Genomic DNA, 57671 nt, shown 5'->3' with positions numbered 1-57671 from the left:
CATGCCGCCCATGGACCAGCCCATGACTAGGGCCGGCGCTGCGTCGTGAAAACGACTTTCCAGTAAGCGCTTCTGGACTCTGACGTTGTCATAAAGGCTGACGTGCGGAAAATGACCGGCCGATTGATTGTTTGGCGCATTGCTTGGTGAGATCGAGCGGCCATTGCCGATCAGATTGGGAATAACAATGCAGTACCTGTCCGGATCAAGAGGTCCGTGCGCACCAATAAGGGGCATAACGCCCTCGTGTGTTCCACCATAGTACGTCGGGATCAGAATCAGGTTATCGGCCGTCGCATTCAATTCCCCCATCTGAACATAACTGAGCCAGCCGTCGCGCAACACTTCACCGCTTTGCAGGGGAATATTGCCTAGCTGAATTTGTTGCTCAAGTCCTTGATATGCCGGCATTACTGCGACTCCTTTATGGATGTTCAAGTGGCTTTGAAAGTGCCTCTGAGATAGTGGCATGCGTACTTATACATGCATGCTGGCATGTATATTGAATGAAAGAATCATACCAAGCTCGCCGCTGTCGGCGCTTTTATCATTCTGGAGTGCAGTCATGACCGTTCAGCCATCCCCCGAAAGCCTCAAACAAACCCTGCAAGACAAGGGCGTCAAATACGCTCTGGCTGGCTATGTCGATATTCACGGCATCATCAAGGGCAAGTTTGTGCCTATCTCCCATATTGGCCGCATGCTCAAGGGCTCGGAACTCTTCACCGGTGCCGCTCTGGATGGTGTGCCGCAGGATATCGCTGATAACGAAGTGGCCGCCATGCCGGACGTCGCGACCATGACAGTCTGTCCGTGGAACCCAGAGCTGGCCTGGTTTGCCAGCGATCTGCATCTGGACGGTGCGCCCTTTGAAGCCTGCTCTCGGAGCATCCTCAAGCGCCAAGTTGCGGCAGCCGCCGATATGGGCTTTACCTTTAATCTGGGTATAGAAACTGAATTTTTCTTGTTCAAAGACAGCGTCGATGGCGGCTTCGAGCCGATCAGCGGCCGGGACATTCTGGCCAAGCCCTGCTACGACCCGCGCACTCTGGGTGACAATATGCATATCGTCGGCGAGCTGGTCGAGGCGATGAACAGCATGGGTTGGGATGTTTACTCCTTTGACCATGAAGACGCCAATGGTCAGTTCGAGACCGATTTCACCTACACCGACGCGCTGGGCATGGCCGACCGCTTGGTGTTCTTCCGCTTGATGGCTAACGAAATTGCCCGCAAACACGGCGCCTTCGCCAGTTTTATGCCCAAGCCGTCGGCCAATCGCACCGGCAGCGGCGCGCACTACAATATGTCGCTGGCTGATCGCGAGACCGGCAGGAACCTGTTTGACCCGGCCAATGGCGACGACATTCATGGCTGCGGTGTGACCGAGATGGCCTATCATTTTATTGCCGGCATCATGAAGCACGCCAAGGCTATCAGCGCGGTGATTGCGCCGACGGTCAACAGTTACAAGCGTTTGGTACGCAAGGGCGCGATGTCCGGTTCGACCTGGGCGCCGGTGTTCGTCTGTTACGGCAATAACAACCGCACCAATATGTTGCGTATTCCATCGCAGGGTGGCCGGGTGGAATGTCGCGCGGCAGACATAGCCTGTAATCCGTACCTGGGTGCGGTGATGATTCTGGCAGCCGGCCTGGAAGGTATTCGCGAGGCCATGGATCCCGGTCAGCCACACCGTGAGAACATGTACAACTACAGCGACAAGGAAGTGCGTGAGATGGGCATTGAGATGCTACCGCAGAACCTCGGCGAAGCTATCGACGCCTTTGAAGCCGACCCGCTGTCCAAGCAGGTCTTCGGTCAGGCGATGTTTGAAAGCTTTGTGCAGTTCAAGCGCGATGAATGGACCAGTTACCACACCCACGTATCCGAGTGGGAAATTCAGCGTTACCTGAAATTCTTTTGATTCCATTGCGCCGGCAGAAGCTGGCGCGCCTTTTGCTGTGCTTTACCCATAATAGGCAACAGCCTCATTTTCCCCAGGAGTTGAAACATGCAAAAGCCTCTTCCCTTTACCCGCCGCCTCAGCGGTCTGTTGAAAGGCGCTGTTCTGGCCATGGCAGCCTCGGCGGTCATGGTTCCCGCCGCTTATGCGCAGGAGCGTGACAGCTTCAAGATTGCCTGGAGTATTTACGCCGGCTGGATTCCGTGGAAATACATCGATGAATCCGGGATCATGAAAAAGTGGGCCGACAAATACGGCATTGAAGTCGAGATCGTGCAGATTAATGACTATATCGAATCGATCAACCAGTATACCGCCGGTGAGTTTGACGGCGTGGTCGCGACCAGCATGGACGCGTTGTCGATTCCCTCCGCCGGTGGGGTGGATACCACCGCGCTGATCGTTGGTGATTACTCGAACGGCAATGACGGTCTGGTGATGAAAGACAGCAGCGACCTGAAGGATCTCAAGGGGCAGCAGATCAACCTGGTCGAGCTGTCCGTGTCGCATTATTTGCTGGCCCGCGCGCTGGACAGCGTCGGCATGAGCGAGCGGGACGTGACCGTGGTCAACACCGGCGACGCCGACATTGTCGCCGCCTTCAGCACGCCTGGCGTGAAGAACGTGGTGACCTGGAACCCGTTGCTTGATGACGTGGCGAAGATGCCGGGTGCCAATCGTGTGTTCGATTCGAGCCAGATCCCCGGTCACATCAAGGATCTGACCGTAGTGAACACCCAGACACTGGCAGACAACCCCAAACTGGGCAAAGCACTGGTCGGCGCCTGGTTCGAGCTAATGGCTGAAATGGGTACCGATAGTGAATCAGGTCAGGAAGCTCGTGCGGCTCTGGGCGAAGCCTCCGGTACGGATCAGGCCGGTTATGAAGCACAACTGGCAGGCATGAAAATGTTCTGGAAGCCGGCCGACGCAGTTGCGTTCATTTCCAGCGACGAAGCGGTCGAGGCAATGGACAGCGTTCGTGATTTTTCCTTCGAGAAAGGTCTGTTGGGTGACGGTGCGCCTTCCGCCGATTTTGTTGGCATCAGCTTCCCCGGTGGCAAAACGCTGGGCGATACCGATAATATCAAGCTGCGCTTCGATCCCTCCTACATGCAAATGGCGGCTGACGACGCGCTTTGATAACAGCCCTCTACCCGCTTCTGCCTGAATGGTTCTGGCAGGGGCGGGTGATGCCAGCGGAACACCCATGCGCCGTACCAAAGAAGACGCGGAAAAAACCCGCTTGAAGATCATTGAAGCCGCGCTGGTGCTGTTCAGCCGCAACGGTTTCTCGAATACCACCCTGGCGATGATCGGCACCGAGGCTGGTTACAGCCGCGGCCCCATCTACTGGCATTTCAAGAACAAGGATGATCTCTATCAGGCCGTTCTGGCCTGTTCGCAGGAGCCACTTGAGCAATTGATTAACAATGCCGCTCGCGAGACCGGCAACCCGGTGGAGGCGATAGACACCTTTGCCAGACAATGGCTGGTGCTGCTCGCGGAAGATGTCTGGTTTCGTCAGTCGTTCGAAATTCTGTTGAACAAGACCGAATTGACCGAAGCCGTTGCGCCCACGCTCAAGCGCGAGAGAGAGCTGACGCGGCATATCGTCGATACGCTGGCACAGCTTGTTGCCCAGGCGCAGCAATTGAAGCAGATACCCGCAACGCAGCCGTCGGAAAAACTCGGGCTGCTGGTTTACACCTATCTGATGGGCGTGACCCAGAGCTGGTTATTTGCGCCTGAGCTGTTTTCTCTCAAGCAGGAAGAAGCGTTTTTTGTGCAGCGATTGCATGGGATGTTGATGCTGGGCTGAGGCGCTGAAAGAACAGCATAGCCGGTGCCTGCGCTCCGGCTATGCTGTTTCTGCACTGTCGCGATTACTGCTCTGCCGGCTCGATAATCGCAAAGTTGGCTGGCGGTTCCTCGATCAGTTGCAGCAGCCTGAAAAAGGCTGTTGGGTCACCAGTCACGGCAATGTCGCCCGCCTTGACTGCATTAGGGAAGGTCAGTTGACGTAGCAGGATGCGATCCAGCGTACCGCGGGTCATGCTGACACTGGCGTCCGGGTTCTCTGCCAGGCTGCCGGCGCGATAGGTCAAGGTCGAGTTCTGCAGGTTCAAGCGGTACTGCTCGTCGATATCGGTCAGCGTCCAGTTGATCACCAACTGCTGCCCCTCAGCCTTTTCAGCATTTAGGCGCACGGCCATAAGATCGAAGAACATGCCGGCTTTCAGTGCCTGCAACAGGTCGGGAGACAATGGGTGGCCGCGTCGAGGTTCGGCAGTGCCCTGGCGCAACTCTTGGGCACCGGTCAGGTAGGCGCCGCGCCAGGTACCCGCTTCGGCCTGGTAGCCCAACTGCTCCAGTGCATCGGCACCCAGTTCACGCGCCGCCTGGTTGTTTGGTTCGGCAAACACCGCCTGGCTCATGACCCAAGCAACCCAGCGATATTCACCCTTGGTAAAATCCGCGCGAGCCTGCTCGATCACTTTTTCCATGCCGCCCATATAACTGATGGTCTTGGCCGCATTCTGCTGCGGGGGCAGGGGATCCAGGTTCGCCGGGTTCGCGTCATACCAGCCCATGTAACGCTGATAGATGGCCCGCGCATTGTGTTTTAAGGTGCCGTAGTAGCCGCGGGCGTACCATTCCTGATCGAGGCTTTTCGGCAGCTTAATATTCTCGGCGATATCGCCCGGCAACTGGCCTTTATTCATCATCCGTACCGACTGGTCATGGATGAATTTGTACAGATCACGCTGCACACCAAGAAAGTGCTGTGCCTGTTCACGCTCCCAGATTGGCCAATGGTGCTGGGCGATAAGAATGTCAGCGCGGTCGCCAAAGCGTTCAAGTGCTTTGTCGATATAGTGTGACCAGGCGCTGGCATCGCGAATCGCTGCGCCACGAATGGTGTAGATATTGTGCAGATGCTGGCTGGTGATCTCCGCAGTATTGAGCACCTTGAACTGCGGAAAATACATCATCATTTCCGACTCGGCCTCGGTACCGTGGGCCATCTGGAATTCAATCTCGATGCCATCAATACTCAGCGTAGCATCATCGGGGACCGTGTCGGTAGGCGCGATCAGGGTCAAAGGACCGCTGGCCAACGCCTTGCCCAGGCCGGTATCCACATGCCCACGTTCGCCCGGTGGCACCTGGGCACCAAACTGGTAGGTGGCACGCCGGCTCATGGCATTACCGGCGATCACGTTCTCGGATACGGCATGCTGCATAAAGCCATAAGGCGCATAGACCTTGACCTTGCCCGCACGCACGTCGGCTTCGTTAATTACACCTTTAACGCCGCCAAAGTGATCAGCATGGTTGTGGGTGTACAGTACGGCGACTACCGGCTTTTGCGGGCGGTTCTGGTAATACAGATCCAGGCCGGCCTTGGCGGTGGCCGGGGTCAGCAGCGGATCAATGATGATTAGACCGGTCTGGCCCTCAATGATGGTCATGTTGGCCAGGTCCATGCCGCGGATCTGGTACATGCCTTCAGTGACTTCGAACAGGCCATGGATCGCGTTTAGCTGGGCCTGACGCCAGAGGCTGGGGTTGACCGTATCCGGCGCCGGCTTGCCATTTAGGAAGGAGTAGGCGGCCATGTTCCAGGCCAGTTGGCCTTCGCTATCGGTGACCTTGCCTTGCGGCCATGCGGCAACAAAGCCGCGCTTGGCATCATCAAATGCCTGGGTGTTGGCAAAGGGCAGGGCGTCGAGAACGGCCTTGTTGCGCTCAGCCGTGTACGGCTCGGCCGGTTTTGGCTCGGCGAACGCCGTCAGCGCGCAGCTTGCGGTGAGGAGGCTGGTTAATAGCAGCGGGTGGTAGCGCATGATCGATAAACTCCAGTGTTGTTTTTATCGGAAGTCACTCGAAAGTGGAGGTAACTATAAAATCCGCAGCTTCTATATATCCAATGCATTTTAGGTGTCTTTTTGATGCGCTAACTGCATTGATTCGCGTCAAAGAGAGCGGTTCTTGAAATATGCAGCCAAATTGCCACACTAGGCCGCTATGCTCGACAGCCGACAGGGCGGGTAAGGCGCTGCATTTTTTCTCGAAGCCTGGGTCCCTTTAAACTATAATCGCGCGCTTTCTCGACGCCGGGCCCTGCCCGGAGGTTCGGCACCGACCAGAGGGGTATGACTCACGTGATCAAGACGCCGTATTACCTGATCGACAAGAGCAAGCTGCTGCGCAATCTGGAGAAGATTGCCTATGTACGCGAGCACTCCGGAGCCAAGGCATTGCTGGCGCTGAAGTGTTTTGCCACCTGGTCGGTGTTCGATCTGATGCAGGAATATATGGACGGCACCACATCCTCTTCGCTGTATGAGGTCAAACTCGGGCGACTGAAGTTTGGCGGTGAGACCCACGCCTATAGCGTGGCCTACGGCGATGATGAAATCGAGGAAGTGTTGGCGCATTCAGACAAGATCATCTTCAACTCGATCAGTCAGCTTGAGCGCTTCGCCGATGCCTCTGCTCTGCATGTGCGCGGCCTGCGTCTGAATCCAGGCGTGAGCAGCTCAGAATTTCTGATTGCCGATCCTTCGCGCCCGTTCAGCCGTCTTGGCGAGTGGGATGCGGCCAAGGTCACAGAGGTGATCGATCAGGTCTCCGGTTTTATGATTCACAACAATTGCGAGAACAGCGATTTCGCGCTGTTTGACCAGATGCTCGGTCAGATTGAAGAGCGCTTTGGAGAACTGTTGGAGCAGGTCGACTGGGTTAGCCTGGGTGGCGGCATTCACTTCACCGGCGACGGTTATCCGCTGGACGCCTTTTGCGAACGGCTCAAGCGTTTCGCCGAACTTTATGATGTGCAGGTGTATCTTGAGCCCGGCGAGGCGGCGATCACCATGAGCACCTCGTTGGAAGTGTCGGTGCTTGATACTCTGTACAACGGCAAGCAGCTGGCTGTAGTCGACAGCTCCATCGAGGCGCATATGCTCGATCTGCTGATCTACCGCCAACCGGCGAAGATGGAACCCTGTGAGGGTGAACATGAGTACATGGTGTGCGGCAAGTCGTGCCTGGCGGGCGATATCTTTGGTGAGTTCCGCTTCGACAAACCGTTGAAAATTGGTGATCGGCTGTCGTTTATCGATGCGGCCGGTTACACCATGGTCAAGAAGAACTGGTTCAATGGTGTGAAGATGCCGTCCATTGCTGTGCGTCAGCTGGACGGTGAGATTGAACTGGTCCGCGAGTTCGGATTCGAAGACTTTGTCAACGGCCTCTCCTGAGGCCTTTAACCCAGCCTTTTCCAAGGAGGCGTTTCGAGGAAGAGACATGAAGAAAAACGTTCTGATTATTGGTGCCGGCGGTGTTGCCCAGGTTGTCGTGCATAAGTGTGCGCAGCATAACGATATGCTGGGCAATATTCATATTGCTTCACGTACGGTAGAAAAATGCCAGCAATTGGTCGACAGCGTACGGGAAAAGGGCAGCCTCAAGGTTGCCGGTGAATTGCAAGCGCATGCGCTGGATGCTCTCGATGTCGAGGCGACCAAGGCGCTGATTGCCAAGACACAGTCGCAAATCGTCATCAATGTCGGATCGGCTTTCGTCAATATGGCCGTGCTGCAGGCCTGTATCGAAACCGGCGCAGCCTATCTGGATACCGCGATCCATGAGGATCCGAGCAAGATCTGTGAAACCCCGCCGTGGTATGCGAACTACGAATGGAAGCGTCGCGAGCTGTGCGAGGCCAATGGCATCACTGCCATTCTGGGGATCGGTTTTGATCCGGGCGTGGTCAATGCCTATGCGGCACTGGCGGTCAGCGACTACTTCGACAGCGTCAGTGATATCGACATCATCGATATAAATGCTGGCAGCCACGGGAAGTACTTCGCCACCAACTTCGACCCGGAGATCAACTTCCGTGAGTTCACCGGTACCGTCTGGTCCTGGCAGAATAGCCAATGGGTCAGCAACAAGATGTTCGAGGTCAAGCGCAACGACGACCTGCCGGTGGTTGGCGCACATACCAGCTACATGACCGGCCATGATGAAGTGCACTCGCTGTCGCAGAATCTCAAGGTGCCGAACGTGCGCTTCTGGATGGGCTTTGGTGAGCATTACATCAACGTATTTACCGTGCTCAACAACCTGGGCCTGCTCTCGGAGCAGCCGGTGACCACGGCCGAAGGTCTGGAAGTGGTGCCGCTGAAAGTGGTTAAGGCAGTATTGCCTGATCCGTCCTCGCTGGCGCCGAACTATCAGGGCAAAACCTGTATCGGCGATCTGGTCAAAGGCAAGAAGGACGGTGAGGACCGCGAAGTTTTTATCTACAACGTCGCTGACCATGCTGAGGCCTATCAGGAAGTCGGTAGCCAGGGGATTTCCTATACAGCGGGTGTGCCACCTGTCGCAGCTGCATTGTTGATCGCCAGCGGTGAATGGGATGTGCAAAAAATGGCCAACGTCGAAGAGCTACCGCCCAAACCCTTTCTCAAGCTGCTGAACGAGATGGGTTTGCCGACGCGTATTCGCGACGAGGACGGCGATCGCGCGTTGAATTTCTGAGCAACTATAGCGCTGAAAAGGCCAGCCAGGGCAACCTGGCTGGCCTTTTTTCTGAGTGCTGGAGTGGTTAGTTCTTTTGCCAGGGCGCGCGGAGGATTTCGATCAGCGTGCCATCGGCATCCTTGGCGTAGCCTACGGTTTCACCCTCGCGGTCAGTGTCGGTGGTGGCGCCCGGCGCTTCGGTTACCCGCTCGCCAGCGTCAATGACGGCCTGCGCGAAGCCTTCCGGCGACATGCTGCGCACCTCCAGCTTCACCGGATTGTCTGTGTAATTACGTGAGCTGCCATTGGTCCAGTTCATCAGCACCAGTGCTGAACCGCCCTGGCCTTGGAGGATATACTCGTCATACTGGAATGGAATGGGCAGAAAGATCAGTTCGCGAAAGCCTAGCTCGGCGACATAAAAATCGCGGGCGGCCTGAAGATCGCTGACGCCGATGCCGAAGGCGCCAAAGTAGGATTCAATCGCATCAGCACTGCCGACGAACTCAATCAGGTTGTTATCCAGATCACGGCCAAAGCCCACCGTTACACCCAGCCCTGCCTGAAACGCAGGAGGCACGGTGACCCGTCCTCCTGCCGCGACAATGTCCAGCGCGTATTGATCGGGGTCCTTCACATAAAACACCAGTTTGCCGGGGTTTTGCTGATAGTTGCGAGCAACGCCGTCGGTAAAGCCCATCAGCACCACTTCCGAGCCACGCCCGTCAGCTGAGCGCATGACCACTTCGTCACGATCATCGCGGCTGCGGCGCGCTACTTCCTGCATGCCCAGCCCGGCGTCATAGAAACGGACGGCGGCCTCCAGATCCTCGACACCGATGCCTGCGGCACCCAGATAGCCGCGGATGCCTTGGCGTATTTCCAGTAAAGTGCCGTCGGCATCGCTGGCATAGCCGAGCAGTGCGCCGTCGAGGTCAGCTTCCTCCGCAGCGCTGGGTTCGCGAATGACGCCACCATCCGATGCTCCGATGACGTCGGCAAGTTTATCGGGATAAGCCACAGCCAGCTCCAGTTTCAGCGGATTGTCCGTGTAGTTGCGAACGCTGCCGTTGGTCCAGTTCATCAGCACCACTGCGGAGCTGCCAGGCACCGGTGAGGTCAGGATGTATTCGTCATACTGCCCCGGAATCTGCAAGAACTGGCTCTGCTCAAAGCCGAGCACATTAACGTAGAAATCCCGGGCAGTGTCCAGATCGCTGACGCCAAGGCCAAAGGCGCCAAAAAAGGACTCGGTTGCATGGGTTTCGCCAACGATCTCGATCAGGTTGTTATCCAGGTCCCGTCCGAAACCGACTACCACATTGTCAAAGCTTGGCTGCGGCGCGGGGGGAAGAGTAATGCGTCCGCCCGAAGCGACAAACTCCTCCGCAAAGGCTGCGGGGTCCTTGGCGTAGAACACCAACTTGCCGGGGTTTTGCTGGAAGTTCCGACCTATCCCATCGGTAAAGTCCATCAGCACAATATTCGAGCCACGCGCGTCGGCAGATTCGAGTACCACTTCGGTGCGGTTGTCCCGGGTCAGGCGTTGGAGTTCACGCATGCCCATGCCGTTGGTATAGAGCGAAACTGAGGCTTCGAGATCGCTGACGCCAATTCCAGCAGCACTCAGAAATACCAGGTTGGGGGTGGTTTCGGGGGCGGCAGGGGGCGGCGTGTCGTTGGAGCTGCGGCCACTCCCACTGCTGCTGAGGCAGCCGGCTAGCAAAGCGATGAACCCGAGCAACAACAGGGCCTTGAGGCGAGAGGCGGCAGACATGATGTTTGTCCTTTTTGTTATGAAGCATAATATTGAAAAGAATTTAGAATGAACGTTCGTTCATATTTCTACAATACTGTATCCCTCTGGTCACTGCCAGCCGTTTGTGCGCGCTAGGGCGGTGACGTCTGTGCCCTGCCGGGCTATCATCCGGAAGCTTTGCCAACGACCTGCCGAACGGTTTTCCTGACACAAGGTATTCGATCATGACATCACCCCTATCTGCTCTCTCGCTGGACATGCGTCTGGCCGGGGTATCCGACATTGAGTGTGTGACACCAGACCTGAACGGCATCCCGCGTGGCAAGGTCATGACCGTCACGGGCTTCCTCCAGGGCCGGCGCCTGCAAATGGCCCGCGGCGTGCTGCTGCAGGCGGTTATGGGCGGCTATCCCGAGCCGCGCTTTTACGGCAGTGAGGATGGTGATCTGGTGCTGCGCGCCGTTGCGGATCAAGTGCATGTGTTGCCCTGGGCAGAATCGCCGCGGGCGCTGGCGATCTGTGATGCGGTGGAGCTGGATGGGTCACTGTCCGGACTCTCCAGTCGCAGCCTGCTGCAGACGGTCATTGCCCGCTATGCCGAGCGGAACTGGCAGCCGGTGGTGGCCACGGAGCTGGAATTCTTTCTGTTCGAACCGCACGCCGATGTGCATCAGTCCTTTCAGCCTCCGGTCGGCCTGGATGGCCGGCGTGAAGCTGGCAACGCCGCGTTCAGTGTCAGCTCGAACAACGGCCTGCGGCCTTTTTTCGAGGAGCTAAAGGTCGCCATGGCGGCGCTGGGTATACCGCGCGATACCTTCATGCACGAAATGGGCGTGAGCCAATTCGAGGTCAATTTCGTGCATGACAATCCGCTGCTGATCGCCGATCAGACCTTCCTGTTCAAGCACATGCTGCATGAGGTAGCGCTCAAGCATGGTCTGATTGCCGTGTGTATGGCCAAGCCCTTGGCGCGGGTACCGGGTTGCTCGATGCATATTCACCAGAGCATCGTCGAGCGAACCCAGGGCCGGAATATTTTCACCGATCCGGCCAATGGCGAACCGACGTTCAGCTTCCCGCATTACATTGGCGGCTTACAGCACTGCCTGGCCGACCTGACCCTGCTGATGGCGCCGCACATCAACTCTTATCAGCGCTTCTGTCATACCTACGCCTCGCCGAATAACCTCTGCTGGTCCCACGACAATCGTAGTGCGGGGTTGCGCATTCCCGCTAGCGGCCCGGTAGACCGGCGCGTCGAGAACCGTTTGCCCGGCGCTGATGCCAATCCCTATCTGGCCATCGCAGTAAGCCTGGCGGCAGGGCTTTATGGTATCGAGAACGAAATCGAGCCCAGTGCGGCCTTCCAGGGTGAGTTCGAGGCGCCGGAAGAGCTGACATTGCCGGGCACACTGCATGAGGCCTTGAGCCGTCTGCGTCGCAGCGCGCTGGCCCGTGAGCTGTTCGGCGATGAGTTCATTGAGGGCTACGTCGCGACCAAAGCCCTCGAGTTGGAGGATTTCATGAACGAAATAACCCCGTGGGAGAGGCGTTATCTGGGCAGCCAGGTCTAGGCGGCAGTGCCTGTTGATATTGTTCTATAACCTATTGCCGCATGGACGGCGGCAATACTATTGCCTAACCTGCACGCAGTGATTTGTGTACCTCTCGTGTGTTCATAACACGCTTACCCCCGGAGCCTTGATGCAGGATGCCCGCCCGTTAGATCCCGGCTTGATGATTATCCATGGCAACCGTCTGGAAGCCTTGCGTGAGCTGGTGGTCAGTTGGACCCGGCAGTATCCGCTGCATCCGCTGGAGAATGAGGTGGTGCTGGTGCAAAGCAACGGCATCGCCCAATGGCTGAAGCTGGCGCTGGCCGCTGACCCGCAGGCGGAAGGGGGTGGCTGTGGTATTGCCGCAGCCCTGGATGTGCAGTTGCCGGCGCGGTTTTTGTGGCAGACCTATCGCTCGGTGCTCGGCCGCGAAGCGGTTCCCGAGCAATCCCCATTGGACAAGCAACCCCTGACCTGGCGCCTGATGCGCCTGCTGCCGGGGCTGTTGGATCAACCCGCGTTTGCCCCTTTGCAGCGCTTTCTGGCCGACGATGCCGATTGCCGCAAGCGTTATCAATTGGCTGAGCGCCTGGCTGACCTGTTCGATCAGTACCAGGTCTATCGTGCCGACTGGCTCAACGACTGGGCCGAGGGCCGCGACCGGATTCGCCTGGCGCGCGAGGGTTATCGTGACCTGGGTGCTGAAGAATGCTGGCAGCCGGCACTCTGGCGCGCGGTCATCGACGACGTCGGTAATGCCCGGCTGAGCGATAGCCGTGCCGGTATTCACCCGCGCTTTGTCGACCAGGTGCTGGCAGCCAGCAGCCCTCCGGCGGGCTTGCCGCGGCGGGTGATCGTTTTTGGTATCTCCTCGCTGCCCGCGCAGACGCTCGAGGCCCTGGCGGCCATCGGCCGTTTCAGTCAGGTGCTGCTCTGCGTGCTTAATCCCTGCCAGTACCATTGGGGTGATATCGTCGCCGATCAGGATCTGCTGCGTCATCAGTATCGGCGTCAGCAGCGCCGGCCCAATAGCCCGGTCCAGCTGGACGACAGCACCTTGCACCAGCACGCACATCCGTTGCTGGCGGCCTGGGGCAAACAGGGCCGCGATTACATTAATCTGCTCGATAGCCATGACGAGCGCGCCGGCTACGAGGCGCGCTTTGCGGCGATCAACGGCGGCCGCGTGGACCTGTTTGAACAGCCCGGAGCAGAGACCTTGCTACAACAGTTGCAACAGGATGTGCTGGAGCTCAGCCCGCTGGCGGAAACCCGCGAACGCTGGCCAGCGGTGGATAGCGAAAAGGACCGTTCGATCCAGTTTCATCTGGCGCACAGCCCGCAGCGGGAGGTCGAAATACTGCATGACCAACTGCTGGATGCCTTTGACCGTGACGCGCAACTGCGGCCGCGAGACATTATCGTCATGGTGCCGGATGTGAACACCTATGCGCCGCATGTCCAGGCGGTGTTTGGTCAGTACGGCGCTGACGATCCGCGGCATATCCCCTACACCCTGGCGGATCAGGGGCAGCGTGGCCAGGAGCCGCTGCTGATTGCCCTCGAGCATCTGTTGCGTTTACCAGACAGCCGCCTGCCGGTCAGCGAAGTGCTGGACCTGCTGGATGTACCGGCACTGCGTAGTCATTTCGGCTTGGGCGAGGCTGATCTGCCGACCCTGCGCCGCTGGATAGAAGGCGCCGGTATCCGCTGGGGGCTGGATCAACAACGGCGCAGCCAACTGGGTATGCCGGATGGCCTGGAGGCTAATACCTGGCGTTTTGGGCTGCGGCGTATGCTGCTGGGCTACGCGGTGGGGCAGGGTGAGGCCTGGAGTGACATCGAACCCTATGACGAAATCGGTGGCTTGGATGCAGCGCTGCTCGGGCCACTCAGCGCGCTGCTGGACGCACTGGATCGCCATGAACAAGCGCTGGCCCGGCCGGCAGCGCCTTCGGTCTGGGGTGAACGCTTGCGCGCGTTGCTGGAGGATTTTTTTGACGCTGGCAGCGAGCGTGACCAATATCTGCTGGCGCAATTGCAGGAAAGTCTGGAGCAGTGGCTGGCGTTATGCGATGCGGTCGGCTTGCAGGAGGCCCTGCCGCTGAACGTGACGGCCGAGGCGTGGTTGCAGGGCATTGGTCAGGACCCGTTGAGCCAGCGCTTCCTCGCTGGCGCGGTCAACGTCTGTACCTTGATGCCCATGCGGGCGATTCCGTTCAAGCACATTTGTCTGCTCGGCATGAATGATGGCGATTATCCGCGTGCGCAACAGCCACTGGATTTCGACCTGATGGGCCGCGACTACCGGCCCGGTGACCGCTCGCGGCGTGAGGACGACCGTTACCTGCTGCTGGAAGCCATGCTCTCGGCGCGTCAGGGGCTCTACATCAGCTGGGTCGGGCGCAGCATCCGTGATAACGGCGAGCGCCCGCCCTCGGTGCTGATCGGCCAGCTGCGTGATCATCTGGCTGCCGGTTGGCAGCCAGCGCAAGAGGCTGATCTGTTGGCCGGGTTAACCACCGTGCATCCGTTGCAACCTTTCAGTCTGGCGTATTTTACCGGCCAGCGCGGGCTCTTCAGCTATGCCCGGGAATGGTTGCCACTGCATGGCCAGGTGCGACTCGAGGCGGGTAATCAGGCATTGCCCGCCGCAGTGTTGGAGGCCGCTATCGAGTTACCCGCCTTGCAGCGTTTTCTGCGCAATCCGGTCGGGCATTTCTACAGTCAGCGGCTCAAGGTCTGGCTGGATGAACGCGAGGTGGTGACCGAGGACGACGAGCATTTCAGCCTCGACGGCTTGCAACGCTACCAGCTTAGCCAGACGCTACTCGACAGCCTCAAGGATGCGCAGCCGGAGTCCGATCTGATGGCCTTGCTGGAGCAGGGCGCGGTACGCCTGCAACAGCGCGGGCAATTGCCGCTGGCCGGCTTCGCCGGCCTGACCAGCGAGCAGCTATTGGCGCCGCTGGCGGATCAGTTGCAACGCTATCATCTGCAGGCGCGGCTGTGGGATCAGCGCCTGGATCATCCGCTCCCCATCGCAGGCCGTAGCGCCGCCGTGGAGTTGAGCAGTTGGCTGGCGGATGTGCGCTGTTCTGCGCGCCAGGAAGGCCTGCTACGGCTGACGCTATTGCCCGGGCTGGTGCTCGGCAAGAAAAGCCTGAACTGGCGCAAGTTGCTCAATGAGCTGGTGGTGCATGTGTGCGCCGCAGCCAGCGGGCACTGTTTGAGCAGCTGCATCATCAGCGCGGATGCGGATATCCAGCTGCTGCCGCTGGAGCAGCGGCAGGCCGCCGCCATTGTGCAGGACTGGCTGGATGCCTGGCATCAGGGCCTGAGCCGGCCATTACCGGTAGCGCCCAAGACCGCGCTGGCTTGGCTGAGCGCCGAGGATGAAGACAAGGCCAGCGCCCAGGCGCGGCAGTGTTTCGACGGCAATGATTTCAGTCGCGGTGAGCGCCTGGACAGCGCGGCGCTGCTGCGCAGTTTCCCGGATTTTGCCAGCCTCAGCGCCAGTGGCGAATTCGAAACCTTTGCCAGCCTGCTGTACCAGCCACTGGTACGCGCCGAGGCGGAGCAATGGTTAATCATCAGCCCGGCCACGCAGGTGCAGGCATGACCGCCGCCCATAACGAGCCAAGACCGCTGGCGCTGCGCTGCATGCTGCGCGGCAGCCGTTTGATCGAGGCCAGCGCCGGCACCGGCAAGACCTTTACCATCTCTGCGCTGTATCTGCGTCTGGTCCTGGGGCACGGCGGTGAAGCGGGATTTGGCCGCGAACTGCTGCCGCCGGATATTCTGGTGGTAACCTTTACCGAGGCGGCGACCCAGGAGTTGCGTGATCGTATTCGCGCGCGTCTGGTCGAGGCGGCGCAGGCGTTTCGCGCTGAACTGGCCGAACTCGATCCGATTCTGCAAGGCCTGCGCGGTGATTATGCCGAGAGCGATTGGCCATCCTGCGCGCGCAAGCTGGATATCGCCGCGCAGTGGATGGATCAGGCCGCCGTATCGACGATCCACAGTTGGTGCCAACGCATGCTGCGCGAGCACGCCTTCGACAGCGGCAGCCTGTTCACCCAGACTCTGGAAACCGACCAGCGCGAGTTGCTCGCCGAAGTCGCGCGCGACTACTGGCGGCTGCATTGCTATCGGCTGCAGGGCCGGGCTTTGGCCTGGGTAGATCAACATTGGCGCCAACCTGATGCCTTGCTGGCCAGGGTGCGGGTGTTGCTGGACCAGAAACAACCGGTGCCGGCGGTCGATTTGCAGACGCTGATCAACGACGCACTGCAATCGGCCGCCGCCGAGCTGCACACACTCAAATCACCCTGGCTGGTCTGGGCCGATGAACTCGAAGGCTTGTTGGAGCAGGCCCGTGAAGCCAAAGCGTTCAATGGCCAGAGCCTGAATCGCAAGAACCTCGGCAACTGGTTGGACAAGCTGCGCGACTGGGCTGCGGATCCAGCTGCCGAGACGCTGGATATCGGCAAGGGTTTTGAGCGCTTGACCAGTGCGGGCCTGGCAGACATATGGAAGCAGGGCACCCCACCGGTGCACCCGGCGCTGGAGGCGATGGCCGAGCTCAAGGATCGATTGGCCGCGTTGGCCGGTCCGGCACAGCCGGCACTGCGGCATGCTGCCGCCTGGATCGCCGAGCGCTTCGACACGGAAAAGCGCCGGCGCGCGCAGATGGGCTTCGATGACATGCTTACGCGCCTGGACGATGCCCTGCAGGGTGACAACGGCGAGCGCCTGGCGGCGGTGATTCGCGGGCAATTCCCGGTGGCCATGATCGATGAATTCCAGGACACCGACCCGCTGCAATTTCGCATATTCGATCGGGTCTATCCCCTCGAGCAAAGTCCGGCCGATACCGCTCTGCTGCTGATTGGCGATCCCAAACAGGCGATCTACTCCTTTCGCGGAGCGGACATCTTTACCTATCTGCGCGCACGGCAGGCCACGCTCGGGCGCCATGAACACCTGGACACCAATTTCCGCTCCAGCGAGCCAATGGTCGATGCGGTCAATCGGGTGTTTGATCTGGCCGAGCAGCGTGCGGACAGTCAGGACGCCGACAACCTGGGCGCCTTCCGCTTTGGCGCTGGCGCCGAGGCGCTGCTGCCGTTTTATCCGGTGGCTGCGCGCGGGCGCAAGGAGCGCTGGACCCTCAATGGCCAGGCCGCGCCGGCGCTGACCGCCTGGCATCTGCACAGCGAAGAGCCGCTCAGTGCTGAAGCCTACCGGCAGCAGATGGCGGCACGCTGCGCCTCGGCGATGGTCGAGCTGTTGCAGGCCGGCCAGGCCGGGGCGGCAGGCTTTGACCATCCGGAGCAGGGTTGGCAGCCGTTGCGGCCGGCGGATATGGCGGTGTTGGTGCGTACCGGCCGTGAGGCCGAGGCGATTCGCGCTGCTTTGTCAGAACGCGGAGTCCGCAGCGTATACCTGTCAGACAAGGATTCGGTGCTCGACTCCCAGGAGGCGGTCGATGTGCTGCGCTGGTTGCGCGCCTGCGCCGAACCGGGCAATGATCGGCTGCTGCGCGCCGCGTTGGCCAGCCCGACGTTAGACCAATCCTGGGCCACGCTGGAAAGGCTCAATGAAGATGAGCGGCTGTGGGAGCATCGGGTATTTCAGTTCACCGAATACCGCCGCCTCTGGCAGCGCCAGGGTGTACTGCCGATGCTGCATCGCCTGCTGCATGATTTCGATCTGCCGGCCCGTTTGCTGCAGCGCACCCAGGGCCAGCGGCAACTGACCAATTTGCTGCACCTGGCGGAAATGCTGCAACGCGCCTCCCGCGAGCTGGACGGTGAGCAGGCGCTGGTACGGCATCTGGCCGAACTGATCCCGTTGGCTGGCGAGGGCGCCGGGGAGGATCAAGTCCTGCGGCTGGAAAGCGATGCTGAACTGGTCAAAGTAGTCACCATTCACAAGTCCAAGGGCCTGGAATACCCGCTGGTGTTTCTGCCGTTTATTTGCCACAGCCGTCCGGTCAAGGGCGGCGAACCGGTCCGCTTCCATGATGGCGAGCGTCGCAGCCTGGTACTCGAACCCTCGGAAGACGACCGCCAGCAAGCCGATGCTGAGCGCCTGGGCGAAGACCTGCGGCTGTTGTACGTGGCGCTGACCCGCGCGCGGCATGCCTGTTGGCTGGGCATGGCGGATTTAAAGGTCGGTCAGGGCAAATCCTCGGTGCTGCACCACAGTGCGGTTGGCTATCTGCTGGCCGGCGGCCAGTCACTGGGTGCCAGTCCCGCGCTGGCCAGCTGGTTACAGCAATGGACCGTCGCAGGCGATGACGCCGTGGCCGTCACGCCCGCTCCCCAGGTGGAAGATCTGCGCTACCAGCCAGTGCAAGCGCCGGACCCGCAGATCATCGCGCGGGAGCCGCAGCATGGGCCCTTCGAGTCCTGGTGGATTGCCTCCTACAGTGCCCTGGCCATCGGCAGCGAAGACCTGGCGGGCAAGGCCATAGGTAACGCGCCGGAAAGTCCGGCCGCGGAGAAAATGGCGGATGACGAGCGTGCTGCGCGCTTTGTGCCGCTACGCGCCGGCGAACTACCGACTATTCACCGCTTCCCGCGAGGCCCGCAGCCGGGTACTTTTCTGCACGGGCTGCTGGAGCTGGCGGGGCGTGAGGGCTTTGCCGCACTGACTGACCGACAGCAGTGTATCGAGTGGCTGCGCCCGCGTTGCATCCGGCGCGGTTGGGGCGAGTGGAGCGAATGCCTGGCCGACTGGTTGATCGCCTTGCTGCAGCACCCGGCGCTGCTCCAGCGGGTCGATCCACCGGCGGATGTTTGCCTGGCGCAGTTGCCTGCCGGAGGTTACCAGCCGGAGATGGAGTTCATGTTTGCGGCCAGTCGCGTGGATGTGCAGCAGCTCGATCAGTTGGTTTGCGCCGCCACGCTGGGGGGGCGGCCGCGTCCGGCGCTACGCCGCGATCGACTCAACGGCCTGTTCAAGGGCTTTATCGATCTGGTCTTTGAGCATCAGGGGCGCTATTACGTGGTGGATTACAAATCCAATTGGTTGGGGTCATCGGCCAGTGACTATGTCGATGAGGCCATGGAGCGGGTGATTCTCGAGCAGCGCTATGACCTGCAGTACGTATTTTACGTGCTGGCGCTGCACCGCCAGCTCAAGGCACGCCTGCCAAATTATGACTATCAGACGCATATGGGCGGGGCGCTGTATTGGTTCGTGCGCGGGGCGCAGGCGCCGCAGGCGGGGATTTGGCATGACCGCCCGGCGCAGACACTGATTGAGGCACTGGATCGGTTGTTCGTAGGTCAAGCGGCCGAGGAGCTGTTTGCATGAAAGACGCGCAGATCGACTGGCTGGAGCAGGCCCGGCAGCAGCCCGACCCGCTGACCGACCCGCAAGCACTGTTGGCGTTGCTGGACGCCTGGCTGGCCTGTGGTTGGTTGCGGGCGCTGGATCGGGCCTTGGCGGCTTTTCTACTGGAGCGGGATCCGGCCTGTGACGCCAGGGTGCTATTGGCGGCCGCTTTGGTCAGCCACCAGCTGGGGCATGGGCATGTCTGCCTGGATCTGGCCACCACGCTGGCCGAGCCGGATTTTGCCCTATCACTGCCCCCCGAGGGCGAGGAAGGCACGGATGTGCTATTGCCCTCAGCGTTGTTGCGCAGCCTGAAGCTGGATGACTGGCAAGCGGCGCTGGCGGGCAGCCGTGTAATCGATAGCGGGTTGCCCGAACAGGCCGAGCGGCCGCTGGTGCTGGTCGGCCAGCGCTTGTATCTGCGGCGTTATTTTCGCTACGAACGTCAGGTAGTCCAGGGGCTGCAGCGTCGGCTGGCAGAGCCGCTGAGCACGCCGCCGGCGCTGGCTCAGCGCTTGCAAAGCCTGTTTGCCGACAGCCAGCAGTCGCCAGACTGGCAGCGTATTGCCTGTGCACTGGCTGCGCGCGGCGCTTTCAGTATTATCACCGGTGGGCCGGGTACCGGTAAAACCACCACGGTGGTCAGGCTGCTGGCGCTATTGCAAACCCCCGCCGTGGAGGCCGGGCAGCCCTTGCGTATTCGTCTGGCGGCCCCCACCGGCAAGGCGGCGGCGCGGCTGACGGAATCCATCGGCCAGCAAGTGGGCCGGTTGCCGGTGGATGAGGCCGTGCGCAGACAGATTCCTACCGACGTCAGCACGCTGCATCGCCTGCTTGGCAGTCTGCCGGACAGCCGGCATTTTCGTCATCACCAGGCCAACCCGTTGGCGCTGGATGTGCTGGTGGTGGATGAAGCCTCGATGATCGATCTGGAGATGATGGCCTGTGTACTCAACGCGCTGCCACCCGGCGCACGACTGATTCTGCTCGGCGATAAGGATCAACTGGCGTCTGTCGAGGCTGGGGCGGTGCTCGGTGACCTGTGCCGGCATGCCGAGCAGGGGCTTTATAGCCCGGCCACACGTGAGTGGCTGGAGCACAACAGCGGCCAGTCATTGACCGCTGCGGGCCTGCAGATCGGTGATGGGACGCTTCACCTATTGGAACAGCAGACGGCGATGCTGCGCTACTCCCATCGCTTTGGCGCCGTCAGCGGTATTGGTCAGTTGGCCAGGGCGGTCAACGGTGGCGATGCTGCTGGCGCCCGTCAGCTTTTGCAGACGGGCGGCTTTGCTGATATTCATCGGCTGCGGGTCAGCGCGGTAACCGACGAGGCTTTTGAACGGCTGGTGTTGGGCGACGCGTCGGCGCTGCCAGGCTATGCACTGTATTTGCATAGCCTGCAGGCGCATCGGCCTGAACCGCAGGTGCCGGCCGAGGATCCGGCCTGGGAGCGCTGGGCACAACAGGTGCTAGGGGCATTTGATCGCTTCCAGCTGTTATGTGCGGTGCGCAAGGGCGCCTGGGGGGTCGACGCGCTGAATCTGCGAGTGGCCAATCTGTTGCATCGCCGAGGCTGGTTAAGTGCCGATCAAGGCTGGTATGAGGGTCGCCCGGTGTTGGTCACCCGCAATGATTACAGCCTGGGACTGATGAATGGCGATATCGGTATTGCCCTGCGGGTGCGCGAAAAGCCCCTGCACCCCGGTGCTGCCGAGCGCGAGGCGTTACGGGTAGCTTTTGCCCGCAACGACGGCAAGGGCGGCGTGCGTTTTGTCCTGCCCAGCCGGCTGAGCGAGGTGGAATCGGTGTTCGCCATGACCGTGCACAAATCCCAGGGATCGGAATTTACGCATGCTGCCTTGGTGCTACCGGATGCGCGCAGCCCGGTGCTGACCAAAGAACTGGTATATACCGCGATTACCCGGGCCAGCCAGCATTTCAGCCTGGTAGAAGCCCGTGACGGTGTGTTCGAGCAGGCCGTGCAGACGCCGGTGCGGCGGATCAGTGGCCTGGCCATATGATCAGTTGGTCGAGCGCCCCACAGCCTGAATAAGCGCCTGGAATAGCAGGCGCTGGCGACGAAACAGCAGCAGGAACTCTGGGTGCCACTGCACGCCAAGCAGAAAGGCTTTATCGGGATCCTCCACCGCCTGCACTATGCCATCCAGGTCGCGGCCGCTGACGATCAGACCCTCACCAACCCGGTCGATGGCCTGATTGTGCAAGCTGTTGATACGACAGTTGTCGGCCATCAACAGCCGCCAGAGCCGGCTATTGGGCTGCACGTTAAGCGTTTTCAACGGCAGAATGGTCCAGCGGTTGGAGGTCATCTTGCGGTGTGATTTCAGCTCCTGTAACAGGTTGCCGCCGCGCCGAGCGTTGAGCAGTTGGGCTCCCCGGCAAATGCCCAACAAAGGCAGGTTGCGCGCCAGTGCATCATCGATCACCGCCATTTCCAAGACGTCGCGCTCGGCATCATACCGGGGATGTACCTCAGGCTCTGCAGCGTAAATGACTGGGTCTATATCATGCCCACCAGTCACCACCACGGCATCATAGTTCAGCGTTTCAAGATCATCCCCTGGCCTTATCTGCAGGGCTCGGGCGCCGTACCAGCGCAGCGCGCAGGCGACCAGAAAGCGCGGCCCAAAGGCGCCGCGCCGCGGCCCGGTGACAGCGACGGTAATCCTTTTCATCCAGCGGCATCCAGCCAGTTGTTGTCGACCTGGTCGGCCCAGTCGGTCAGCAGGCGGCTCAGGCCACTGTCCAGGTGTTGCCGGTAGGCTTCACAGCAGCCGTCCAGGCGTGGGCGGTCGCACGCCAAGCGTTCTACTTCGAGCCAGTCCGCCCAGGCCAGGTGCAGACCCCAGCCGGGCTGATCGATCAGGCAGTCAGGCAGGCGGTAGTGAAAAGTGGGCCTGGATTTGATCAGCTCGTCGCCTGTCACAGCCAGCACGCGGGCCTCGTCGAGGTGTTTGAACAGCGGCAACATGTCCAATGCGCGGTTGCGCGTCGGGTTGTCGCGCAGATAATCGCTGATCAGTTGCGGCAAGGTTGGCCAATAGGCGAGGTTGATCATTTGCCGCACGTAAACGCTCGGGAAGGGATCCACATAGCTGGTCAGGCGTCGGGTCAGGTTGATATTGGCCCGCTTCAGCAGCCACTCATAGAGACACATAAACGCCTTTAGGTAGGCGCTGATAGTGTCGGCTTCGGTATCTGGTACCTCGGGATTAAACTGCATGCCGAAGGCGCTGGTGACGCGGTCTCCGGTGCCTTTGGCGCCAGCTTGGCGCAGGCGTTCTATCAGCCCATCCACCTCGTGCAATCGGTCTAGCGGTAGCGGCGGGCTGACCAGTTCGTGGGGCACCAGGCTGTCGGTCAGCCATTTGAGCATTTCTTCGGCAGAGGTTTTCAGATCGTCGCCCAAGTCGTCCTTGCTGCGCTGTTCGCGGCCGAGCCGTTTTAATAGCCGAAAATCCAGTTCAACGATCCAGGGTCCCGCCGCATCACCGCGCAGGGTGCGCTCGTAACGACTGGTCAACTCAATCTCGCAGCCAAGAAATTGTGCCGACACCTGAGCCAGGCTGTCTAGCGTCAGGCCATTCATTTCCAGCTCTACCCCTACTCGGCGAAGCGCACCGGTTGACGTGTGCTGCCGGGGAGGCATTGGAAAAGCGTTGTGGGTCATGCCTCACTCCTGGGAAAAGACGCCCGCCATTCGGGTGCGAAAATAGATGAAAGCTTACAGGGACTAGCGGGGGCTGGTTTATTCACCCAATGCTACGCCATCCAGTCGCGGGTCTGCCGCGCCGCGCCATCGGCCATCGACGCGCTCTATGCCATGCAGGCCGCTGGTCATCGGCACTACCTGAACCTTGTGGCCCAAGCGGGTAAGCGCCGATTGCTGTTGTTCCAGCACAGTGCCTGCTTCTATTTCAAGACCGAGTCCACGGTCTAGGTGGTTTGGCAGCGCGATAGCATCCTGCACATCCAGCTCCCAATCGAGTACGCCGATGAGCGCTTTGACTAGGTAACCGATGATCCGGCTACCGCCACGTGATCCTATCACCAGGCGCGGCTCGCCATTGGCATCGAGAACGACTATGGGTGCCATCGAACTGCGCGGCCGCTTGCCACCGGCGACCGCATTGGGATGGGGCTTTTGTCCTAGTTGGGGATCAAAGCTAAAGTCGGTCAGTTGGTTATTCAACACAAACCCTTGGCTCAGCATACGGCTGCCGAAGGGCGCTTCGTTCGAGCTGGTTAAGGCTAGCAGGTTGCCTTGGGCGTCGACGATGCTGAAGTGCGAAGTTCCGCGCTCCTGCGCATCGGGGGCCAGCTCGAACTCGCGCATTTCCACGCGCTTGCCAGGCTCGCCGGGGTGGATGTTGGCCAGTGCCTGTTGCGGATTGATCAGCAAGGCGCGCTGTTGCAGGTAGTCGCGGTCCAGCAGCGCATGGGTTGGCACCTCGACAAAATCTGGATCGCCGATGTAGGTGTTGCGATCAGCAAAGGCTAGGCGGCTGGCCTCGCTCACCAGGTGCAGTGCTTCCGGGCTGCCGGGTTTCAGCGAGCCCAGGTCAAAATGTTCAAGTATGCCCATGATCTGCAATACCGTGATGCCGCCGGACGATGGTGGCGGGGCGCCGCATAGGGTCCACTCCCGGTAAGGGGCGCATACGGCGTCGCGCTTTAACGCGGTGTAACTGTTCAGGTCGGTGATGGTCATGTCACTCCCGCCCCAGCGAGCCTTGGTTACCCGCGCTATCAGCTTCTCGGCGATGGGTCCCTGGTAGAAAGCCTGCGGGCCCTGCTCGGCTAACTGGCGCAGGGTCGCGGCCAATGCCGGGTTTTGCAGTCTTGGCCGCTCTGCGCCAGCTTGCTGGCGATAGTAGCTGCGCGTGTCACTGAATAGTCGCAAGGAGGCATCGGACGCGATCTGTTTTTGCAGGCGCAGGGGCATCGGCAGGCCTTCATCGGCCAGCTTGATGGCGGGCGCGAGTAATCGGGCCCAGGGTAACCGGCCATGCTCCTTATGGGCCATGGCGAGCATGGAGACCAATCCGGGTACGCCAATTGAGGCGCCACTGGGAATAGCCGCGGCCAGCGGAAGCTGCATGCCCATCCATTGAAAACGGTCGGCTTGCGCCGCAGCAGGTGCAGTCTCGCGCCCGTCGTAGATAACCGGATGGTGGTAATCGACCTGATGCAATAACAAAAAGCCACCGCCGCCCAGGCCCGTCTCTGGAGACTCAATAAACCCCAGGACCATCTGCACCGCAATGGCGGCATCCACGGCATGACCGCCTTCGCGCAATACTTCAAGCCCGGCCTCGACTGCCAATGGATGAGCGGCAGCAATCATTATCTGATCGGCCTGCCGCGCTTCCATCGGTTGGCTGGTCAAGGTGGGCGTGGCCGGATCGCTGCCGCTGCAACCGGTAAGAAAAGCCAAGCAACTGATGCTCAGCCAGCGGGTCAGTCGGTTGAGGGCGGTCCTAGAGAGAGGTTTTAGCATGTTTAACAGGCTAACCTTTGCGCAAGGACACGTCTAATGCCTGAGACTATGATGTAGAATCAGCATAGGCATTTCTTAATATCTTGAAGGTAGTTTATGACCAATCTAGCTGAGTTTCGGGCCGCAGAGCGCATGCTTGCGCAGCAATTGGCCCAACTGGAAAATATGAAGCAGGATACTGGCTTGCAACGGGAGCTGGCGTTTAATGATGAGCTCAAGGCACTGATGCAAAGTTATGGCTACTCAGCCCGGCAAGCGCTGGCCATTCTGCAATCGGCCAGCTAGCGGCAAGACGTGGTGGGACAGAGGCGTTTCCATAATGTTCCAGAAATCGCTATCATGGCAGCTTATTGGTGACGAATGTCGCCGAATGGCTGTTGATCGGTAGTCTTTGCCGGTTCTCCGTCAAGCATGGTTGAGTAGCACACCAGGCTGGCCAAGAAACCGTAATCTTGTCCTGTGTTGGTGCTTGTGTAATCGGCCTCCTTCACTCAGGAGCAAGACCTTCGATGGCTAAAGATCCCTCTTCAAATACCGGTATAGAGCCGGAAAAACCCGCCGTGGACGCCATTCCAGCGCCCTCGGGCGAGTCCACTCTGATTGATACCGATTACGTCATTGGCCAGGATAATATCAAAGGGCAGTTTTCCTTTGCGCTGGATATTCACGGCAAAGTCTTCAGCATTTCAGCCCTGACCATTATCGCTTTCGTGATCATCACGCTGGCACTGCAGAATGAAGTTGCGCCCATCTTCAATGCGATCCGTGACTGGCTGACCGGCAATCTGGCCTGGTTTTTTCTTGCTGCCGCTAACGTATTCGTCGTTCTCTGTCTGGTCCTGATCGTCTCGCCGCTAGGCAAGGTGCGCCTGGGCGGTATGGACGCCAAGCCGGATCACTCCTATATGGGCTGGTTCAGCATGCTGTTTGCCGCCGGTATGGGCATCGGCCTGATGTTCTATGGCGTATCCGAACCCATGTCGCATTTCTCGGCATCCATGGGCGGTGTAGCTATTGGCGAAGACGGCCTGCGTACCGATTGGGCGCCTTTAGCTGGCGCGGCGGGCGATGCACAGGCGGCTGCCAGCTTGGGCATGGCCGCAACGATCTTCCATTGGGGTCTGCATCCTTGGGCGATTTACGCGATTGTCGCGTTGGCGCTGGCGCTGTTTTCATTCAATAAAGGGCTACCGCTGAGCATCCGCTCTATCTTTTATCCGATTCTGGGTGAGCGGGTCTGGGGCTGGCCTGGTCACGTGATCGATATTCTTGCGGTGTTTGCCACGCTGTTTGGTTTGGCCACCTCGCTGGGTATTGGCGCGGAGCAAGCCGCCGGCGGGATAGATCACCTGTTCGGTATTGCTGCCACGGATATGTCCAAGGTGCTGCTGATTATCGGCATTACGGCCATTGCCCTGATGTCTGTGCTGGCGGGCCTGGACAAGGGCGTGAAGCGCCTGTCGCAATTGAACATGGTGCTGGCGATCCTGTTGTTGGGCTTTGTTATTATTGTTGGCCCGACGCTGGCGATCCTCACCGGGTTCTTTACCAACCTGGGTTCTTACCTCCAACATCTGCCGGCACTGTCCAACCCGATCGGTCGTGAAGATGCCAACTTTAGCCAGGGCTGGACGGCGTTCTACTGGGCCTGGTGGATCAGTTGGTCGCCTTTTGTCGGTATGTTTATCGCCCGGGTCAGCCGTGGCCGTACCGTGCGCGAGTTTCTGATTGCGGTGTTGCTGGTGCCTTCGCTGGTGTCAGTGTTGTGGATGACGGCCTTTGGCGGCACGGGCATCGGTCAGTTCGTTAACGACGGATTTACCGGCGTGCAGGACGCGGCGCTTGAGCTACAGCTCTTTGCAATGCTCGGTGAACTGCCGTTGGCGGAGATAACCTCGTTTATCGGGATTATCCTGGTGATTGTTTTCTTCATCACTTCATCAGATTCCGGCTCCCTGGTGATCGATACCATCACCGCAGGCGGCAAGGTCAATGCGCCGGTGCCTCAGCGCGTGTTCTGGGTGATTATCGAGGGCGTAATTGCGATTGCACTGCTGCTCGGGGGCGGTCTGGTGGCGTTGCAGGCCATGGCGGTGTCCACCGGCTTACCTTTCACCCTGGTACTGCTAGTCGGGTGCGTCTCCATCGTCAAGGGGTTGATGAGCGAGCCACGCTGAATCGGGCTAACTGAGAAAAGGGCTGCATGCCTTAGGTGTGCGGCCCTTTTTCGTTTCCGGTTATGCTCTGTGCTCAGGCACGGTAGGATATCGCCAGCCTGATTCCTCTGCGAATGATGTTTCGCCTCGCCATGGTGCGAATGGAGTCTGTAATTCACTGAAATGGTGCAAAAGTGGCAAAAGTAGACATGCGAACCGAGCGCTCCAAACAGAGCCGTCAGGAAATAATGCGCAAGATTCTGGATGCGGCTGTTGTCGAATTCAGCCAGCACGGTTTTCAGGGCGCTTCTACGCAGGCGATTGCTGAGCGTGCACAGCTCAAAAAGTCGCAACTGCACTACTACATCGAGGACAAGGAGGCGCTTTACTCGCAGGTGTTAGGCAAGGTGCTCGACAGCTGGCGCGGCTTCTTCACCTTTGATGCATCGCCCGAACTGCTACCGCGTGAGGCGCTGGGTGAGTTTGTGCGCCTGAAGTTGGACTATGCGCTGGAGAATCCCGAGCTTTCACGCATTTTCACCATGGAGATCCTCAGTGGCGGCGCGCGCTTGGAGGCCTACTGGCCCGGAGCGATGGAGGCCACCCATGCCAAGGTTTCCAAGATCGATAGCTGGGTTCAACGGGGCGAGCTGCGTCCGTTGGACGGCCGCCTTCTGATCATGCACATATGGGCTCTGACCCAGTACTACTCTGATTACAGGCTGCAGGCGGAGCTGCTGCTGGAGGCATCGCTGACTGAGTCGACGGTGCGTAGTAATATCGAACAGGAACTGATCAGGTTCGTTCTGCTGGGGGCTGGTCTGAGCTCCGACTAACGCGTTTAAAAATACTTTCTCCACGTTATATGCACGCTCGGCGGTGTCGGGTGGCATGCGTTATGCATTTAGTTTGACCAAGTGTACAATCTATTTGGTCTGATTATGTTTTCTACTGAATTCTACCCCTTGTGCATCACCTCGCGCGACATGTTGACGCCCGATGTCATGCGGCTCCGCTTGCAGCGACCCGATGGCACCATGCTGCCCGCATTCCGTGCCGGTGCGCATGTTCAGATCCAGATCAACGAACAGTACCGGCGTGCCTATTCCCTGTGCAGCGACCCGGCGCAGCGCGGCCATTACGAGGTGGCTGTGAAGCTGGAGCTCGATGGGCGGGGTGGCTCGCAGATACTGCACCAGATGGCGCAGCCCGGCGTAGAACTTGCCGTCAGCACCCCCAGCAATCTATTCGCTCTTGCCAGCGATGCCGCCCACCACCTGCTGGTGGGCGGCGGCGTCGGACTGACGCCGCTGATTGCCATGGCGTATGAACTCAGTGCTCGCCAGCAGCCATTTACATTTGTTGTGGCCGCCTCCAGCCGTGGGGCCTGGCCCTTTGCCGCGCAGCTCAATACCAGCGGATGGCCGGTTGATGTGGTCCAGTCACCACGCGAGCAGTTGGATCTTCCGACGCGGTTGGCAGCGTTGCCTGCAAGCACACATGTTTACTGCTGCGGCCCTGAGGGGCTGATGGCGCGCGTGCGCGATCAATGTGCGCTGTTGCCAGCGGTGCAATGGCACGAAGAGGCGTTTTCCGGCAGTGAGGTACGGGTGGAGTCCGGCTTTCAGCTGTACCTGAGCGAAAGCGATCTTATGCTCGAAGTATCGGCCGGCAGTTCCATCATTGCCGCGCTCAGGCAGGCAGGCGTGCAGGTTGACACCGCCTGCGAACAGGGCATCTGTGGCAGCTGCGTGGTGCCCTGGCGCGACGGTGAGCCGGTGCATGGTGATCAGTGCCTGGATGAGGAGGACCGGTGCGAGTACATGGCGGTCTGCTGCGGTGGTTGCCGGTCTCCTCGTTTGACGCTGGCGCTCTGAGCGTGGCTCCTGCAAAGCGTCCTCGGATAGGCATACAAACGATCAATGACCCATGGAGTAACTGATGACCAATGCAACCAATGGCGCCCCGCTGGCCCGCTATGCCGCCAGCAAGCGGGTGGGTGAGTTCATTTTTCTGTCTGGCTTAATCGCCGTGGATCCTGCACGGAGCCTGATTGTTCGCGGCTTTGAGGATATTCCTACCGAGGTGGCGGACAGCCTCGGTCGAACTGGCGAGTTCTCCAGCGATATCAAGCAGGGGCCAATTCTGGCTCAGAGCTGGTATGTGTTAGATGTCATCCGCCAGATCATTGAACGCGAAGGGGGCCAGATGAGCGATGTGTTCAAGCTGGTGCAGTACTTCCGCAACCTGGACCACTTCCCCAGTTACAGCATGGTGCGGCGGCGGTTCTTTGCCGATGATCCGCCTATCTCAACCGTCGTGGAGGTCAGCGCCATGCTACCCAGCGACAACATCCTTATTGAAGTGGAAGCCACCGCATACCTGCCGCAGCGCGGCATCAAGGAGTAATGATGTTACATGGTTATACCCCGCCACAGCGCTTCCTGCCCTACCTGAGCTGGACCGATATTGACGCTCTTGAGGACAAGGCTAACACCGTGATCGTGCTACCGGTTGGTGCGATCGAACAGCACGGGCCGCATATGCCCTGCGCAACGGACGCGATCATCGCCGCCGGCGTGGTTGGCAAAGCGCTGGAGAAGCTGCCGGCCGTTGTGCCAGCCTTCGCGCTCCCGCCGATCACCTACGGCAAGTCCGACGAGCACCTGCACTTTCCCGGCACCGTGACGCTGACCGGCGAGATTCTGCTGCACACCATCCAGGAGATCGGCGAGTCGGTGTACCGGTCGGGTTTTCGCAAACTGATCATGGTCAACGCCCATGGCGGGCAGCCGCAGCCGTTGGAGATGGCGGCACGCGAGCTGCGTCTGCGCCACGGTGACTTCATGATCATCGCGCGTTCTGCCTGGAGTGTGCAGGTGGATACCAGCTTTATGTCCGAACAGGAACGTCAGATGGGGATGCACGCCGGCCATGGTGAGACCGCCATTCTGATGCAACTGGCGCCGGAAACCCTGCATATGGAACGCGCCGAGGCACACTACCCACCGCCTTTTCCTTGCCCGACGCTGTCCAGCACGCGTCCGGCGGCCGCCTGGACCGCCCGCGATTTCGGTCCGACGGGCGTGGTCGGAGACCCCACCGGCGCGACCCCCGAGCAGGGCGCTCAGTTGCTGGAACAACTGAGCAGTCAGTGGGCTCAGGCGATTACCGAGGTGCATCAAGCGCGCTGGATTGAACGCGAGGTGATGTCTTGGGGGCGCAGCCAGTTCAACGGCCACATCGAATCACGCAACTGAAAAGCGAAATCTTTCAAACAGTCAAAAAGACCGGAGATGAGTCATGCATGCAACAGGATACAAGCGCACTTGGATAAAACACACAGCGCAACTGCTGGCGCTGCTTGCGGCGGCCGGTGGCGCCAACGTACAGGCGGCCACGCCGATCACTTTCATTACCAACTGGTATGCCCAGGCTGAGCACGGCGGCTTTTATCAAGCGCTAGCCGAAGGGCTGTATGCCGAAAAGGGGCTGGATGTCACCATCCGAATGGGTGGCCCACAAGTAAATTCGGCACAGCTGCTTGCCGCTGGGCAGGCGCAGTGCATCATCCGTGACGACATTGGTACCATGATGGCGCGCCAGCAGGGGATCCCGCTGACCATGGTCGCCAGCAGCTTTCAGTATGACCCGACGGTGATAATCACCCACGGGGATATCGAGTCGCTGGCTGATTTGAAGGGGCGCTCGGTGCTGATCTCCTCCAGCGCCCACTCATCCTGGTGGCCCTGGGCGAAAAGCCGTTACGGCTTCACTGATGCGATGAGCCGGCCCTACACCTTCAATATTCAGCCGTTCATGGCGGATAAATCTCTGGCTCAGCAGGGCTATATGAGCTCCGAGCCGTTTGCGCTGATGAATGCCGGGGCGGACTACAAGGTGTTCTCGCTCGGTCAGGAGGGCTACCCACCCTACGGCAACGCTGTTGCCTGCAGTGACGAGCTGATCGCCGAGCAGCCTGATCAGGTGCAGGCGTTCATCGACGCCTCCAGACAGGGCTGGAAGAATTATCTCACCGATCCCGCTGCCGGTAACACGATCATCCAGAAAGAGAATCCCAGCATGAGTGCTGACCAGCTCAGCTTTGCTGTCGAACAGCTGCGTAGCAGCGGCATGGTCACCGGTGGCGACGCTGCAGAGCAGGGCATCAGCGTGATTACCGACGCGCGTATGCAGGCAACCTGGAATATGGTGGTGGAGAACAACCTGGTGGATGCTGACAAGATCTCACTGCAGGAGGTCTATACAACCCGCTTCGTGACCCGGAATCCGGTGCTGCCATGAATGCACATACCCGACTGAGCCCGGCGCGTTGCGAGGCGCCGAGTGGCCAGGCGTCTGCGGTTCAGCTGCTCTCGTGCGATAAGGTCTATCCGAATGGCACCCGGGCGCTGATGCCGGTGAACCTGAGCATTCGCGAAGGTGAGTTCGTTACGCTGCTAGGACCCTCGGGGTGCGGCAAGAGCACCCTGCTGAAAATGGTTGCCGGGCTGACAGAGCCCTCGGACGGGCGCCTGTTGCTGTGGAACAGACCCGGTGCACGCCTGCATGAGAGTGGCCGCTCGCTCTCCTTCGTGTTTCAGGAGGCCGCGCTGATGCCTTGGCACAGCGTGCGCAGAAACATCAGTCTGGCGTTGGAACTGGAGCCGGAAAAGGTGCCGCGCAGCGAGGTCGCAGCGCGGGTGGATCAGGTGCTGGAGCTGGTTGGCTTGTCGCGCTTTGCCGATGCTCTGCCCAGCCAACTGTCCGGCGGCATGCAGATGCGCGTATCCATTGCCCGTGGTCTGGTGATCAGGCCAAACCTACTGCTGATGGACGAGCCGTTCGGTGCTCTGGACGAGATCACCCGCTTCAAGCTGGACAGTGATCTGCTTGACCTCTGGCAGAGCAGTGGCCTGAGTGTGATCTTTGTAACCCACTCGATCCACGAGGCGGTCTTTCTCTCCGAGCGGGTGGTTGTCATGGCTGCACGCCCTGGGCGTGTGGTGGCAGAAATCCGCATTGACGAGCCCTTTCCGCGTGGTCCCGAATTCCGCATGAGTGCCCGTTTCGGCGCCTATGCTATGCAACTGCACGACTATTTATTGGCCGCTGCCGGTACGGAGGATGCCACGTGAACGAGCTGTTTCCGCTATGGCGTAGCGAGCGTTTTCGCCGCTGTTTTATTCCCGCGCTGATTGCCCTGCTGTTGCTGCTGTTGTGGCATTGCCTTGTGACCGTTAGCGAAATTCCCGAGTATCTGTTTCCGTCCCCGCTGGCTGTGGGCAGAGCACTGGTCAGCGATTGGGAGTTGCTCAGCTCGGCGTTGCTGAACACGCTCAAGGTGACCCTGTTGTCTTTCCTGCTGGCCATTGTGGTCGGTGTTCTGATTGCCTTCGTGTTTGTGCAGAGCCGCGCGATCGAAACCGCTTTTTTCCCTTACGCGGTACTCCTGCAGGTGACGCCGGTAGTGGCAATTGCACCGCTGATCATCATCTGGATCGAGAACACCACGCTGGCTCTGGTGGTCTGCTCGTCGCTGGTAGCGCTGTTTCCGATCATCTCCAATACCACGCTAGGCTTGCGTAGCGTTTCGCCAAACCTGCTGGCGTATTTCAAGCTACGTCGGGCCGGTCGCGGTAAGACACTCTGGCGCCTGCGCGTGCCCTCGGCGCTGCCCTACTTCTTTGCGGCATTGCGTATCGCCAGCGGCCTGGCACTGATCGGCGCAGTGGTGGCAGAGTTTGTCGCCGGTACCGGTGGTGCCGACACTGGTCTGGCCTACCAGATTCTGCAGTCGGGTTACCAGCTCAACATTCCACGCATGTTTGCCGCGCTGGCGCTGATCTCGCTGACTGGCGTCGCGCTGTTTCTCTGCATGTCGGCGCTGTCGCGCCTGATGATCGGTCGCTGGCACGAGAGTGAGGCATAAACCGAGTTCATTTCTGTTTCAACAGGGTAATTAACAATGATCTCAATTGAAGTACTTAATGCGCTGCAGGCGCAACTGCCCAAGCTTGAATGGATCACCTCGCGGGTGCACATCAAACGTCTGTCCAGAGATTTCTACTGGTTCAGCCCGCTGCTGGTACCGCAACTGATGGACAAGCAGGCCGACCTGGTGGTCCGCCCTCGGGATGAGGCTGAGCTGACAGCCCTCGTCAGCGCTTGCGTCAGCTTGGCCATTCCGATGACAGTGCGTGGTGGCGGTACGGGTAATTACGGCCAGGCGGTCCCCCTGGCTGGTGGCGTGGTGATCGATATGACCTCCTGTACTGCGCTCGAGTGGCTCTGCGAGGGCTTGGTGCGGGTGCAGGCGGGCATGAAGATTGGCGAGCTTGAGGAGCGCGTCCGCGAGCGCTGCTGGGAGCTGCGCTGCATGCCATCCACTTACCGCGCAGCCAGCATCGGCGGTCTGTTTGCCGGCGGCTTTGGTGGTATAGGGTCGATCAACTATGGGCCGATCTCGGCACCCGGTACCGTGCAGTGCATTCGCATTCTGACCATCGAAGATAGGCCACAGGTTCTGGAGCTGCGCGGCGAAGACCTGCTCGTCTATCATCATACCTATGGCACCAACGGAATTCTGCTTGACCTGGAACTGGCACTGGCGCCGGCGCGTAACTGGGATGAGTACCTGTTCGATTTTGACAACATTGAAGCAGCCTACGGATTCTGCCGCGCAATGCTGGATTCGACCGGGATCGAGAAGCGCGAGCTGTCTCTCTATGACAGCCGGGCGGCTTCCTACTTCCGGGACATTCCTTTTTCGCTGCTGGACGGTCACTTTCTGGTGATGGCGCTGGTTGCACCGCACAACCGCCAGTCGCTGGTGCAACTGCGTGCTGAGTACGGTGGCAAACAGTTGTGGACGCAGACCTTCGCCGAAGCCAAAGCGTCAGGGCTGACGCTGATGGAGCATTGCTGGAACCATTCCACGCTACAGGCACTCAAGCACGACAAGGGCTTCACAAATCTGCAAACCAACTACGATAGCGACCGCGTCCTGGAACAACTCGCCGAGCTGAAGGCGCAGGTGGCCGATGAGGTGCTGATCCATCTGGAGTTTATCCGTCTGGCCAACTCGCAGGTGCTGGTCACCGGCCTACCGCTGGTGCGTTACTCAACCGACACGCGGCTGGCCGAGTTGATGGCGCTGCACGAGTCGCTGGGCATCAAGATCAACAACAGCCATACCTACATGCTAGAGGATGGCAAGCATGGCGGCGCCCTGAGTCCGGCTATTCTGGCCAGCAAGGCAGCCAACGATCCGCACTCGCTGCTTAACCCCGGCAAGATCCGCCCGCTCGAAGGCTGCCAGTAGCAGGGAATCAGTTCCACAGGCGGCTGATAGGCGTGTCCTGCTGGTAGTGTGTCAACACCTGCGCTTGCAGCAGTTCAGCCGTCGCCAGCGCGTCTATCAGAGCATGATGCGCTTGATAGTGCGGCAGCCCGTAACGCAGGCGGCTGTCAGCCAGGCGGATGGAGGTCGGTTTGATGCCGCGCAAGCGGGCAAACCACCCCGGTTGGTTCGCGCCCCGGTGTAGCCGGGCTTCGAGCTCCATCGTATCAATGACCGGGAAGTGCAGCTGTTCGCCAATAAAATAGCGCACGGCTTCACTGAGAAAGCCACGCTCGATATTGCGGTAGTGCACTACCACTACCTTGCCTGCCAGGCTTTCCAGCAAGGTGCCCAACAACTGATCCAGACCAGGAGCGTCGCTGATCTCGCTGTGGGTAATGCGGTGCAGGGTGACCGATTTACTAGTCAGCTCGGCAATCGGTTTGACTACATGGTAGCTGGCTTGTGCACAGCGAATACGTTGCAAGCTGAAAGGCGCCAAGCCGATGCTGACGATCGCATCGCGGTGCGGGTCCAGGCCGGTGGTTTCGATATCCATGGCGATCAGCTCGACTTCGCTCAGGGGCGTGTCTGCGGCCACGGCGCCAGCCTGATAAAAGCGCACCAGACGCTGGTCCTGTGCCGTGTTTGCCAGATTACTGAAGATTTTTTGCCAGTCAGGGCTGGCAAGGGCAGGGTCTGGCTTTTTCATAGGGTGCGCATGGACTGCAGCGAGGGGTAGCGATAGCGCAGGAATTTTTGTGCGTTGTTCAGTACCTGAAAGGCCTCCTTGAGGTTATGCCGTTCTGCAGCGGGGATGGTTTCAGGTTGAATGTAGTTATTGGGTTCGCGGCCCTGTTCAATATCCCGCGCCTGATGGCGGATACGCACCATCGACAGAAACTCCAAGGCATAGCGCAGGCGACTAATGGCTTCGGGTGGCATCAGACGCGTGTGGGCCACTGCATCCAATCGCTCGAAGGAGTTCTGTGCCTTGGAGCCGCAGGCCAGGCTGTGTACGCGAATCAGATCCGTCAGTGGCGCAGTGCCTCGGCCCTTGAGGTTGATGATGTTTTTGTGCTCACCATCCTGCTCCATCACAAAGGTACGGAAAAAGCCTAGCGGCGGTGTACGGTTGAGAGCATTGCGGGCCAAGCTGGCGAGAAAGGGTTCGCTGGTGCTGGCTTTGGAGGCGAGTAGGTCCTTCAAGGTTTCAGCCAGTTCGGCTTCGCCATAAACGCTATCCAGGTCGAAGAATATTGAACTGTTGAGCAGGGTTTCCGGGTTGGGGCGTTCTATCCACTGGGTAAAGTATTGTTTCCATACCTTCAACGGCTGGCGCCATTTCGGGTTGGTCGCCATGATGCCGCCTTTGCAGTAGGTATAACCGCAGGCCGCCAGTCCGTCACTGACGAAGGTCGCCAGTTGGAAAAAGTACTCGTCATGTTGTTTGGGGTCGAAGCGGTCATCGAGAATCAGGGCATTATCCTGGTCGGTCACTATCAGTTGCTCATTGCGCGCCATCGACCCGAGCGCCAGGTAGCAGTAGGGAACCGGCGGCGGGCCCAATTCGGCTTCAGCCAGCTCGAGCAGGCGTTGGCTAAAGCCTCTGCCGATGCCGGCCATGGTGCTGCCGATCATGTGCGCAGTGGCTTCGTCATTGGCCATGCGCACAAAGGTGGCGCGAATATCCGGCAGCAATGCTTGCAGGCCAGCTACGTCCTGCTTGTTGAAGATATTGCTGACCAGGTACAGGCTGCTCTGGGATTCGAAACGGATGATATCGGTCAGGTTGATCAGGCCGATGGGCCTTTTACGCTGAATCACCGGCAGGTGATGGATATTGTTGCGCAGCATGCACAGCATGGTGTCGAACACCGAATCCTCGGCCTGCACGGTAATCGGATTGGGTGACATGACTTGGCTGATCGGTGTGTCAGCCGCAAGGCCCTCGGCCACCACCCGAGTGCGAAAGTCCCGATCGGTAACAATGCCGACCATAATCCCGGCCCCGTTTCCGGCCGCCGGCAGGGTACCGGTACCGTCCACTGCGGCCATGCTGTCGACGATGACCAGCGACGAGACGTTCTCTGCCGTCATCACGCTCGCGGCGTCCCTGACCGACGTATGCGCAGGCACCATGATCGGCAGGCGGCTGATCAGTTTACGCACTTTGATCTGCATCAGCTCGCCAGCCTTGCTTTGGCTGTCCACCGCAGTTTTCAGGCGCGACTGCCCCTCGGCCTCGACGAAATCGGCGAAGGTTTCATGATCCTCGCACAGGCGGTCAAACAAGCTGGACGGAATAAAATAGATCAAGCTGTCTTCGATGGCGCGTGCAGGAAAGCGCACCTTGTGATTGCGCAGCAGCCCGAAGTGACCAAAGATATCGCCCTCGGTCAGGCGGTTATACAGCTCGCCATTGCGGCGGAACACATCCACTGCGCCACTGCGCAGGTAATGCAGGAACTGAACGTCCTGATTGAACAGCAGGATGTCAGTACCTGCCTTGAAATAACTGATTTCAACCTGGCGGGCCACCTCGCTGAGAACATCCTCAGGCAAGCCGTCGAACGGCGGGAAGCGACTCAGGTGATCGCGTATTTCGACAATCTCAATATCCATGTGTGTGCTTCCTGGTAACCAAGTGCTTCCGTGATTGCGGGTATTCGCTCAACGGTCAGCCCACAACGGGCCAAACGCGACCAGCACCCGGGCAAAGGTGCCGGCTTTGCGACGCACGTGGTTTATTCCGGGAAAGGCTAGGTGCAAATTGGCGGCCGAGCGTCTTGGTGCTATCCACGGCGAACGCGATGATCCCCCCTGCGATTCGATAAACAGTTCGCCTGCAGGCTTTGTATTTGCTCGGCATCGATACACTTGAAACCGTGGTGGGATGGATGACATTGCTGTTCTCCGTAGGTTTTTTAGGTCAGGCAAGAGTCTGTTGTTTTAACTGACTGGGCAAGCACTACAAGGTTGACTGGTGTTTAACGGAACAATTTGCGCGGTACCCACCATAGATAGACCAGCATGCCGGTTAATTCCACCAGAGATTGGAGGATGACCACCACAACGGCGATCTCCCAGCCAGCCGGCAGTGCCAGGACGAGTGGTAGGACGATAAAGGAATTGCGCGTGCCGAAGCTGAAAGCCAGGGTACGGCCGGCGGAAACTGTCAGTTTGAACAGCTTCGCCAGCCCCCACGCCAGCAAACCGGCAATGAGCAGGAAACCAACGAACACCGGTAACACGCTGAGCAGTATGGGTGCAGTCTGTGCCAGAACAGGGCTGTTTGCAGCGCAGACTAGCAGCATAACCATGGCCAGCAAAGGTACCGGCAGCCAGGCCAGTGCTTCGCCAGCGCGCGCACGTGCGGGCTTCACCTGCATCCAGCGCTGTGTGAGCGCCGCAAATAACATAGGTACGCCGAGCAGGCCCAGCGCGGCGGCCAGTATATGAGCTGCATCCCAGGCTAGCAGTAGACTGATATCCGGTAGCATCAACCAGAGATACAGCGGCACCAGGAGCATCTGCATCAGCAGATTAAGTGGAGTGACAGAGATCGCGCTACTGGTGCTGCCGCCACCCAGATGGGTAAAGGTGATAAACCAGTCGGTGCAGGGCATCAAGAGCACCAGAAGTACGCCCAGGCGCAAGGCAGGGTTCTCGGGCAGCCAATGAACCAGAATCCAGGCGGCCAGCGGGAGCAGGATGAAGTTGCCGATCATCAGAGCGAACACAAAGGGTTTGTCAGTTAGGGACTGGCGCAAATGCAACAAGGGTACCTGTACAAAGGTTGCGTACAGGAGCAGCCCTAAAAGCGGCCACAACAGGGGGGTTAGATACGGCGCGACCTCAGGTGCGAAAGTGCCGATCAACAGACCTAGAGCGACCGCGCATAAGTAAATTGGCAGTTGCTGGGCTTCGAGCGACAGGCGGTCACGCATGGGGTGGCACTATACCGGGAAAGGGCTGCTACTCTAACAGAATGTAATGCCTGAATAGGCAGTCTGTCGGTGATGGCTCATTATCAAGGAGACACGATCATGCCAAAAGGGGCAAGACGTTTATTAGTCGGATTGGGTTGCCTCCTCGCTCTGGGTTGTTCCACATTACAGGCGCGTGAGCAAGTCGAGCTGGTGGGGCTGAATGTGGCGGGGGCCGAGTTTACCGGTAACCAACTTCCCGGTAAGCATGGCACACACTATTTTTTCCCGCCGAAAGGCTATTTTGCCGCATGGCGTGAAAAAGGCGTGAGGATGGTGCGCTTCCCGCTGAAGTGGGAGCGCTTGCAGGCTAGCTTGAACGCGAAACTGGATCCGGTCTACAGCGATTTGGTGGACAAGATGCTGGATCAGGCTGCAGAGAATGACATCAAGATCATCATTGACGTGCATAACTATGCACGTTACCGGGGAAACGTGATCGGGACTGAAGAAACCCCGGTGTCTTCCTACCGCGATTTGATGTCACGCATTGCCGAGCGCTGGCAGCAGCATCCGGCGCTATACGCCTATGACATCATGAACGAACCCTACGGCGCCGACGACAAATGGCCGCCCGCCGCGCAGGCGGGTATCGATGGTATACGCGAGCATGATATGAAGCGGCCGCTGCTGATCGAAGGTACATCCTGGTCCAGCGCTGAGCGCTGGCCGCGTTATGCTGATGCTCTGCTGTCGTTGGATGACCCTGCGGATAACCTCATTTTCTCTGCGCATGTTTACATAGATGAGGATGCCAGCGGCAGTTACAAGGCCGCGCCTGGAAGTGATTTCGATCCTATGGTCGGAGTCAAACGGGTCGAGCCTTTTATCGGCTGGTTGAAGAAAAACGGAAAACGGGGGCATATCGGAGAGTTTGGCGTTCCGGGAGATGATCAACGCTGGCTGGGCGCGATGGATAACCTGCTCGCCTACCTGCAGGAGCACTGCATACCGATGACGTATTGGGCCGCAGGGCCTTCTTGGGGCACCTACAAACTGTCAGTGGAGCCGCGCAAGGGAGAAGAAAAGCCCCAGTGGGCGGTGCTGGAAAAATATCTGGGGCAGGGTAACTGCTCCCAATACGGCCCCGGCTGAGAGTCATTCCCAGGGCCTTGTGCTTAGGCAGGTAATCGAGAGAATATCTTGCGCAGGTGCTCGAATATCTTTCTCTTCAGCGACTGACCTTTACGCAGCGTCACGGCTTTCAGCGCTGAAAGGTTAACTCCCGGTACATACATCTCGTTGGTGGCGGTGCAATACACAGGCTTATTGGACAGCCGCATGATTTCTCTTGCCTGCAACTCTTCGCTTTCGATGAACAGTACTGCCTGAAGTTGCTCCTTGTAGATGCGTGCCTTGAAAGTGTGATGCATGTTCAGGCGTCGCCGCTCCTCTGCAGAGGGTAAATTCAGCATATGCAGCTTGCCGTAAGAGACGCCGTGCCGTTTGAGCCAGGCTTCGGTTTCCGGGCGGTACTTCTCCAGCCTGCTGGTGACCAGATGTGCGACCTGAACCGAGGGCAGAAAGAGCGGTTTGGCGCCTGCCAGAAACGCTCGATAGCATTGGCCGTCGTCATTCTCATCGGCAGTAGGGTCGACGCAGAGCACACCATCAATATCCAGACAGGCACGGGTTATATAATGGTGGTGCATGATGTTCCACTCGAATACTCGCGGCTTCTCGACGATGTCCAGATACAGGTCTATGGCATCGACATTGTGTTGTTGCGCAAACGCAGCCATGGTCACCACCGAGCCGGGATAAACCTCTTTAACCTTGGCTACCGCTTCGCGCATCGAATTGCCGGTGGCCATACTGTCGTCGACGAGCAGTATTTGCTTTGCGTCCTGAGGTTTGGCTAGTTCGTGATACTTATACGTCCGGGTGGTGCCCCGCTTGAGTTCGTCATTGCGAATAAAAGCGTAGAGGTCGGTCAGTGGCAGGTTGAGCTTTAGTGAAATGATACTGGCTACCAGCATGCCGCTGCGCGGGATGCCTACGATCAGGTCTACACTTTGAGGCACCTTGCTGGCGTATTTGCTGGTTAGAGCGGATAGATCACTGATGCTGCGATAGTTCATGGGAGCACTCTCCTTGCTGCTCGATAAAGACGGGACTGTGAGACGCCGCGCGATATAACGACTATGCGACAGTGGCCTTCGGTTGGTCAGCCTTGACGCGGCCGTAGTTGTCGGCAAAGCGCACGATGTCGTCTTCACCCAGATAGGAACCTGACTGAACTTCAATCAATTCCAGTGGGATGATGCCGGGATTTTCAAGCGAGTGAACATGTCCAATCGGAATATAAGTGGACTGGTTCTCGGTCACCATATAGGTTTCCTCCCCGTTTGTGACGCGTGCAGTGCCGCTCACGACAATCCAGTGCTCTGCGCGGTGGTAGTGCATCTGTACCGACAACTTCGCACCCGGCTTTACGGTAATGCGCTTTACCTGATAGCGCTGGCCGTTATCGATGGAGTCATAAACCCCCCAGGGTCGATAGACTTCGCGATGATTGAGGTGCTCGCAGCGGCCATCGTGTTTCAACTGGTCGACAATACGCTTGACCTCTTGCGCGTGGTTGCGATGCGCCACCAGCACGGCATCCTTGGTTTCGATAATCACCAGGTCTTCAAGCCCGACGGTTGCGACCAGTCGGTGGTCGGCGTGCACGTAGTTGTTGCATGAATCATGGCTGATTACGTCACCCTTGAGCACATTCCCGCGTTCGTCCTTGTGGCTGACATCCCACAGGGCCGACCAGGATCCAATATCGCTCCAGCCGGCGTCCAGCGGTACCATGATGGCGTCGGCAGTGCGCTCCATAACCGCGTAGTCGATGGAGTCAGAGGGGCATGCCAGGAAGGCATCGCGATCCACGCGGATAAAATGCATGTCGTGTTCGCGGCGCGCTATGGCCTTGCGACAGGCATGGAGAATGTCCGGGCGGAATTTCTCAAGTTCTTCTATATAGCGGCTGGCACGGAACATAAACATGCCGCTGTTCCAGAAGAAATCACCCGAGGCGATATAGTTTTTGGCCGTTTCGTAATCTGGTTTTTCGACAAAACTCTTGACCTGATAACCGCCGTTATTGCCATCAGGCGAACCTCTCTGCACGTATCCGTATCCGGTTTCCGGGTGGGTGGGCACTACACCAAAGCTCACCAGCTTGCCGGCTTCGGCGTAGGGCAGGGCGCTGTTTACGCTGTGGTGAAACGCCGCTTGATTTTCGACCAGGTGGTCTGCCGCCAGGATCAATAATACCGGATCGTTGTCTCCCTCCGAGGCCTGCAGCGCTGCCAATGCTATGGCGGGAGCGGTATTGCGCCCTGCGGGTTCCAGTAGGATCGGCGAGCCTTCCATTCCCAATTGGCGTAGCTGCTCGGCAGCCAGAAAGCGATGCTCTTCGTTGCATATCAGTCTGGGAAGGTCTGTGTCCAGGCCGCTCAGACGGGTAATGGTCGACTGCAACATGGACATCGAGGCGTCCGCCAGCGGCAGAAACTGTTTGGGGTTCAGTTGGCGTGACAACGGCCAGAGCCTTGACCCAGTGCCGCCCGACATAATAATCGGAATCATGTGTGTGCTCCTTGGAAGACGATCCGGTTGCAGGCTAGGTTCTGAGGTGCTTTATGAGGATAGGAATAAAGTGTCGTGCATCATGCGCGTAGCGGCCCAACAGGCGTTGGGGTTCGGCGCAGATGCGATGGAGCCATTCCAGGCTCAGGTTTTGCACCCATTGCGGCGCCCGCTTGACGCTGCCGGCGAGAAAGTTAAGGGACCCTCCGACACATAGCCCCACTCCCACAGCCTGGCGGGTCTCGAAAACTCTGGAGGCGATAATTTCCTGGGTGGGACAACCCAAGGCAAAGACGATCAACTGGCTCGGGTGCGTTGTTACAAAATCCAGGCAGCGCTGCACGGCCGGCTCATCCTTGATAAAGCCCATGGGCGGATAGGTATGGTTAAACGTAATGCTCGGGTACTTTTCCCGCAGCAATTCCATATTTGCTACTTCGCAACCGACGACGGTAATGGTCCAGCGGCGCGCTGCGGCAATATCCATCAAGTCAGCGGTCAGGGTGCTGCCAGGAATGGCTTCTACCGGTTTGACGCCGAAGAGCTTGAGTATGGGCAACAGTACGCGGCTGTCGCAGATACGATGGCTGGCCATCCCGTAAGCATTGGTCAGTTTCTGATCATGCTCCAGTTGGACGATATGATTCACATTCGGTGTAACGATGTAGCTAAATGCTTGCTGGCAGGCTGGAAGTATCTGGCTGAGCAGTTCCTCCTTGGAACCAGTGTAAAAATCCACGTTAAAAGCCTTCATGACGATCTCCGCGATCAACTGCATACATGGCTGGTTCCTGCTGGGCCAAGAGGTTAGGAAAGACGTTTTTCCAAAGCGGCTCTGAGAATTTTGCTGTGCGTATGCAAGAAGTGCAGGCCGTAAAGTCCGTATGCTTTTGTTGCTCCAAGCTTCAGGTACTGCATGCGAATATGCACATCTTCTCTTAGTGCAGCAAAGCGCCGACGCTGGGATATTCCAGTCATGTCAAAGATGCATAACGGCGTGCGGATATGCAGAATTTGGGTCGCCGCATCCAGCCCGCGTACAAACTCGATAATCATGCAGTAGTCGGCTGACAGCTGGTAATTCTGGCGGAAGCGGATATGTCGCAAATGTGCATTTTCGAAGTACATCGCCTGGTGACAGGAGGGCATGCCCAAAGAAATTTTATCAATACTCTTGCCATAGGCAGCGGTCAGTTTGCCTTCGGCGCTCTCCAGAAAATAATCCCCATAAAGGTACTTGGGAGCAGCGGCAGCACCAGTGACGGCCTGGACTACCTTCTGCAGCGAGCTATCGTCATAAAATCGATCACCGCTGTTCATGAACAGCGTGTAGCCGGGTGTCTCGGTGGCTTGGACCAAGCCTTTGTTCATGGCGTCATAAATGCCTTTGTCAGCCTCCGAGGTAATCTCGGCTCGCGGTTCGTTTAACTGCGCAAGCCATTCCACACTGCCGTCGGTAGAGGCGCCGTCAATGACGATCCAGCGATAGTGCCGATACTTCTGGCGAGCGATACTCTCGTAGGTCTTTTGCAGGCCTGCCAGGTTATTCCAGGTTATGGTGACGATGCTGAAGTTGATCATGGATAGCCCAGTTGTTAGATGGCGTTATGATGCTGTGGCCCTGCTCGGAAGCAGGGTTTCGTGCCTTGGCGAAATAAACAAAACAGGCGGCGGCGATACCCAGCGTTGCGCCGCCGTACATGAGCGCGTTGGATAGCAGCATATTGAGCATGCCGAACCAGAAGGTCAGTTGAAAGGCGAGAAGCAGTGGACCCTTATGCTTGCACTGACGCATGATCCACAGGTATCCACCGTAGAAAATCAGTGCGACAAAAGGCGTCAGGAAGCCAAAGCGGTGATACACACCAATGATGCCCACGTCAGATAAATAGAAGTGTGGGCCGTACATGCTGGAAAACCCACCGTTCCATTGCAGCGACAGGGCGCCCAAGCCTACGTAGTAATTATCCTGCACCGCTTGCATGATGACCGCCACGGTGTTGTCACGCACGCCTGGACCACTGGTAGCTTCAAACAGTAGTGCATTGAATCGCTCGAATTGTTCTACATAAAACTCAGGCACCAGGAAAAAGGAAGCGGCCAGGATGGCCGACGCCAGCGAACCTAGCTTGAGCAGCGAACCAATGCGGTTGCGGAAAATCCACAGTGCCGCCAGCGCCCATATGACCATGGTCTGACGTGTTTGGATGACGAGCCAGAGGTAGGCAGCGAAGAACAGTAACAATCCTAACCGGGTGATCGAAACTCGATCACGCATGCTGTATAGCAGCATGAAAACCGCAATAGAGACATAGGCTGAGCCAATCATGTAACGGTTTGGTCTCAGCGTTTCGACGAAGTCCTTTTCATCTACATGGAAAGAGATGCCGGTGTTTTCCGGGATGATGCCAAAGTAATACAGAAAGCCGACGATGCCGCATAGTACGGCGGAATACAGAAAATAGGTTTCCAGGTGCTTTTGCGTCGGAGCCGTTTTGATCAGCAGGTACAGTGTCGGAAAGAACGATAGATAAAGCAGGCTGCGGCGCTCTTCGAGTAAGCCGTAGATTAACGGCTGACCATAATTGAGATTGGTCAGAATGGCTGATGACAGCGGCACTACCCCACCTAAAAACAGTATCCACAGACTGGTCTTGGACTGATAGACGCGTTTCCACATCAGTAGCAACATGCCTGCCGCTATTATTATGCCGAACAAGTACAGTTCACGCATGAAGGGTATTCCGGCTTTCTTATTATCGGTCAGGAAAAAAATACCCGAGTTCAGCAGAATCAGGATAAAAAGCAGGTTCCTGTAAACAAGCAGTTGTTTGAGCAAGGCAATGGTTCCGTTTAGTGAAAATGTTCAGATCAACGGGAGACAGTTCAGATACGCTTTCGAGTTCAAATGAACCTCAGTGGACGTCGCCATGTTTTCTGGGCACCACCAGCGGTAATGAGTGTGCTGGTCATGCGGAGGAGTCAGAAGGTCTTCGGAGCTGAGCACGACGTGATAGGCAATCACAACATAGTGCGTGCTTGGCGCGTTGCCGCCCTGGCCAAATAGGCTGTCTTCATAAAAGTGTTCGTAAATGCCAAGAAGCCGGGCGCTCTCGCGCACAAACATTCGGCCTAACTCGCTGGTGGTAATACGTCGAAAGGCTTGATCCAGACTCTCATTCTTGTAGATACGCCCGCCTGGTACAAACCAACTGCCTTGTGCGGGGCGGTTGAGGCGCTTGCCAAGCAGAATATCGCTGTGGCGATTGCTCACGACCAAATCAATTGATACCAGCGGGGTATTGGCTACAACCGTTCTAAAGGTGTCTGCGTCAAGGAACATGCCTAGCTCCGGGCTTCGTTCATGTGTTCCACAAACCAGCTGTAGGCATCTTGCAACCCTTCCTCCAGGCCAACGCGGGCAACCCAGCCCAGCGATGCGAGACGCGAAACATCCATCAATTTGCGCGGAGCACCATCAGGCTTGCTGGCGTCAAAGCCAAGCTTGCCGTTAAACCCCGTAACCTTGGCTATGATCTGCGCCAGCTCGGCGATGCTGCAGTCTTGACCGGTGCCGACATTAATATGCGATAGCATTGGCTGGGTATGTGCCTGATAGGCGAGAGCCTCCAGGGTCATCACATGTACGCTGGCTGCCGCCATATCATCCACGTGCAGAAACTCGCGCATGGGTTTGCCACTACCCCAAATAACCACCTCGTTTTCACCGCGAAGTGTCGCCTCGTGGAAGCGTCGCAATAGCGCAGGTATTACGTGGCTGTTTTCTGGATGATAGTTATCGCCGGGGCCGTACAGGTTCGTCGGCATCACGCTACGGTAGTCACGTTCATACTGACGGTTATAGCTTTCACAAAGCTTGATGCCCGCGATCTTCGCCACGGCATAGGGCTCGTTGGTCGGCTCTAGCGTACCGGTCAGCAGTGCATCCTCGCGCATCGGCTGCTCTGCCAGCTTTGGGTAAATACAGGACGAGCCGAGAAACAGGAGTTTCTGCACATCATGGGCATGCGCGGCCTGGATGATATTGGCTTGGATCATCAGGTTCTGATAAATGTACTCTGCCGGGTAGACGTTGTTGGCATGGATGCCACCCACCTTGGCAGCTGCCAGATACACCTGATCGATAGCCTGCTCGGCAAAAAAGCTATTCACCTCAGCTTGGTTTAGCAGATCCAGAGACTCTCGGTCCCGGGTAATGATCTGTTCATAGCCCAGGTTTTCCAGCTGTCTGACAATCGCCGAACCGACCATCCCGCGATGGCCGGCGACAAATACACGCTGATTGCGTACATCGGTCATGCTCAGCTCTCCATCGTCAACGGTAGATCGTGGCCATGCTCTTTCAGCAAAGCGTGACGCCGAGCAACCTTGAGATCTTCACGGACCATCTCGGCACACATTTCCTGAACAGTCACCTCTGGTACCCATCCCAGCTTGGACTTGGCTTTGGAGGGGTCACCCAGCAGGGTTTCCACCTCGGCCGGGCGGAAGTAGCGGGGATCAACCTGAATAAGCACGTCACCAACGTTGACTGCTGGTGCGAGCTCGCCTTCCACCCTGGAGACAATGCCCTTTTCATCCACCCCGGCGCCCTCAAAACGCAAGGTAATACCCAGCTCCGCAGCCGACCAACTGATGAATTCGCGCACCGAATACTGCACGCCGGTGGCGATGACGAAGTCCTCTGGCTGCTCCTGTTGCAGCATCATCCATTGCATGCGCACATAATCTTTGGCGTGGCCCCAATCACGCAGCGAGTCGATGTTCCCCATGTACAGGCAATGTTCCAAACCCTGGGCGATATTGGCCAGGCCGCGGGTAATCTTGCGGGTAACGAAGGTTTCACCGCGGCGGGGTGATTCGTGATTGAACAGGATGCCGTTACAGGCATACATGCCGTAAGCCTCGCGATAATTGACGGTAATCCAGTACGCGTAGAGCTTGGCAACCGCGTAGGGCGAGCGCGGATAGAAAGGCGTCGTTTCCTTCTGCGGGGTTTCCTGCACCAGACCGTACAGCTCGGATGTAGAGGCCTGGTAAAAGCGGGTTTTCTTTTCCAGTCCGAGCAAGCGAATGGCTTCAAGGATGCGCAAGGTGCCCATCGCGTCTACATCAGCGGTGTATTCTGGAGCCTCGAAGCTGACCGCGACATGCGATTGGGCGCCCAGGTTATACACCTCATCAGGCTGCACTTGCTGAATGATACGAGTCAGGTTGGAGGAGTCACTCAGGTCGCCATAATGCAGGACGAAGTTCTGATGCTCGACGTGCGGATCCTGGTAGATGTGATCGACGCGCTGGGTGTTGAACAACGACGCACGGCGCTTGATACCGTGCACCTCGTAACCTTTCTGCAGCAGCAATTCTGCCAAATACGAACCGTCTTGCCCGGTGATGCCTGTAATAAGTGCCTTTTTACGTTCCATTGGCTTTTTACACTCCGTATCGCTAAGTAAAGGTATTGATATTCGAACAATCAGCGGGTCAGCGAGACCCAGAGCGGTTAACCATTAACTGGAGCCGTTCAACCAGGCCGGAGAAGATGATCCGTGGAGAGGGAAACTTGTAAAAAAATCGATACATACCGTACTCAGCCTCAGCCGATGAGGCGTAATCACCGGCCACTTGCGGCGGGATCAGGCCGATGCCTTCACCTTGAACGTTATGCATGACACTCAACTCCATCGGCTTCATCGACAGACTGAAGTTGTGTAGCCCCCGGGCGTTGGTCCGCGCCAGCTGCAATCCGTTGGCGTGCTGCTTGCAGCCATAGAGGTTCACGCTGAAATCATAATCAGCGAGAAGCGGGTTTTGCTGTTTGATGCTTTTGGGCAATATTTCGCAGAATGCGTCATACACCGCCAGACTGCTCGCTAAGGGCTTAAAGTGATAAGTCATATTCAGTTGCTGAAGCGGCACCTGAAAACGTGACGAGGCAATATTGAAGTGTTGCCCCGGGTCACCAAAGTTGGTGCTCAGCGACCGGTACGGATACACGAAGAATTTGTTCCGGGCGATGATGTAGGCGTTATGCAGTTTCAGCCAGGAGGACTCTGGCCAGCCACGAATGTCTGGCGGAATGTCAGGCACTGCGGAAATGTCCGTTCCGTGCTCCTCCAGCCATTGCCTGAAGGCTTGCCACTGCTGGCGCGACCACGCCTGACCCCAGGAGGCGGCCAACTGCATGAAATAGGCGTCGGCATCGCCATTGTCGACTGGCATAAAGGGCAGATTAGCGGTCTGATTGAATTGCTGACTGTAGAGGCTGATACCAGCAATAGCCTCGTCTTCAGCATAAAATCTTAGCGCCTCGTAGGTGAACTGATAGAAAAAGGGCGACACAAAAAGATCGTCTTCCAGCACCAGTATATCGCCGTACTCTTCGCTGAGATCGCCACAGCTCAACACATGATTGCGCAGGCCCAAGCGGGTCTGGTGGGCAATGATGCGCTTATCGCCATGAGGCCATTCAAATGCACTGGCGACCTGTAAGGGTTCAAGCATCCCGGAATTGTCCAGGCTGATAATCAGGCGCACGTTACCCTGAGGATATTGAGCGCTACGTAGAGAGCCCAGCAGCCGCGTCAGGCTGTCGGGGCGGCTATAGCCGATAACAATGATGGTGGGTAAGGATTGATTCATAAATTCATGAGCCCAATGCCTGTTGGAAAAAACCGCGTCCAGGTAATTACTTAACAGTTTCTGACTGGAGCCGGAGGTACCATTTGCGAGCCTCGAACAGCACAATAAAGATCAGGCTGATGTAAATGACAATGCTGGCGATGGCGAAGGCTATTACCGTGCCGCGAGCGTCTTGCAACCAGAGTGCACCGATGAACAGCGCCCCTACACGCAAACTGGTGCTGACCAGCTCGATTACCAGAAAGCGCCGTTGTAGTTGCAGCGCTGGCGCCGCGACAGTGCATGGCCGGCTGATGAAGATGGCGTATTCGGATAACGCCAGCCAGCGAGCGAGCTCGCCGGCCATGGCCCATTCACTGCCAAATACAAATGCGAATAGCCATGGGCCGAAGAAAAATACCGTTGCGAAAGGCACCAGACCTACGGCGGCAAGGCTAATAAACGCCTTGATCAGCATGCGTGAGATCGGTTTTTCCTGCTGAATGGATATCGCGAGCTTAGGGTAGTAGACATCGGCCACGGACTTGCCGATAAGATTTGTCGGCATGCTCAGCGTTTGCTTGCAGATCGCGAAAAAGCCCGCCGTTGTGGCGCCGAAATAGGCCGCCAGCACCAGTGTAGGCAAATTTTGCGAGACCGCGTTGATCAAAGCCTGGGGCGCCCGATAGATCGGAAAGTCTCGGTAGCGGCTAGCTACGCCGAGGATGCTTGATACTTCGGCCGGCTGATCCTCAGGCTGCTTGCGATCGATCTCTTGATTTCGGCGGATAGCGAAGAACAACATCCCCGCATGCAATAACGGCCCGAGGATAGTGGTAATGACCAGTACTGCCGCAGAGGCATGCACAAGACCGGCTCCACTGCGACCAATATTGTGAACCAGGGAATGCGCTATTGCGACCCGGGCAGTGAGCCTGAAACGTTGCTGGCGTATTAGCCATTGCTGAGCGGTTTCCAGACAGGCGCCGCAAAACATGGCCAGGGGTAATATCATCAAAAAAGGGCTGATGGCATCCATGCCCATCAGCGCGACGAAGGGCGTGCCAAACAAGACCAGTAGAACGGCAGCAAACGCAGCGACGCCCACCGCTACCATGAGCGATAGCTTGACCAGGTTGCGTCCGTCGTCATCACGCCGTGGCAGCACAATGGACACCGGATAGGTTAGCGCGGCAACGGGTACCGTCATCGCGATCAAGCCTAGAAATACGCCCAGCACACCGTAGTTTTCCGGACCGTACAGGCGCGTGATAATGGGCATGAATGCCATCGCGACGACCTGTGCCCCAGCGGTACCGGAGACCACCGTGAGAATATTGCGCAGTAGCTTACTGCGCGTGAGCTCACCTAAACCCATACTCATCCTGCTGCGATGCAGGCGGGTGCCTGCATCAGGCTGAGGGGGGCTGAGGCTTGCAGGTGCATTGGTATCAGGCATGGGTGGGCATGCGGCCTATGCCGTAATAGGTGAAGCCTTCGCGCTGGGTCTGTACCGGGTCGTACTGATTGCGGCCGTCGACGATCAGTGGATAATTTAGCAGCTTCTTCAAAGCCTTGAAGTCCGGGCGTCGGAAGGGTTTCCATTCAGTGACCAGCACCAGTGCATCGGCATCGATGGCTGCTTCGTATTGACCTTCGACGATGGTCAGCTTTTGCTCGCTGAACCAGTCGTCGGGAAATTCTCTGCGGGCCGATTCGGCGGCAACGGGGTCGTACGCCCTCACGCGGGCGCCAGCATGGATAAGGCTGTTGATCAGCACCACGCTGGGGGCCTCGCGCATATCGTCGGTGCCGGGCTTGAACGCCAGGCCCCAAATGGCAAAGGTCTTGCCGCTCAGATCGCCGGCAAAGTGGGTCATCAGCTTGTTATACAGAGAATGCTTTTGCACTGCGTTGCGGTCTTCTACCGCTTGCAATAGCTTTGGTTCGTAATCGCTCTGATGGGCAATGCGAATCAGCGCTTTGACATCCTTGGGGAAACAGGACCCGCCATAGCCGCAGCCGGCATAGATAAAGTGATAGCCGATGCGCTGATCAGAGCCAATCCCCAGACGAACATGTTCGATATCAACGTCCAGACGCTCACAGAGGCCAGCGATCTCGTTCATAAAAGAAATCTTGGTGGCGAGCATGGCGTTGGCCGCGTATTTGGTCATTTCTGCGTCGCGCACGCCCATAAATATCATCCGCGGACGATTGCGAATAAACGGCGCATAGAGCTCAGTCATCACCTGACGCGCGTGTTCGCTGTCGGTGCCAACGATGATGCGATCCGGATGCATGAAGTCGTTGACGGCTGACCCCTCCTTGAGGAATTCGGGGTTGGATATCACGTCAAAGCTCAGGTCCAGACCGCGGCGACTGAGTTGCTCACTGATAGTCGCTCTTACCAGATCAGCCGTGCCCACCGGTACGGTAGATTTGTTGATGATCACCGAAGGCAGCGTAATCAGGTCACCAATCTGGCGAGCAACATCGACCACATATTGCAGGTCTGCCGAGCCGTCCTCGCCGGGAGGCGTGCCGACGGCGATAAAGAACACGTTGCACCGGTCTATGCTGTCTTTCAGCTCGGTGGTGAAATGTAACCGATCCGCCGCATGGTTTTCTGTCACCAGGGTATCGAGTTCGGGCTCATAGATCGGCAGGATGCCTTTCTTGAGGTTGTCGATTTTTTTTGGATCGGTATCAATGCAGTAAACGGTATTACCCATTTCCGCAATACAGGCCCCCGTGACTAACCCCACATAGCCAGTTCCAATGACAGTGATATCCATGTGCCAGTCCTTTCTTGAAGGTAAAAGGGTTTACAGATCATGTCAGGGACGCACCGGGCGGCGGTCCCAGGCGTACAACAGTCAGTACACGTTTCTTGAAAATAGGGCCAAGGGCGTGCGCAGCAGAATCTTGATGTCCAGCCACAGCGACCAGTTGTTGATGTAGGCCAGATCTTGCTCCACGCGCTGCTGCATTTTCTCGATGGTTTCAGTTTCACCTCGGTGACCATTGACCTGGGCCAAACCGGTGATACCGGGTTTGATGCGGTGCCGCGCCATATAGGCGAGAATCTTGTCGCTGTAATAATCGTTGTGCGTTACCGCATGGGGGCGCGGGCCGACCAGAGACATCTCACCGCGCAATACGTTGAACAGCTGGGGTAGTTCGTCGATGGACGTTCGGCGTAAGAAGCGACCCGCTGGTGTGACCCGCGGGTCCTCACGGGTAGCTTGTTTAACCACGTGGTCGTCCTCGTGCATGCGCATGGAGCGAAATTTCATCACATGGATCACTTCACCATTCCAGCCATGGCGAGGCTGCAGGAACAGCACCGGGCCGGGCGAGGAGCGTTTTACCGCGATTGCGGCGGCAACAAAGATCGGGCTCAAGACCAGAATGGCCAATAGCGCCAGGGTGCGGTCCATCAGCTCCTTGCTGAATACGGCGGCCGGGTAAGAGCTGAAGGGGGTTTCATTCAGGTAAATCGCTGGGAGTTGTTCAATTTCTGAGATCGACCGGTTAAGCAGAGGCATGCCGCCAAAGTCGGGCACCCATACAACGTCAACGCTAAGGCCGAGCAGAGACAAATAAAGCGCTTCGATCGAGGGGACTTCATTAAGGCTCAGGGCAATGTACACACGTTTGATTTTATTTCTTTCAATTTCGTGGCGAAGGTTGCTGACGTCGCCGAGTACCGGAAAGCGACGATCGATGCTGTCTGCATTGGGTTGCGATGAGATCATGCCGAGCAATGGTACTCGGCCGGAGGCTTTGAGGCGCTTGGCCAGATCATAGGCATTCGGGCCGCTACCGAGGATGGCGGATGTGCGCCCCACGCGTAATTTTCTGGAATGCAGGTTGGCAAAGTAGCGCATTGGAATATATGCCAGCGCTTGTACTAAAAATCCTAATGCCGCCCACTTGAGCAGAATGCTGGTAGCGAATAGTTGAGTACTGCGGCTAATTACCGCAATCATGAATAGGCAGGTCAATAGGGTGACCCAACCCATTAACAGATGACCCACCCCGGCTAAGTAGCCATGCCTCTTATGATAAACATGCGCCAGCATATAGGCTGGCACCGAGGCAAAAATAGTCAGGGCAATCAGCATGCGGTACTGGGAGGACACCGTGCCAAACTGTTCGATCACCAGATAGCAAAGCAATATGCTGACCAGTGAAACAGCACAAAACCACTGTACCCAGAATGTCAGACCATGGCGGTTGGCGGCAGGGTTGTTTCGTTTTGCGATCGTGATCATGCTTCCTCCTAACATGTAGTGCTATCACCAGAAGTCCATTCTGGGTCATCAGTTCTGATGGACCGGCGTACAGTCATGGGCAGGTCTGAACGTGGGGCGTTAACGGATACGGCCCTTAACCGTCAGTTGAGAAGTGGGTCTTGAGGCTCACACGAAATAGGGTGTTCAGGCGAAGTGCTGGTTAGCTATTAGCCAGGGTGTATCAAACACCAGTCGCCGCGCGGTTCGTTCTCCGAGTACCTGCCTCGCGCCCTCATAACCAGGCCGCATATCCGGTGGCCGGTGCGTCAAGTTGTGAGCGTCACTCGCCAGCAGTGTGACTACACCTTGCTTGATCAGGTCCAGAGCCAAGATTTGCGCCGGCTCGCCAAACGCACCTGCGACGGAGCCTGAGGTTAATTGAAGTAGACACCCCTGTTGAATAAAGGGCCGTAGCCGCGCCGGTTGTTGCATAAAACCTTTGTTACGCTCCGGATGAACGATCATAGGCATTACGCCTTGACTGAGCAGCCAGCGGGTCATTTGCTCTGCCCCATAAGGGATGCCGCTGTGCGGAAACTCCAGCAACATGACTCTCCGGCCTTTCCAGCGGCCGACGAAAGGGATGCTGCCATCAGACATCATCGACATCAGTTCGCTGCCAAAGCGAACCTCGGCGGCATAGCTAACCTGAACCTTGATCCCGGCTTCCGCGATCGCCGCCCCAAATTGCTGGCAGAGTGTGCGGATATTGGCTGTGCTGTTGTCATAACGTCCCGGATGGATATGCGGCGTGCATACCATGTGCGTAATGCCGCTAGCCTCAGCCGCTCTGGCCATGTCCAGTGACGTCTCCATGTCTACCGGGCCATCGTCAATGCCTGGCAGTAAGTGACAGTGCAGATCAATCATAATGAGCCGCCCGCATACTGGTCACTTATGCTCAAGCCTTTCCTGAGCTGTATCCGTAGTGGTCGATATAGCCGCTGTATTCGCCTTTTTTGGCGGCTTTTTTTACATCGACCTGGTTTAACACCACGCCCACTATCGAGGCGCCACTCTGCAGTAGCTGGCCTACGCCACGCTGTGCCATAGGGATGGAAGTGCTCTCGGATTTGACTACATAAATCACCGAGCTGGCCAATGTGGACGTCAGTATCGGATCGCTGACTGCCTGCGTGGGCGGTGAGTCGATAATGATGTGATCGTAATGCTCCTTGACCTTCTCCAATAGCTCCGCAAAGCGGGGGGAGGCCAGTAGCTCGAGTGGGTTAGGTGGTACAGCGCCTGCGGTCATCATGTCCAGGTGGCCGCTGACTTTTTGTATGCAGTCCTGCGCCTTTGCCGTGCCGGCGATCAGATTGGCCAGCCCAGGTGTGCCGACGGGGAAGTCGAAGTTGCGTGCAATTGTCGGGCGTCGTAAGTCGGCGTCGATCAGTAGTACGGTTTTTAACTGACTTAGTGCAAAGGCCAGATTGGTGGCCAGGGCACTCTTGCCCTCACCTGGTACCGAAGACGTGACGACCAATACTTTTTGCGCGCGCGTCATATCTGCCAGCATTATGCCTGTACGGATAGTTCTGACCGCTTCACAGAATTGATGCTCTTCGCCCTTCTCAAACAGATGCGGTATGGCCTTTTGATGCTTCTTGGGCATCAGCGGCATGATTCCCAGCACCGGCAGATTTAATTGTCCCTCGACGTCATCTGCGCTTTTGAACGTATTGTTTAATATTTCGGAAATCAGCGCTATTACAACACCGGCAATCAGCGACAGAGCGGCAGCAATAGTCAGCAGCAGCTTCTTGTTGGGCGCTGCCGGTAGCGATGGGGGGGTAGCCTGATCAACGATCCGCGCATTGGTAGTGTTCAAATCCTGGGTCGCCGTGGTTTCCTGCAGGCGTGTCATGAAGGTCTCATAAAGAGCCCGGTTGCTTTCCACATCGCGGGTCAGTTCTCGGATTTGAAATTCCTTGCCGGAAATATCCTGAATCTGCTCTTTATTCTGATTGAACGAAGAGCGCAGCGAGTTCTCGTTAGCCAACGCCAGTTGATAATTGCGTTCAATACCGGCAACTACCTGTTCGACCTGGCTTTGCAGGCTGGCGGTAGCCGCATTCAGATCCGAGCGGGCTGCTTGCATGGCAGGGAAGCGTTCGCCGTAGCGGCCGGACAGTTCGTCTACCTTGGCTTGCGCGCGAGCTTGCTCGGCTTTGAATTGCTGAATCAGGGGATGACCCAATACTGCCGGTACGCTGGCCATACGCTCCCAGCCTTGTGAACTCATGGACTGGACCTGGCGATATTGGCTTTCAGCTTCGGCGCGCTGGCGGCGTGCATCAATCATCCGGTCGCCAATCATAGCCAGCTCGTTGCTACTGATTGTCGCAACGCCATCAATGTCTACGAGACCCTCCTCTTCACGATAGTCTTGCAGACGATTTTCCGCTTCCTTTAGGCTGCCACGCAGCTCTTCAAGCCGGCTGTTCATCCAGGTAGTAGCCTTGATGGACATATCCATTTGCGCCTCAAGCTGACTTTCGATGTAGCTGTCGGCGATGGTGTTAGCTGCCAAAGCGGCGGTGAAGCGGTCAGTCATGTCGAAGGAGATACGTATTAGTTGGCTCTTGCCCTCGACACTCACGGTGGTCCGCTCCATGAATTGGCGGACGGCGAAATCCATGATCTCTTCTTCGGTGAGGATATCTTGGATGGTGTCGGGATCCTCGCCGAAGATAGCCAATCGGGTGCGGTTAATCAGTGGCTTGATGTCGATTAGCGGCTTGGGCTGCTGGCGCGGATCGAACGCCGGATGCTGAGTCAGATTAAGTCGCTGGATAACCCGTTCGGCTACATCCCGGCTGGTAATTAAGCCAATTTGGGTTTGTATGTACTCGCTAAGCAAGCCGGTGGAATCGTAGACCTGCTGAAAGGCGACCAATTGATTGCCCTTGGCCTCAACCATGATCGTAGCGCTGGCGCGATAGATTGGCTGCACCTGCGAGAGCGCAAGCGCAGCAAGAGACGTGACCAGGATAGCCAGCGCAATAATGCTCCACTTGACCGCCCAGACAGCCTGCCATTTCTTTTTCAGATCAATAAAGTCGGCGTCGTCATCTGAAGGGGCTAACGGATACCACTGCTTTTCTGGGCGAATAGGGCTGTTCATGGTTAGAAGAACCCCTGATCAATAGTGATGGTGTCACCCGGTTTGACAGCGCTATCCAGAGCGGCTTTCTCGATGGTACGGCTATCATCTCCTCCGCGAATGATGGTAATACGGCGCTTCGATGCTCGCTCGGTGAGACCGCCTGCCAGCGCAATAGCACGATCCAGGGTCAGGCCGGGCTGAAAAGGGTAGCCGCCGGGGGAGTTAACTTCGCCACTGATATAGAACTCGCGATAATTGATCATGCTGACAGACACCCGGGGGTCGACAATAAAGCCGTCCTTTAGCCCGTCGATGATCATATTTTCAATCTCCCGGGGCGTTTTGTTCAGCGCATTGACCTCTCCGATAAAAGGATATGAAAAGGTGCCGGCGTCATTCAGCCGGATCTCTTCAAAACTCAGATCAGGCTCGCCATAAACATAGATACGCACTACATCGCCGGAGCTGAGCCGGTATTGCGTATCTGCGTTTGTCTCAAGTGCAAAGGCAAGCAGCAACAAGGCAATAATTTTTAAAGATTGCATAGCTTAAGATCCTCTCCACGGCAGCACGGTGAGTTTGCGATGAGATTGTTTTGGGTATTAGCGTGGGTTGAATGGATGTCGGCCTGATGGATATGGCTTACAGGCTCAACTCGACTATCAGCAGATATAGATTCCGCTGGTAGTCGTTGTCACTGATATTTGAATCGTTATCAACCCGCCGATAGCCGAGCTTGAAATCGGCCCAGCGGTCGTAGGAATACACCACCGCAGCACCAAAAGCGGTACGGTCGTCTTGTCGCTCGGTTGCCTTGTACTCACGGTCGAGGATCTGGTATTCCAACTCGGTGGAAATCCAGGGGCTCCAGGTATGGTCCCAACTCAACAGGGTGTTGATATCCTGCACTGTGCTTGCGCCATCATCTCCCTCATCGAAGGCGCGGCGGGCAGTGATGCCGAAAGTTGAATAGGTGCGAGGGCTCCAGGTCAGGCCGAGGTCCCACATAGGGCTGGTGTAATCGGTGCGGTTGCTGTCATCGAAGTTCTTCTGCTCAACGCCTACTCGCAGTGTTCCGGTGGTTTTGGCAGTAGCTTCCCAAGTCCCACCAATCAGGGCGGCAGTGTTAGTGCTACTGCGATTGTTCAGGTCGGTAGTGTAATCATGGTCGGTATAGCGCAACTCGCCCAGGGTGCGTGTTCTGGGAGACAGGCGGTGGTACCACGTACTAGTCAAGCCTAAAGAGTCGCGCTCCTGGTCATCGTTAATGCCGTTACTGTTCTGGAATCGGCGTTGCTCATAGCGGCTCAGGAGGTCGATCTGGTTGCGGGCAGTTGCCGCCCCAAAGGTGTAACCCAGCTCGGCATTGGTCAGCGTATATTTGTCATTGACATCATCCAGGGTGGTATCGGTGGTTTCCTCAATGCGGTGGTGGCCCAATCCGGCACTAAGCCGATGGCGCGAAGTTAACTCCAGCACGCTCTTGAGCGTCAGGTGATGGTCAGTATGCGAGGCGTCCGAATCAGAGTGGTAGATTTCTCGCGAAGCCAGGTACTTCAACTGATGACCGGTTTTGCGTCCCTCTGCGGTCAACTGGAAACTGGGTTGTATCGTCGTCACCCATGAGGAGAGTTCGTTCTCGCTGTCGCCACGCAGGTTGTCGTCATAGCGCTCACCCAACAGTAGCTGAGGTGTAAAGTCAAAGCCCGCGAGATCAATGCTCTGTGGTTCAACTGCCAGCGCATCCGCCGAAAGACAGCCAGCTATGATGATAAAGGTGCAGGTGGAGTTTCTCATGAGGCGAAGTCCTTGCCGAAAGAGTCGGTTCAGTAAGAGAAAGTCGGTAAGCATCCGGTCAGTACCG

General features: G+C 57.8%; 45 protein-coding genes (1 of these 45 running past the window's edge). 20 read left to right on the top strand and 25 right to left on the bottom strand.

Translation table 11 applies throughout. The features are described from left to right. On the bottom strand, nucleotides 1-411 hold the 5' end (the start) of the coding sequence (locus K787_RS0116855) for an alpha/beta fold hydrolase (protein ID WP_022963989.1). The gene continues 612 nt to the left of window position 1, outside the view; only the first 411 of its 1023 coding nucleotides appear in the window; the start codon lies at nucleotides 409-411; the stop codon falls past the left edge of the window. 154 nt (nucleotides 412-565) lie between these two features. On the opposite strand from K787_RS0116855, the gene glnT reads away from it, so the two are divergent. The 3 genes from glnT (at nucleotide 566) to K787_RS0116835 (ending at nucleotide 3788) form a co-directional block, all read left to right on the top strand. Continuing rightward, nucleotides 566-1927, top strand: a complete 1362-nt coding sequence (glnT, locus tag K787_RS0116845) for a type III glutamate--ammonia ligase (RefSeq protein WP_022963987.1) — start codon at nucleotides 566-568, stop codon at nucleotides 1925-1927. Between the two features lie 87 nt (nucleotides 1928-2014). Beyond that, nucleotides 2015-3109 (top strand): putative urea ABC transporter substrate-binding protein, encoded by a 1095-nt coding sequence (locus K787_RS0116840; RefSeq protein WP_022963986.1) that lies wholly within the window; start codon nucleotides 2015-2017, stop codon nucleotides 3107-3109. A 67-nt stretch (nucleotides 3110-3176) separates the two neighbouring features. Continuing rightward, complete coding sequence (locus K787_RS0116835) at nucleotides 3177-3788, top strand: TetR family transcriptional regulator (RefSeq protein ID WP_022963985.1); 612 nt, start codon at nucleotides 3177-3179, stop codon at nucleotides 3786-3788. Nucleotides 3789-3852: 64 nt separating this feature from the next. Here the strand turns inward: K787_RS0116835 and K787_RS0116830 are convergent, their stop codons facing one another. Further along, entirely contained in the window at nucleotides 3853-5817 is a 1965-nt protein-coding gene (locus K787_RS0116830; protein ID WP_022963984.1) for an alkyl/aryl-sulfatase, read from the bottom strand. Nucleotides 5818-6135: 318 nt separating this feature from the next. On the opposite strand from K787_RS0116830, the gene K787_RS0116825 reads away from it, so the two are divergent. After that, nucleotides 6136-7233, top strand: a complete 1098-nt coding sequence (locus K787_RS0116825; protein WP_028615040.1) for a carboxynorspermidine decarboxylase — start codon at nucleotides 6136-6138, stop codon at nucleotides 7231-7233. A 46-nt stretch (nucleotides 7234-7279) separates the two neighbouring features. Further along, nucleotides 7280-8518, top strand: a complete 1239-nt coding sequence (locus tag K787_RS0116820) for a saccharopine dehydrogenase family protein (protein ID WP_022963982.1) — start codon at nucleotides 7280-7282, stop codon at nucleotides 8516-8518. Between the two features lie 67 nt (nucleotides 8519-8585). On the opposite strand, the gene K787_RS0116815 is transcribed toward K787_RS0116820, so the two are convergent. Then, complete coding sequence (locus K787_RS0116815) at nucleotides 8586-10277, bottom strand: VOC family protein (protein WP_022963981.1); 1692 nt, start codon at nucleotides 10275-10277, stop codon at nucleotides 8586-8588. Between the two features lie 206 nt (nucleotides 10278-10483). Between K787_RS0116815 and K787_RS0116810 the strand changes: the two genes are divergently transcribed. The 4 genes from K787_RS0116810 to recD all read left to right on the top strand — a co-directional run bounded on the left by K787_RS0116810 (nucleotide 10484) and on the right by recD (nucleotide 21186). After that, nucleotides 10484-11833, top strand: a complete 1350-nt coding sequence (locus tag K787_RS0116810) for a glutamine synthetase family protein (protein WP_022963980.1) — start codon at nucleotides 10484-10486, stop codon at nucleotides 11831-11833. A gap of 130 nt (nucleotides 11834-11963) precedes the next feature. Then, nucleotides 11964-15437 (top strand): exodeoxyribonuclease V subunit gamma, encoded by a 3474-nt coding sequence (gene recC, locus K787_RS23500; RefSeq protein WP_022963979.1) that lies wholly within the window; start codon nucleotides 11964-11966, stop codon nucleotides 15435-15437. Continuing rightward, a complete protein-coding gene (gene recB, locus K787_RS0116800; RefSeq protein ID WP_022963978.1) occupies nucleotides 15434-19141 on the top strand; it encodes an exodeoxyribonuclease V subunit beta in 3708 nt (1235 codons plus the stop codon). Before recC ends, recB begins: the two co-directional genes overlap by 4 nt. Next, a complete protein-coding gene (recD, locus tag K787_RS23495; RefSeq protein ID WP_022963977.1) occupies nucleotides 19138-21186 on the top strand; it encodes an exodeoxyribonuclease V subunit alpha in 2049 nt (682 codons plus the stop codon). The genes recB and recD overlap by 4 nt, the downstream gene beginning before the upstream one ends. Here the strand turns inward: recD and K787_RS0116790 are convergent, their stop codons facing one another. The 3 genes from K787_RS0116790 to ggt all read right to left on the bottom strand — a co-directional run bounded on the left by K787_RS0116790 (nucleotide 21187) and on the right by ggt (nucleotide 24686). Continuing rightward, on the bottom strand, nucleotides 21187-21861 hold the full coding sequence (locus K787_RS0116790) for a gamma-glutamyl-gamma-aminobutyrate hydrolase family protein (protein WP_022963976.1): 675 nt from the start codon (nucleotides 21859-21861) through the stop codon (nucleotides 21187-21189). Next, nucleotides 21858-22856, bottom strand: coding sequence for an amidoligase family protein (locus K787_RS0116785; RefSeq protein ID WP_022963975.1), 999 nt, complete (start codon nucleotides 22854-22856; stop codon nucleotides 21858-21860). The genes K787_RS0116790 and K787_RS0116785 overlap by 4 nt, the downstream gene beginning before the upstream one ends. Nucleotides 22857-22934: 78 nt before the next feature. Then, nucleotides 22935-24686, bottom strand: coding sequence for a gamma-glutamyltransferase (gene ggt / locus K787_RS0116780; protein WP_022963974.1), 1752 nt, complete (start codon nucleotides 24684-24686; stop codon nucleotides 22935-22937). A gap of 96 nt (nucleotides 24687-24782) precedes the next feature. On the opposite strand from ggt, the gene K787_RS23490 reads away from it, so the two are divergent. The 10 genes from K787_RS23490 to K787_RS0116730 all read left to right on the top strand — a co-directional run bounded on the left by K787_RS23490 (nucleotide 24783) and on the right by K787_RS0116730 (nucleotide 34166). Continuing rightward, on the top strand, nucleotides 24783-24971 hold the full coding sequence (locus tag K787_RS23490) for a hypothetical protein (RefSeq protein WP_022963973.1): 189 nt from the start codon (nucleotides 24783-24785) through the stop codon (nucleotides 24969-24971). 224 nt (nucleotides 24972-25195) lie between these two features. Beyond that, complete coding sequence (locus tag K787_RS0116770) at nucleotides 25196-26863, top strand: BCCT family transporter (protein WP_022963972.1); 1668 nt, start codon at nucleotides 25196-25198, stop codon at nucleotides 26861-26863. A 173-nt stretch (nucleotides 26864-27036) separates the two neighbouring features. After that, nucleotides 27037-27678, top strand: coding sequence for a TetR family transcriptional regulator C-terminal domain-containing protein (locus K787_RS0116765; protein WP_028615037.1), 642 nt, complete (start codon nucleotides 27037-27039; stop codon nucleotides 27676-27678). A gap of 105 nt (nucleotides 27679-27783) precedes the next feature. Continuing rightward, nucleotides 27784-28719: a PDR/VanB family oxidoreductase gene (locus tag K787_RS0116760; RefSeq protein ID WP_028615036.1), complete on the top strand. Its 936-nt coding sequence runs from the start codon at nucleotides 27784-27786 to the stop codon at nucleotides 28717-28719. A gap of 64 nt (nucleotides 28720-28783) precedes the next feature. Beyond that, nucleotides 28784-29251: a RidA family protein gene (locus tag K787_RS0116755; RefSeq protein ID WP_022963969.1), complete on the top strand. Its 468-nt coding sequence runs from the start codon at nucleotides 28784-28786 to the stop codon at nucleotides 29249-29251. 2 nt (nucleotides 29252-29253) lie between these two features. Beyond that, a complete protein-coding gene (locus K787_RS0116750; RefSeq protein WP_022963968.1) occupies nucleotides 29254-30102 on the top strand; it encodes a creatininase family protein in 849 nt (282 codons plus the stop codon). Between the two features lie 43 nt (nucleotides 30103-30145). Further along, nucleotides 30146-31147 (top strand): ABC transporter substrate-binding protein, encoded by a 1002-nt coding sequence (locus K787_RS0116745; protein WP_022963967.1) that lies wholly within the window; start codon nucleotides 30146-30148, stop codon nucleotides 31145-31147. After that, a complete protein-coding gene (locus K787_RS0116740) occupies nucleotides 31144-31980 on the top strand; it encodes an ABC transporter ATP-binding protein (protein ID WP_022963966.1) in 837 nt (278 codons plus the stop codon). Before K787_RS0116745 ends, K787_RS0116740 begins: the two co-directional genes overlap by 4 nt. Beyond that, a complete protein-coding gene (locus K787_RS0116735) occupies nucleotides 31977-32774 on the top strand; it encodes an ABC transporter permease (protein ID WP_022963965.1) in 798 nt (265 codons plus the stop codon). The genes K787_RS0116740 and K787_RS0116735 overlap by 4 nt, the downstream gene beginning before the upstream one ends. Nucleotides 32775-32810: 36 nt before the next feature. After that, the gene (locus tag K787_RS0116730; RefSeq protein ID WP_022963964.1) at nucleotides 32811-34166 is read left to right on the top strand and encodes an FAD-binding oxidoreductase; all 1356 of its coding nucleotides are present in this window, start codon (nucleotides 32811-32813) and stop codon (nucleotides 34164-34166) included. 7 nt (nucleotides 34167-34173) lie between these two features. Here the strand turns inward: K787_RS0116730 and K787_RS0116725 are convergent, their stop codons facing one another. From K787_RS0116725 to K787_RS0116715, 3 genes are all read right to left on the bottom strand, one after another. Beyond that, entirely contained in the window at nucleotides 34174-34896 is a 723-nt protein-coding gene (locus tag K787_RS0116725) for a 3'-5' exonuclease (RefSeq protein WP_022963963.1), read from the bottom strand. Next, on the bottom strand, nucleotides 34893-36809 hold the full coding sequence (locus K787_RS0116720) for a DUF294 nucleotidyltransferase-like domain-containing protein (protein ID WP_022963962.1): 1917 nt from the start codon (nucleotides 36807-36809) through the stop codon (nucleotides 34893-34895). The genes K787_RS0116725 and K787_RS0116720 overlap by 4 nt, the downstream gene beginning before the upstream one ends. 365 nt (nucleotides 36810-37174) lie before the next feature. Then, nucleotides 37175-38134 carry an arsenic resistance protein gene (locus K787_RS0116715; protein ID WP_022963961.1) on the bottom strand — a complete coding sequence of 320 codons (960 nt, stop codon included), beginning with the start codon at nucleotides 38132-38134 and terminating at the stop codon, nucleotides 37175-37177. Nucleotides 38135-38233: 99 nt separating this feature from the next. Here K787_RS0116715 and K787_RS0116710 point away from each other — a divergent pair, with 99 nt between their 5' ends. Beyond that, nucleotides 38234-39268 (top strand): glycoside hydrolase family 5 protein, encoded by a 1035-nt coding sequence (locus K787_RS0116710; RefSeq protein ID WP_028615033.1) that lies wholly within the window; start codon nucleotides 38234-38236, stop codon nucleotides 39266-39268. 23 nt (nucleotides 39269-39291) lie between these two features. Here the strand turns inward: K787_RS0116710 and K787_RS0116705 are convergent, their stop codons facing one another. From K787_RS0116705 to K787_RS0116630, 16 genes are all read right to left on the bottom strand, one after another. Continuing rightward, entirely contained in the window at nucleotides 39292-40254 is a 963-nt protein-coding gene (locus K787_RS0116705) for a phosphoribosyltransferase family protein (RefSeq protein WP_022963959.1), read from the bottom strand. A 61-nt stretch (nucleotides 40255-40315) separates the two neighbouring features. Then, a complete protein-coding gene (locus K787_RS0116700) occupies nucleotides 40316-41755 on the bottom strand; it encodes a mannose-1-phosphate guanylyltransferase/mannose-6-phosphate isomerase (protein WP_022963958.1) in 1440 nt (479 codons plus the stop codon). A 34-nt stretch (nucleotides 41756-41789) separates the two neighbouring features. Beyond that, nucleotides 41790-42533, bottom strand: coding sequence for a WecB/TagA/CpsF family glycosyltransferase (locus tag K787_RS23485; RefSeq protein ID WP_022963957.1), 744 nt, complete (start codon nucleotides 42531-42533; stop codon nucleotides 41790-41792). Between the two features lie 29 nt (nucleotides 42534-42562). Beyond that, nucleotides 42563-43336 carry a glycosyltransferase gene (locus tag K787_RS23480; protein WP_022963956.1) on the bottom strand — a complete coding sequence of 258 codons (774 nt, stop codon included), beginning with the start codon at nucleotides 43334-43336 and terminating at the stop codon, nucleotides 42563-42565. After that, on the bottom strand, nucleotides 43299-44489 hold the full coding sequence (locus tag K787_RS0116685; RefSeq protein ID WP_152486860.1) for a hypothetical protein: 1191 nt from the start codon (nucleotides 44487-44489) through the stop codon (nucleotides 43299-43301). The genes K787_RS23480 and K787_RS0116685 overlap by 38 nt, the downstream gene beginning before the upstream one ends. 132 nt (nucleotides 44490-44621) lie before the next feature. Next, nucleotides 44622-45098 (bottom strand): GDP-mannose mannosyl hydrolase, encoded by a 477-nt coding sequence (locus K787_RS0116680; protein WP_022963954.1) that lies wholly within the window; start codon nucleotides 45096-45098, stop codon nucleotides 44622-44624. Between the two features lie 2 nt (nucleotides 45099-45100). Further along, nucleotides 45101-46075, bottom strand: a complete 975-nt coding sequence (gene fcl / locus K787_RS0116675; protein WP_022963953.1) for a GDP-L-fucose synthase — start codon at nucleotides 46073-46075, stop codon at nucleotides 45101-45103. Nucleotides 46076-46077: 2 nt separating this feature from the next. Next, nucleotides 46078-47202 (bottom strand): GDP-mannose 4,6-dehydratase, encoded by a 1125-nt coding sequence (gmd, locus tag K787_RS0116670; protein WP_022963952.1) that lies wholly within the window; start codon nucleotides 47200-47202, stop codon nucleotides 46078-46080. Nucleotides 47203-47260: 58 nt separating this feature from the next. Then, the gene (locus tag K787_RS0116665; RefSeq protein WP_022963951.1) at nucleotides 47261-48418 is read right to left on the bottom strand and encodes a glycosyltransferase family protein; all 1158 of its coding nucleotides are present in this window, start codon (nucleotides 48416-48418) and stop codon (nucleotides 47261-47263) included. Between the two features lie 46 nt (nucleotides 48419-48464). Beyond that, entirely contained in the window at nucleotides 48465-49775 is a 1311-nt protein-coding gene (locus tag K787_RS0116660; protein WP_022963950.1) for a lipopolysaccharide biosynthesis protein, read from the bottom strand. A 73-nt stretch (nucleotides 49776-49848) separates the two neighbouring features. Then, nucleotides 49849-51195, bottom strand: coding sequence for a UDP-glucose dehydrogenase family protein (locus K787_RS0116655; protein ID WP_022963949.1), 1347 nt, complete (start codon nucleotides 51193-51195; stop codon nucleotides 49849-49851). A gap of 81 nt (nucleotides 51196-51276) precedes the next feature. After that, nucleotides 51277-52677, bottom strand: a complete 1401-nt coding sequence (locus K787_RS0116650; protein WP_022963948.1) for an undecaprenyl-phosphate glucose phosphotransferase — start codon at nucleotides 52675-52677, stop codon at nucleotides 51277-51279. A gap of 165 nt (nucleotides 52678-52842) precedes the next feature. Then, nucleotides 52843-53568 carry a tyrosine-protein phosphatase gene (locus K787_RS0116645; protein ID WP_022963947.1) on the bottom strand — a complete coding sequence of 242 codons (726 nt, stop codon included), beginning with the start codon at nucleotides 53566-53568 and terminating at the stop codon, nucleotides 52843-52845. A 31-nt stretch (nucleotides 53569-53599) separates the two neighbouring features. After that, nucleotides 53600-55825: a GumC family protein gene (locus K787_RS0116640; protein ID WP_022963946.1), complete on the bottom strand. Its 2226-nt coding sequence runs from the start codon at nucleotides 55823-55825 to the stop codon at nucleotides 53600-53602. 2 nt (nucleotides 55826-55827) lie between these two features. Continuing rightward, nucleotides 55828-56352 carry a polysaccharide biosynthesis/export family protein gene (locus tag K787_RS0116635; protein WP_022963945.1) on the bottom strand — a complete coding sequence of 175 codons (525 nt, stop codon included), beginning with the start codon at nucleotides 56350-56352 and terminating at the stop codon, nucleotides 55828-55830. Between the two features lie 97 nt (nucleotides 56353-56449). Then, nucleotides 56450-57604, bottom strand: coding sequence for an outer membrane beta-barrel protein (locus K787_RS0116630; protein WP_022963944.1), 1155 nt, complete (start codon nucleotides 57602-57604; stop codon nucleotides 56450-56452). Between the last annotated feature and the right edge of the window lie 67 nt (nucleotides 57605-57671).

It is taken from the genome of Halopseudomonas pelagia CL-AP6 (assembly GCF_000410875.1).
GTDB lineage: Bacteria > Pseudomonadota > Gammaproteobacteria > Pseudomonadales > Pseudomonadaceae > Halopseudomonas > Halopseudomonas pelagia.
The sequence above is the reverse complement of the archived record's forward strand: the minus strand, read 5'-3'. Positions and strand labels throughout refer to the sequence as shown.

Coding starts and splice junctions, on each gene's coding strand:
- glnT (WP_022963987.1), top strand. CDS start 566: ATGACCGTTCAGCCATCCCCCGAAAGCCTCAAACAAACCCTGCAAGAC.
- K787_RS0116840 (WP_022963986.1), top strand. CDS start 2,015: ATGCAAAAGCCTCTTCCCTTTACCCGCCGCCTCAGCGGTCTGTTGAAA.
- K787_RS0116835 (WP_022963985.1), top strand. CDS start 3,177: ATGCGCCGTACCAAAGAAGACGCGGAAAAAACCCGCTTGAAGATCATT.
- K787_RS0116830 (WP_022963984.1), bottom strand. CDS start 5,817: ATGCGCTACCACCCGCTGCTATTAACCAGCCTCCTCACCGCAAGCTGC.
- K787_RS0116820 (WP_022963982.1), top strand. CDS start 7,280: ATGAAGAAAAACGTTCTGATTATTGGTGCCGGCGGTGTTGCCCAGGTT.
- K787_RS0116815 (WP_022963981.1), bottom strand. CDS start 10,277: ATGTCTGCCGCCTCTCGCCTCAAGGCCCTGTTGTTGCTCGGGTTCATC.
- K787_RS0116810 (WP_022963980.1), top strand. CDS start 10,484: ATGACATCACCCCTATCTGCTCTCTCGCTGGACATGCGTCTGGCCGGG.
- recC (WP_022963979.1), top strand. CDS start 11,964: ATGCAGGATGCCCGCCCGTTAGATCCCGGCTTGATGATTATCCATGGC.
- recB (WP_022963978.1), top strand. CDS start 15,434: ATGACCGCCGCCCATAACGAGCCAAGACCGCTGGCGCTGCGCTGCATG.
- recD (WP_022963977.1), top strand. CDS start 19,138: ATGAAAGACGCGCAGATCGACTGGCTGGAGCAGGCCCGGCAGCAGCCC.
- K787_RS0116790 (WP_022963976.1), bottom strand. CDS start 21,861: ATGAAAAGGATTACCGTCGCTGTCACCGGGCCGCGGCGCGGCGCCTTT.
- K787_RS0116785 (WP_022963975.1), bottom strand. CDS start 22,856: ATGACCCACAACGCTTTTCCAATGCCTCCCCGGCAGCACACGTCAACC.
- ggt (WP_022963974.1), bottom strand. CDS start 24,686: ATGCTAAAACCTCTCTCTAGGACCGCCCTCAACCGACTGACCCGCTGG.
- K787_RS23490 (WP_022963973.1), top strand. CDS start 24,783: ATGACCAATCTAGCTGAGTTTCGGGCCGCAGAGCGCATGCTTGCGCAG.
- K787_RS0116770 (WP_022963972.1), top strand. CDS start 25,196: ATGGCTAAAGATCCCTCTTCAAATACCGGTATAGAGCCGGAAAAACCC.
- K787_RS0116760 (WP_028615036.1), top strand. CDS start 27,784: ATGTTTTCTACTGAATTCTACCCCTTGTGCATCACCTCGCGCGACATG.
- K787_RS0116755 (WP_022963969.1), top strand. CDS start 28,784: ATGACCAATGCAACCAATGGCGCCCCGCTGGCCCGCTATGCCGCCAGC.
- K787_RS0116750 (WP_022963968.1), top strand. CDS start 29,254: ATGTTACATGGTTATACCCCGCCACAGCGCTTCCTGCCCTACCTGAGC.
- K787_RS0116745 (WP_022963967.1), top strand. CDS start 30,146: ATGCATGCAACAGGATACAAGCGCACTTGGATAAAACACACAGCGCAA.
- K787_RS0116740 (WP_022963966.1), top strand. CDS start 31,144: ATGAATGCACATACCCGACTGAGCCCGGCGCGTTGCGAGGCGCCGAGT.
- K787_RS0116730 (WP_022963964.1), top strand. CDS start 32,811: ATGATCTCAATTGAAGTACTTAATGCGCTGCAGGCGCAACTGCCCAAG.
- K787_RS0116725 (WP_022963963.1), bottom strand. CDS start 34,896: ATGAAAAAGCCAGACCCTGCCCTTGCCAGCCCTGACTGGCAAAAAATC.
- K787_RS0116720 (WP_022963962.1), bottom strand. CDS start 36,809: ATGGATATTGAGATTGTCGAAATACGCGATCACCTGAGTCGCTTCCCG.
- K787_RS0116715 (WP_022963961.1), bottom strand. CDS start 38,134: ATGCGTGACCGCCTGTCGCTCGAAGCCCAGCAACTGCCAATTTACTTA.
- K787_RS0116710 (WP_028615033.1), top strand. CDS start 38,234: ATGCCAAAAGGGGCAAGACGTTTATTAGTCGGATTGGGTTGCCTCCTC.
- K787_RS0116705 (WP_022963959.1), bottom strand. CDS start 40,254: ATGAACTATCGCAGCATCAGTGATCTATCCGCTCTAACCAGCAAATAC.
- K787_RS0116700 (WP_022963958.1), bottom strand. CDS start 41,755: ATGATTCCGATTATTATGTCGGGCGGCACTGGGTCAAGGCTCTGGCCG.
- K787_RS23485 (WP_022963957.1), bottom strand. CDS start 42,533: ATGCAGTTGATCGCGGAGATCGTCATGAAGGCTTTTAACGTGGATTTT.
- K787_RS23480 (WP_022963956.1), bottom strand. CDS start 43,336: ATGATCAACTTCAGCATCGTCACCATAACCTGGAATAACCTGGCAGGC.
- K787_RS0116685 (WP_152486860.1), bottom strand. CDS start 44,489: ATGCGTGAACTGTACTTGTTCGGCATAATAATAGCGGCAGGCATGTTG.
- K787_RS0116680 (WP_022963954.1), bottom strand. CDS start 45,098: ATGTTCCTTGACGCAGACACCTTTAGAACGGTTGTAGCCAATACCCCG.
- fcl (WP_022963953.1), bottom strand. CDS start 46,075: ATGACCGATGTACGCAATCAGCGTGTATTTGTCGCCGGCCATCGCGGG.
- gmd (WP_022963952.1), bottom strand. CDS start 47,202: ATGGAACGTAAAAAGGCACTTATTACAGGCATCACCGGGCAAGACGGT.
- K787_RS0116665 (WP_022963951.1), bottom strand. CDS start 48,418: ATGAATCAATCCTTACCCACCATCATTGTTATCGGCTATAGCCGCCCC.
- K787_RS0116660 (WP_022963950.1), bottom strand. CDS start 49,775: ATGGGTTTAGGTGAGCTCACGCGCAGTAAGCTACTGCGCAATATTCTC.
- K787_RS0116655 (WP_022963949.1), bottom strand. CDS start 51,195: ATGGATATCACTGTCATTGGAACTGGCTATGTGGGGTTAGTCACGGGG.
- K787_RS0116650 (WP_022963948.1), bottom strand. CDS start 52,677: ATGATCACGATCGCAAAACGAAACAACCCTGCCGCCAACCGCCATGGT.
- K787_RS0116645 (WP_022963947.1), bottom strand. CDS start 53,568: ATGATTGATCTGCACTGTCACTTACTGCCAGGCATTGACGATGGCCCG.
- K787_RS0116640 (WP_022963946.1), bottom strand. CDS start 55,825: ATGAACAGCCCTATTCGCCCAGAAAAGCAGTGGTATCCGTTAGCCCCT.
- K787_RS0116635 (WP_022963945.1), bottom strand. CDS start 56,352: ATGCAATCTTTAAAAATTATTGCCTTGTTGCTGCTTGCCTTTGCACTT.
- K787_RS0116630 (WP_022963944.1), bottom strand. CDS start 57,604: ATGAGAAACTCCACCTGCACCTTTATCATCATAGCTGGCTGTCTTTCG.